This window comes from Xanthomonas hydrangeae (assembly GCF_032697525.1).
GTDB lineage: Bacteria > Pseudomonadota > Gammaproteobacteria > Xanthomonadales > Xanthomonadaceae > Xanthomonas > Xanthomonas hydrangeae.
In genome coordinates, this window is sequence record NZ_CP103836.1 from 2,522,236 (window position 1) to 2,579,060 (window position 56,825).

52 protein-coding genes (2 of these 52 only partly in view) are annotated in these 56,825 nt (G+C 65.0%); 19 read left to right on the forward strand and 33 right to left on the reverse strand.

All coding sequences use genetic code 11. The annotated features are described in order from the left end of the window. On the forward strand, positions 1-431 hold the 3' portion of the coding sequence (locus NYR97_RS10435) for a ThuA domain-containing protein (RefSeq protein ID WP_316697845.1). The gene continues 358 nt to the left of window position 1, outside the view; 431 of the gene's 789 nt are visible here — the last part of the coding sequence; its start codon lies off the left edge, out of view; it ends in the stop codon at positions 429-431. 283 nt (positions 432-714) lie between these two features. On the opposite strand, the gene NYR97_RS10440 is transcribed toward NYR97_RS10435, so the two are convergent. From NYR97_RS10440 to NYR97_RS10480, 9 genes are all read right to left on the reverse strand, one after another. Continuing rightward, positions 715-1,257 (reverse strand): cytochrome b, encoded by a 543-nt coding sequence (locus tag NYR97_RS10440; protein ID WP_316697846.1) that lies wholly within the window; start codon positions 1,255-1,257, stop codon positions 715-717. Then, complete coding sequence (locus NYR97_RS10445; RefSeq protein ID WP_316697847.1) at positions 1,254-2,348, reverse strand: catalase family peroxidase; 1,095 nt, start codon at positions 2,346-2,348, stop codon at positions 1,254-1,256. Before NYR97_RS10445 ends, NYR97_RS10440 begins: the two co-directional genes overlap by 4 nt. 626 nt (positions 2,349-2,974) lie before the next feature. Beyond that, positions 2,975-4,345 carry a leucyl aminopeptidase family protein gene (locus tag NYR97_RS10450; RefSeq protein ID WP_316697849.1) on the reverse strand — a complete coding sequence of 457 codons (1,371 nt, stop codon included), beginning with the start codon at positions 4,343-4,345 and terminating at the stop codon, positions 2,975-2,977. Between the two features lie 42 nt (positions 4,346-4,387). Continuing rightward, complete coding sequence (locus NYR97_RS10455; RefSeq protein WP_316697850.1) at positions 4,388-5,125, reverse strand: HAD family hydrolase; 738 nt, start codon at positions 5,123-5,125, stop codon at positions 4,388-4,390. A gap of 117 nt (positions 5,126-5,242) precedes the next feature. After that, on the reverse strand, positions 5,243-6,349 hold the full coding sequence (locus NYR97_RS10460; RefSeq protein ID WP_316697851.1) for an AI-2E family transporter: 1,107 nt from the start codon (positions 6,347-6,349) through the stop codon (positions 5,243-5,245). Positions 6,350-6,521: 172 nt separating this feature from the next. After that, the gene (locus NYR97_RS10465) at positions 6,522-6,905 is read right to left on the reverse strand and encodes a hypothetical protein (RefSeq protein WP_316697852.1); all 384 of its coding nucleotides are present in this window, start codon (positions 6,903-6,905) and stop codon (positions 6,522-6,524) included. Beyond that, positions 6,902-7,390, reverse strand: a complete 489-nt coding sequence (locus NYR97_RS10470) for a hypothetical protein (RefSeq protein WP_023905507.1) — start codon at positions 7,388-7,390, stop codon at positions 6,902-6,904. Before NYR97_RS10470 ends, NYR97_RS10465 begins: the two co-directional genes overlap by 4 nt. Positions 7,391-7,393: 3 nt before the next feature. Continuing rightward, a complete protein-coding gene (locus NYR97_RS10475) occupies positions 7,394-7,756 on the reverse strand; it encodes a hypothetical protein (protein ID WP_006450942.1) in 363 nt (120 codons plus the stop codon). Between the two features lie 115 nt (positions 7,757-7,871). Beyond that, positions 7,872-9,308, reverse strand: coding sequence for a Do family serine endopeptidase (locus NYR97_RS10480; RefSeq protein WP_316697853.1), 1,437 nt, complete (start codon positions 9,306-9,308; stop codon positions 7,872-7,874). 242 nt (positions 9,309-9,550) lie between these two features. On the opposite strand from NYR97_RS10480, the gene NYR97_RS10485 reads away from it, so the two are divergent. Continuing rightward, positions 9,551-10,402 carry a histidine biosynthesis protein HisIE gene (locus NYR97_RS10485; protein ID WP_316697854.1) on the forward strand — a complete coding sequence of 284 codons (852 nt, stop codon included), beginning with the start codon at positions 9,551-9,553 and terminating at the stop codon, positions 10,400-10,402. Between the two features lie 446 nt (positions 10,403-10,848). Here the strand turns inward: NYR97_RS10485 and NYR97_RS10490 are convergent, their stop codons facing one another. From NYR97_RS10490 to NYR97_RS10525, 8 genes are all read right to left on the reverse strand, one after another. Further along, positions 10,849-11,511 (reverse strand): DUF3313 domain-containing protein, encoded by a 663-nt coding sequence (locus tag NYR97_RS10490; protein WP_205392799.1) that lies wholly within the window; start codon positions 11,509-11,511, stop codon positions 10,849-10,851. A gap of 64 nt (positions 11,512-11,575) precedes the next feature. Continuing rightward, positions 11,576-11,866, reverse strand: coding sequence for a hypothetical protein (locus tag NYR97_RS10495; protein WP_205392798.1), 291 nt, complete (start codon positions 11,864-11,866; stop codon positions 11,576-11,578). A 100-nt stretch (positions 11,867-11,966) separates the two neighbouring features. Beyond that, positions 11,967-13,148, reverse strand: a complete 1,182-nt coding sequence (locus NYR97_RS10500; protein WP_316697856.1) for a sensor histidine kinase — start codon at positions 13,146-13,148, stop codon at positions 11,967-11,969. Beyond that, the gene (locus NYR97_RS10505; protein WP_316697858.1) at positions 13,145-13,810 is read right to left on the reverse strand and encodes a response regulator transcription factor; all 666 of its coding nucleotides are present in this window, start codon (positions 13,808-13,810) and stop codon (positions 13,145-13,147) included. Before NYR97_RS10505 ends, NYR97_RS10500 begins: the two co-directional genes overlap by 4 nt. 151 nt (positions 13,811-13,961) lie before the next feature. Then, positions 13,962-14,849 carry a TIGR01777 family oxidoreductase gene (locus NYR97_RS10510; RefSeq protein WP_316697859.1) on the reverse strand — a complete coding sequence of 296 codons (888 nt, stop codon included), beginning with the start codon at positions 14,847-14,849 and terminating at the stop codon, positions 13,962-13,964. A 191-nt stretch (positions 14,850-15,040) separates the two neighbouring features. Continuing rightward, positions 15,041-15,634 carry a DUF4142 domain-containing protein gene (locus NYR97_RS10515; RefSeq protein ID WP_006450950.1) on the reverse strand — a complete coding sequence of 198 codons (594 nt, stop codon included), beginning with the start codon at positions 15,632-15,634 and terminating at the stop codon, positions 15,041-15,043. 99 nt (positions 15,635-15,733) lie between these two features. Then, the gene (locus tag NYR97_RS10520; protein WP_023905500.1) at positions 15,734-16,000 is read right to left on the reverse strand and encodes a hypothetical protein; all 267 of its coding nucleotides are present in this window, start codon (positions 15,998-16,000) and stop codon (positions 15,734-15,736) included. Positions 16,001-16,043: 43 nt separating this feature from the next. After that, positions 16,044-16,325, reverse strand: coding sequence for a hypothetical protein (locus tag NYR97_RS10525; RefSeq protein ID WP_006450952.1), 282 nt, complete (start codon positions 16,323-16,325; stop codon positions 16,044-16,046). 388 nt (positions 16,326-16,713) lie between these two features. On the opposite strand from NYR97_RS10525, the gene NYR97_RS10530 reads away from it, so the two are divergent. The 3 genes from NYR97_RS10530 (at position 16,714) to NYR97_RS10540 (ending at position 18,943) form a co-directional block, all read left to right on the forward strand. Beyond that, entirely contained in the window at positions 16,714-16,878 is a 165-nt protein-coding gene (locus NYR97_RS10530) for a hypothetical protein (RefSeq protein WP_210762404.1), read from the forward strand. A gap of 113 nt (positions 16,879-16,991) precedes the next feature. After that, the gene (locus NYR97_RS10535; RefSeq protein ID WP_316697861.1) at positions 16,992-18,077 is read left to right on the forward strand and encodes a DUF3182 family protein; all 1,086 of its coding nucleotides are present in this window, start codon (positions 16,992-16,994) and stop codon (positions 18,075-18,077) included. After that, positions 18,077-18,943, forward strand: coding sequence for an alpha/beta hydrolase family protein (locus NYR97_RS10540; RefSeq protein WP_316697862.1), 867 nt, complete (start codon positions 18,077-18,079; stop codon positions 18,941-18,943). The genes NYR97_RS10535 and NYR97_RS10540 overlap by 1 nt, the downstream gene beginning before the upstream one ends. Before the next feature lie 127 nt (positions 18,944-19,070). Here the strand turns inward: NYR97_RS10540 and NYR97_RS10545 are convergent, their stop codons facing one another. Beyond that, positions 19,071-19,892: a hypothetical protein gene (locus NYR97_RS10545; protein WP_316697863.1), complete on the reverse strand. Its 822-nt coding sequence runs from the start codon at positions 19,890-19,892 to the stop codon at positions 19,071-19,073. 676 nt (positions 19,893-20,568) lie between these two features. Then, positions 20,569-21,216, reverse strand: coding sequence for an HTH-type transcriptional repressor FabR (gene fabR, locus NYR97_RS10550; protein ID WP_006449004.1), 648 nt, complete (start codon positions 21,214-21,216; stop codon positions 20,569-20,571). Positions 21,217-21,309: 93 nt separating this feature from the next. Here fabR and NYR97_RS10555 point away from each other — a divergent pair, with 93 nt between their 5' ends. Together NYR97_RS10555 and NYR97_RS10560 are read left to right on the forward strand one after the other, a co-directional pair. Further along, a complete protein-coding gene (locus tag NYR97_RS10555) occupies positions 21,310-22,386 on the forward strand; it encodes a ferredoxin reductase (RefSeq protein ID WP_316697865.1) in 1,077 nt (358 codons plus the stop codon). A 9-nt stretch (positions 22,387-22,395) separates the two neighbouring features. Then, on the forward strand, positions 22,396-23,520 hold the full coding sequence (locus tag NYR97_RS10560) for a fatty acid desaturase family protein (protein WP_006449002.1): 1,125 nt from the start codon (positions 22,396-22,398) through the stop codon (positions 23,518-23,520). A gap of 249 nt (positions 23,521-23,769) precedes the next feature. On the opposite strand, the gene NYR97_RS10565 is transcribed toward NYR97_RS10560, so the two are convergent. Continuing rightward, on the reverse strand, positions 23,770-25,332 hold the full coding sequence (locus NYR97_RS10565; protein ID WP_205392789.1) for an EAL domain-containing protein: 1,563 nt from the start codon (positions 25,330-25,332) through the stop codon (positions 23,770-23,772). Positions 25,333-25,716: 384 nt separating this feature from the next. Between NYR97_RS10565 and NYR97_RS10570 the strand changes: the two genes are divergently transcribed. Beyond that, on the forward strand, positions 25,717-25,893 hold the full coding sequence (locus tag NYR97_RS10570; RefSeq protein ID WP_006449000.1) for a hypothetical protein: 177 nt from the start codon (positions 25,717-25,719) through the stop codon (positions 25,891-25,893). A 524-nt stretch (positions 25,894-26,417) separates the two neighbouring features. Here the strand turns inward: NYR97_RS10570 and NYR97_RS10575 are convergent. From NYR97_RS10575 to ubiK, 3 genes are all read right to left on the reverse strand, one after another. Further along, the gene (locus NYR97_RS10575) at positions 26,418-26,927 is read right to left on the reverse strand and encodes a lipocalin family protein (protein WP_316697869.1); all 510 of its coding nucleotides are present in this window, start codon (positions 26,925-26,927) and stop codon (positions 26,418-26,420) included. 89 nt (positions 26,928-27,016) lie between these two features. After that, the gene (locus tag NYR97_RS10580; protein WP_316697871.1) at positions 27,017-28,537 is read right to left on the reverse strand and encodes a YifB family Mg chelatase-like AAA ATPase; all 1,521 of its coding nucleotides are present in this window, start codon (positions 28,535-28,537) and stop codon (positions 27,017-27,019) included. Positions 28,538-28,553: 16 nt separating this feature from the next. Then, positions 28,554-28,832, reverse strand: coding sequence for a ubiquinone biosynthesis accessory factor UbiK (gene ubiK / locus NYR97_RS10585; RefSeq protein ID WP_184406361.1), 279 nt, complete (start codon positions 28,830-28,832; stop codon positions 28,554-28,556). Between the two features lie 152 nt (positions 28,833-28,984). Here ubiK and NYR97_RS10590 point away from each other — a divergent pair, with 152 nt between their 5' ends. Continuing rightward, complete coding sequence (locus NYR97_RS10590; RefSeq protein WP_197970279.1) at positions 28,985-29,359, forward strand: P-II family nitrogen regulator; 375 nt, start codon at positions 28,985-28,987, stop codon at positions 29,357-29,359. Positions 29,360-29,780: 421 nt separating this feature from the next. Further along, positions 29,781-31,754 (forward strand): glycoside hydrolase family 84 protein, encoded by a 1,974-nt coding sequence (locus NYR97_RS10595; RefSeq protein WP_316697873.1) that lies wholly within the window; start codon positions 29,781-29,783, stop codon positions 31,752-31,754. Positions 31,755-31,957: 203 nt separating this feature from the next. Here the strand turns inward: NYR97_RS10595 and NYR97_RS10600 are convergent, their stop codons facing one another. Next, on the reverse strand, positions 31,958-32,641 hold the full coding sequence (locus NYR97_RS10600; RefSeq protein WP_316697875.1) for an RIO1 family regulatory kinase/ATPase domain-containing protein: 684 nt from the start codon (positions 32,639-32,641) through the stop codon (positions 31,958-31,960). Between the two features lie 563 nt (positions 32,642-33,204). On the opposite strand from NYR97_RS10600, the gene NYR97_RS10605 reads away from it, so the two are divergent. Next, positions 33,205-34,017: a hypothetical protein gene (locus NYR97_RS10605; protein WP_316698171.1), complete on the forward strand. Its 813-nt coding sequence runs from the start codon at positions 33,205-33,207 to the stop codon at positions 34,015-34,017. Positions 34,018-34,208: 191 nt separating this feature from the next. Then, complete coding sequence (locus NYR97_RS10610) at positions 34,209-34,820, forward strand: PH domain-containing protein (protein WP_316697876.1); 612 nt, start codon at positions 34,209-34,211, stop codon at positions 34,818-34,820. A gap of 247 nt (positions 34,821-35,067) precedes the next feature. Here the strand turns inward: NYR97_RS10610 and speE are convergent, their stop codons facing one another. Continuing rightward, positions 35,068-35,925 carry a polyamine aminopropyltransferase gene (speE, locus tag NYR97_RS10615; protein ID WP_205392782.1) on the reverse strand — a complete coding sequence of 286 codons (858 nt, stop codon included), beginning with the start codon at positions 35,923-35,925 and terminating at the stop codon, positions 35,068-35,070. Positions 35,926-36,160: 235 nt separating this feature from the next. Between speE and speA the strand changes: the two genes are divergently transcribed. From speA to NYR97_RS10635, 4 genes are all read left to right on the forward strand, one after another. Further along, the gene (gene speA / locus NYR97_RS10620) at positions 36,161-38,047 is read left to right on the forward strand and encodes an arginine decarboxylase (RefSeq protein WP_316697878.1); all 1,887 of its coding nucleotides are present in this window, start codon (positions 36,161-36,163) and stop codon (positions 38,045-38,047) included. Positions 38,048-39,002: 955 nt separating this feature from the next. Next, on the forward strand, positions 39,003-42,986 hold the full coding sequence (locus tag NYR97_RS10625) for an amino acid adenylation domain-containing protein (protein ID WP_316697879.1): 3,984 nt from the start codon (positions 39,003-39,005) through the stop codon (positions 42,984-42,986). Then, entirely contained in the window at positions 42,979-44,316 is a 1,338-nt protein-coding gene (locus NYR97_RS10630) for a glycosyltransferase (protein WP_316697880.1), read from the forward strand. The genes NYR97_RS10625 and NYR97_RS10630 overlap by 8 nt, the downstream gene beginning before the upstream one ends. A gap of 207 nt (positions 44,317-44,523) precedes the next feature. After that, positions 44,524-45,651 (forward strand): acyltransferase family protein, encoded by a 1,128-nt coding sequence (locus NYR97_RS10635; protein ID WP_316697882.1) that lies wholly within the window; start codon positions 44,524-44,526, stop codon positions 45,649-45,651. A gap of 162 nt (positions 45,652-45,813) precedes the next feature. On the opposite strand, the gene NYR97_RS10640 is transcribed toward NYR97_RS10635, so the two are convergent. The 4 genes from NYR97_RS10640 to radC form a co-directional block, all read right to left on the reverse strand. After that, on the reverse strand, positions 45,814-46,569 hold the full coding sequence (locus tag NYR97_RS10640) for an SDR family NAD(P)-dependent oxidoreductase (protein ID WP_316697883.1): 756 nt from the start codon (positions 46,567-46,569) through the stop codon (positions 45,814-45,816). Between the two features lie 151 nt (positions 46,570-46,720). Then, the gene (locus NYR97_RS10645) at positions 46,721-47,620 is read right to left on the reverse strand and encodes an SPOR domain-containing protein (protein WP_316697884.1); all 900 of its coding nucleotides are present in this window, start codon (positions 47,618-47,620) and stop codon (positions 46,721-46,723) included. A gap of 45 nt (positions 47,621-47,665) precedes the next feature. Further along, positions 47,666-49,354: an arginine--tRNA ligase gene (gene argS, locus NYR97_RS10650; protein ID WP_316697885.1), complete on the reverse strand. Its 1,689-nt coding sequence runs from the start codon at positions 49,352-49,354 to the stop codon at positions 47,666-47,668. An 86-nt stretch (positions 49,355-49,440) separates the two neighbouring features. Next, positions 49,441-50,118 carry a RadC family protein gene (radC, locus tag NYR97_RS10655; RefSeq protein ID WP_006448983.1) on the reverse strand — a complete coding sequence of 226 codons (678 nt, stop codon included), beginning with the start codon at positions 50,116-50,118 and terminating at the stop codon, positions 49,441-49,443. 96 nt (positions 50,119-50,214) lie between these two features. On the opposite strand from radC, the gene coaBC reads away from it, so the two are divergent. The 3 genes from coaBC to NYR97_RS10670 are packed head-to-tail and all read left to right on the forward strand — an operon-like array spanning position 50,215 to position 54,299. Then, a complete protein-coding gene (gene coaBC / locus NYR97_RS10660) occupies positions 50,215-51,474 on the forward strand; it encodes a bifunctional phosphopantothenoylcysteine decarboxylase/phosphopantothenate--cysteine ligase CoaBC (RefSeq protein WP_316697886.1) in 1,260 nt (419 codons plus the stop codon). After that, positions 51,471-51,938: a dUTP diphosphatase gene (dut, locus tag NYR97_RS10665; protein ID WP_316697887.1), complete on the forward strand. Its 468-nt coding sequence runs from the start codon at positions 51,471-51,473 to the stop codon at positions 51,936-51,938. Before coaBC ends, dut begins: the two co-directional genes overlap by 4 nt. 12 nt (positions 51,939-51,950) lie before the next feature. Further along, entirely contained in the window at positions 51,951-54,299 is a 2,349-nt protein-coding gene (locus NYR97_RS10670; protein WP_316697888.1) for a phosphomannomutase/phosphoglucomutase, read from the forward strand. Positions 54,300-54,450: 151 nt separating this feature from the next. Here the strand turns inward: NYR97_RS10670 and NYR97_RS10675 are convergent, their stop codons facing one another. The 4 genes from NYR97_RS10675 to NYR97_RS10690 form a co-directional block, all read right to left on the reverse strand. Next, positions 54,451-54,984, reverse strand: coding sequence for a hypothetical protein (locus NYR97_RS10675; protein ID WP_316697889.1), 534 nt, complete (start codon positions 54,982-54,984; stop codon positions 54,451-54,453). A 248-nt stretch (positions 54,985-55,232) separates the two neighbouring features. Further along, positions 55,233-55,574 carry a lipid-A-disaccharide synthase N-terminal domain-containing protein gene (locus NYR97_RS10680; RefSeq protein ID WP_074056508.1) on the reverse strand — a complete coding sequence of 114 codons (342 nt, stop codon included), beginning with the start codon at positions 55,572-55,574 and terminating at the stop codon, positions 55,233-55,235. Next, positions 55,574-56,296 carry a glycosyltransferase family 2 protein gene (locus NYR97_RS10685; RefSeq protein WP_316697891.1) on the reverse strand — a complete coding sequence of 241 codons (723 nt, stop codon included), beginning with the start codon at positions 56,294-56,296 and terminating at the stop codon, positions 55,574-55,576. Before NYR97_RS10685 ends, NYR97_RS10680 begins: the two co-directional genes overlap by 1 nt. A 134-nt stretch (positions 56,297-56,430) precedes the next feature. Continuing rightward, positions 56,431-56,825: the 3' portion of an SDR family NAD(P)-dependent oxidoreductase gene (locus NYR97_RS10690; RefSeq protein WP_210762393.1), read on the reverse strand. The gene runs 571 nt beyond the window's last position; only the last 395 of its 966 coding nucleotides appear in the window; its start codon lies off the right edge, out of view; it ends in the stop codon at positions 56,431-56,433.

Below are 56,825 nucleotides of genomic sequence, written 5' to 3' on the forward strand. Positions count from 1 at the left end.
ACGACCATCTGATCGGCCGCTCGTTCCGCACCCATCCGTACATGCAGACTGCGATGGTGGATGTGGTGGACGCTAATTTCCCGGCCACTGCCGGCCTGCCCAAACGATGGGTGTGGACCGACGAATGGTACGAATACGATGCGCCGTACAGCGATGACCTGGTCACGCTGTTGACGGTGGACGAGACCAGCTACGACCCCACGCTGATCTGGCCCGGGCAGGTCGCCAAGGGCATGGGCAAGCAGCATCCGGTGGCGTGGTATCACCATTTCGAAGGCGGCCGCGTGTTCGCCACCGCGCTCGGCCATCTGGCCGAGGCCTACAACGATCCGCGTTATCTGGATCATCTATACGGCGGGATTTACTGGGCCGCGACCGGCAAAGGCATCGACGCATTTACGCCAGCGGCTGAAACAAAGCGCCAGCGTTAAGCATTAGCCCTTCTCCCCTCGGGAGAGGGGTTGGGGTGAGGGTACGGGGCAAAGCCACTTGTTGGCGAGAGGGATTACGAGGCTTCGCTCGTACCCTCATCCGCCCCTGCGGGGCACCTTCTCCCGGTGGGAGAAGGGACTAAGCCGCTTTGTGCGGGGCCTGGATCACCTCAAGGCTGGAGGCAATCAAGCCCCTCTCCCACCGGGAGAGGGGTTGGGGTGAGGGTACGTCCGCGCAGTGACATCACGCTGTGCAACACGTCTTCGACCACGCACCCACCCATCAACGCGCAGACCGCTCCCCGCGCGCCATGCTGGAAAACACACCATCCCGGCGCACCCACGCATGAAGCAACGCCGCGCTCAAATGCCCCAGCACGGTGGCAAACAACAGGTACGCCAACCAGCCATGCGCGCTGCGTAGCCACGCGTACAACGCAGGATCGTGCGGTGCGATCGGCGGCAATTGCGCGCCGGGCCACAACACGATCGGATACGCGCCGGCCGACAACATCGCCCAACCGATCAGCGGCATACCCAGCATCAGCGCATACAGCAACCAATGCGAGGCGATCGCAGCAGCTTTTTGCCACGCCGGCAGATCGGCCGGCAGCGGCGGCGGGCGGTTGCGCAGGCGGTTGATCAAGCGCAGCACCGCAAGGATCAGGATCGTAATACCCAGCGGACGATGCAGGTCGATCAACCACGGCCGCTGCGTCACCGAGGCCACCATGCCTACGCCGACAAACAACATGGTCAGGATCATCGCGGCCATCAGCCAATGCAGCACGCGTGCGGGCAGGTTGAAGTGGGTGCGGCTGCTCATGGGTGGGCTCCCTGGCCGGTGGCGGCGGCGCCTTGGCCGTTGGCGATTTCATGCTCGCGCCGATTGAACGATTGCGAATACACCGACGAACGCGCCGCCAGGATCGGGTCGTTCGAGCCGGCGATACCCTTGGGCAAAATCAGCGGGTCGTAGTTGAGATCGCGGCACGGGCCGGTGGCCTGCGGCTCGGCACGATCGATCGAGACGGTGCCGGCCACGATCTGCTTGCGGCCTTCCGGCCACGGCTGCGACGGATCGTCCACCGCATCGCCCGGTTCGGAGATGGTCAGCACCATGTCCCAACGCAACGGTCCCTGCGCCAGACGCTGATCGAGATCGGTGGCGAGAAAATCACCATCGGCCTTGGCACGCTGCTCGGCACTCAATTGCTTGAACGGCGTATGCGGGCGCATCGACCAGCGGATGTAACGCTCGCGTCCATCGGCGGCAATCGCTCGGAAGGAATTCACCCCGTTGTACTGCGTGTTGGCCCAACTGTCCGACCACGGCGCGGTCTTGGCCCACTGCTGGAACTTGGCCGCTTCCGGATACTGCTTGCCGAACGCGGCCAGCTTGGCCGGATCGGGTTTGCCGGTGGCCGGGTCGGGCTTGGAGGCCACATTGAGCGCTTGAAAACCCGCTGGCGTGGCCACCACGAAGAACGGAAAACTGTTCATCGCGGTGCGCCATTCCTGCCCGTCGTCGCTGCGCAACAGCAGCGCCATGCTGCGTACGCGCGCCGCGCCATCGGCGCCATGCGGGTCGCCGCCGCCGATCGACATGCGCCCCAGCACCGGCGTGCTGGCCTGGCTGAAGATGCGTGCCGACGACAGCCAGGTGGCCTTGCCGCTGGCCTTGAATTCGCCGCTCACACACACGCCCTTGGTATGCGCGCGGCGAAAGCCCGGGTGCGGCGGCCCGCTGGATTCGATGGTGTCGGTCATGCGCGCGGCGGTGAGCCGGTCGCTACCGATCCAGCCGGCAGTCCAGGCGAATGCCACCGCGATGCCGCCGGCAATCGCAGCGATGCCGAGCAGCGGCGCCACAGCACGTGAGCGCTGCGGCGGTGGAGAGGGAGGTGGCACGTTCATGGCTGGCTCCGGTGGGCGATGCAATGAGGGTCGATGCGGTACTGAGTCAATGCAGTAAGACAATGTGCGGCGCAGTGATGGTCAGGCCCGCCAACGTGCGGCGCAGGCACGACCCGTCGGCGAATAGTCCACGCTCCAGTGCGTCTACTGTGTGATGCCGCCACCAAAGCGGCCGATGAATGATCCCGATGACGGGCAATGGCGCAGCGTGCTGAGGGCATTACGCCTTCGACCCGCTCGGCTAGGGATATCCAAAGGACGCTGAAGCTCGAGCGCTCGGTCGGCTTGAGAGGGTAATCGAACGGTGTGGATGCGTCGGTTGTAGAGCATTGGTGCTGCGACTTGGCTGCAGGGCCCTTGCCCGCCCACCGTCGCGGGACACGCCGCAAGTACGTCCATGTAGGCTCTTACGCGGCATCCATGCCGCGTAAGGTCCCGCGACGGTGGGCGGGCAAGGACCAGTCGGGATGGTCGATGTGCATGGTTACGAGCCGTGAATGCGGCGCGGATGTCATGCGGTGCGGCTTGATCACGCACTTTAATCCGATCAACGTCGCTGCCATTGTCGACATTACTTCACTCGTCAACGAAGGCGAGTTTGTTGAACGCCGTGGTGTCAGCCGGCCTCAGCCACCGTAACGCTGCTTGAGCATCGCGTAAGCCGAGCGCAACGCCAATGCTTCGCCACCGGCCGGGCGGCCGGGGCGGTCGCTGTCGTTCCAGGCGTAGACGTCCAGATGCGCCCACAGCTGGCCGGGTGCGACAAAGCGCTCTAGATACAACGCGGCAGTGACGGCGCCAGCCATGCGCGAGCCTGCGTTGGCCATGTCGGCCACGTGGCTGTTGAGATAGCGCAAGTACGGGCGCCACAGCGGCATGCGCCACACCGGGTCGCGGGTCTGCTCGCCGGCACTCAGCCAGGCCTGCGCCAGGGCATCGTCGTTGGCGAACAGCGCAGGCAGATCCGGGCCCAATGCGATACGCGCGGCACCGGTAAGCGTTGCGAAATCCAGGATCAACTCGGGACGCTGCTCGGTGGCATAGCTCAGCGCATCGCACAGCACCAGGCGGCCTTCGGCATCGGTGTTGTCCACTTCCACCGTGACACCGGCGCGGGTGGTGATGACCTCGCCGGGGCGGAACGCATCCGGGCCAATGGCGTTTTCCACTGCAGGAATCAGCAAGGTCAGCCGCACCGGCAACTGCTGCGCCATGACCAGGCCGGCCAGTGCCAGCGCATGCGCCGCGCCGCCCATGTCCTTTTTCATGTTGCGCATGCCATCGGCCGGCTTCAGATCCAGCCCGCCGGTGTCGAAGCACACGCCCTTGCCGACCAGCACCAGATGCGGATGCTCGGTCGCGCCCCAGCGCAGCGCGATCAGACGCGGCGCGCGATGCGAGGCGCGTCCCACTGCATGGATGGTGGGGAAGTTCTGCGCCAGCAACTGCTCGCCGACGATCGCCTCGACCTGCGCGCCATGCGTTTGCGCCAGTGCGCGCGTGGCATCTTCCAGTTGTTGCGGGCCCATGTCTTCGGTGGGTGTGTTGACCCAGTCGCGCACGCGCAGGCAGGCTTCGATCAATGCGCGGGTTTCCGCCGATGGCGCGGCCGCCAGTTCGGCCGGTGCACGCGGCAGCTTGCGATAGCGCGAGAAGCGGTACGCGCCCAAGCCCCAGCCCAGGTGCAGCAGCGCCTGTTCGGTGTCGCTCAATGCGCTGGCCAGTGTCCAGCGGCTCGCCGGCGGCAACGCCATCGGTGCATGTGCGTAGGCGTAGGCATCGGCGCGGTCGCCGATGCCCAGGATCGCCCCGGCCAGCCCGTTTTCGCCTGGCAACAACAACACGCTGCCCTGTGTGGCATCGAAGCGCTGCGCCTGCGCCCACGACAACACACGCGTGGGCTGCTCGGCGCACCAACCTGCAAAGCCTGCGCGGTCGAGCACATACAGCGGCAACGCGGCGGCGTTGGGATCGATGAAACCGGTGAGCTGCGACATGGGAATCCTTGAATGCGGCGCCGTGCGCCGAGCAATAGTGGCTCAGGCGGGAAGGCGGACGCCATCGTGTGCGGCGCCTGGATGCGACCGGTGTGCGTCGAGCCAATCGGCCAGCCCGGCCATGGAGTCGAATTCCAGATCGGGCTGCTGTGTGGGGTGCGACCACTGCGCGCCTTCGCGATTGATCCAGCATGCGCGCAAGCCGGCATCCAGCGCGCCGAGCACGTCCATGCGCACGTGGTCGCCGACATGCAGCACCTGGGCCGGCGGCGCGTCCAGCCGCGCGCATGCGGCCAGGAAGATGCTTGGGTCGGGTTTTGCGCTGCCGTGTTCGCGCGAGCCCAGCTGAAACGCAAAGTGATGCATCAGCCCGATGCGCTGCAGATCGGCGTTGCCGTTGCTGAGCGCCGCCACCGGCACATGTGCGGCAATGCGCGCCAGTGCGTCGAGCGCGTCCGGATAGCATTCCACCTGGTTGCGCGCGGCGTAGAACACCTCATAGGCGGGTTCGAGCAACGCCAGATCGCCACCGCTCTCGCGCAGTGCCATTTCCAGCGTCAACCGGCGCAGCGCGCTGAGGTCGTGATGCAGGTGCGGGTTGTCGGCAAAGCTGCGCTCACGCAGCTCGCGCATTGCCGCTACCGGGAAGCGCTCGGCAGTGACCGGGCTGTGCTCGCGCATCCAGTCGTACAGCACCTGATCGATCCGCGCCCCGATCGGCGCAAAGGGCCACAACGTATCGTCGAGGTCGAGAGTGATGGCGCTGATGTGGAAGCTCATCGGCAGATTTTACGGTTGTTGCGATGAAAAGGGGATTGGGGAGTCGGGATTGGAGATTCGCAACGGCAGATGTGCGGTTGCTTTTACCAATCCTCAATGCCGAATCCCTATTCCCAGTCACTCAAGCAACCGCGCCCAACGCTGCATCCCCTCCACCCGGCTCAGCACCATCTTGATGCAAACCAGCAGCGGCACCGCCAGCAGCAGGCCCACCATGCCCCACAGCCAGCCGAACAGCATCAGCGCCAGGATCAGCATCAGCGGCGAGATCGCCATGCGTCGGCCCAGCACGATCGGGGTCACTACCTGGCCTTCGATGGTGTGCAGCGCCAGATACAGGATCGCCGGCAGCATCGCCGACAAGGTGGTGCGGAATTCCACAAAACCCATCAGCAGCATCAGCATCACGCCGATCAGCGGGCCCACATACGGCGCAAAGTTGAGCAGCGCCACCACCGTGCCCCACAGCAAGGCTTCGGGCAGCGGAATCTTGAGCGCATACAGAATGCCGGCGAAGACCAGACCCACCAGCGTATTGATCACGCTGATGGTGAGCACATAGCGCGAGACCTCGCGTTCGATGTCCAGCATGATTTCGGTGGTGAAGCGCTGTTGCTGTCGATTGGGCAGCAAGGCGATGGCATGCCGCTGCAGGCTTTCGCCATAGACCATGAAGAAGAACGTCAGCAGCACCACCGCCAGCACCGAGGCTGCCAATTTGGGCGTACGCACCAGCGCCTTGTACGGGTCGTCCATCTGCGTGCGCACGATCTGCACATTGCGCTGGCCTTCGCCGCCGGCCGCGCGTGCGAAATTTTCCGCGGCCTGGTTGGCCTGCATCACTGGTTTGGTGAGATCGCGCACATCGCGCGCGATCTGGCGCATCTGCCGCGGTGCCTGCTGCACCCATTCCGCAGCCGGGCCGGCCAATTGCGCGGCCAGCGCCACGGTGCCGGCCAGGCCCAGGCACAACACCATGAAGGCGCCAAGAAAACGTGGGATATAGAGTTTGCGCAAGCCGCGCAGGATGGGATTGCCGATCAGTGCGAAGAACGCCGCCAGCATCACCGGCAGGATGATCGTCTGCGCTGCCCACAAGGTGTAGCCCACCGCCAGCGTGGCCAGCACCACCAACGAGACCGGGGCCCGCGGGCGCGGTGCCGGTGGGGGCGGGAGCGATTCTGCCGGGACGGCAGCATCCAATGAGTCGATGGGAAGAGACATGCGCGCCCTGGCAGCAGACTGGCGTGGTGCCAGCGGTGGGCCATTATCGGCAGAACGCGTCAACAGCGCGCACAGAGTCTGTGCGCATCACGTCAGTATCGAAAGTGCGGTGGCGGACTCGGCCGCACAGGCAGGCACACAAAGGCACACGGCGCCACCTTCAGCGCAGCAATCAGGCTGCGCGCTCTACCGGCACTTGCACCACGGTCACCGGCGGATCGGCAGCAACCTCTTCGGCGTTGTCGGCCGCACGTTCGGCCTGCTCGGAGGCCTCCTGCGCGCGATGTGCGGTAAACAGTGCGGAGATCGTGCTGATCATCTGCAGAATCTTCGGGATACCGCCCAGCTTGCTGGCGATGCTGCCAAGCGCGGCTTGCGGTTCGTTGCGGCCAGTGACAAAGCCCAGTCCGAAACCCACCACCACGATGCGCAGCGGCGACCAGCCAGCACGCCATGTCTGGCGTAATTCACCCCAATGCTGACGCGTTTCTTGGGCGCGCCCTTCCACCAGAAATTCAGCGCGCTCGACGCGCTGACGCAAGGTGCCAAACTTCATGTACGCGCTCCATTGCTGGGCGATGCAGTGGCATCGTCGTCGTCATTGCTGTCATCGAAGATGCCCAGCTTGATCAGCTGACGACGTGTTGCATTCAAGCCGGTGTGATCGAAGTAGAAGAACACCCGCCACGCCGCGATGCCGGTGACCAGCAAACTGGCCAACGCGGTGAAGAACATCGCCTGGAACCACGACAACCCGGCGCGCTGCAACAACGCAATGATCGCGCCTGCCAACAACAACCATGATGAAGCGCCGAAGACCACGGCAACGCATGCCCATGCCAGGCCGCGCCCGAAGGCACTACGTGCAAGTTGCAGATCGGCCGACACCAGCCGGCGTAATGCGCGGCTGGTGTCCTTGGCCGAGCCCAGCGTCGCACGACCGGCAGCGCCGACCGCGCGCACGCTTTCGTCCAGTCCTGGCGTTTCCGCACGCGCGTTGGGCGCGTCGGATGCTCCAGCTGTAGAGGCCTGATCGCTCACGACTTAGTTGTCGTTGCTGCGTGCCAGCTTGGCAATGATCCAGCCGGTCGCAAATGCAACGCCGAACGCAGCCAGCGGACGCTCGCGGATCAGATCGGTGGCGCTTTCCAGCAGGTCGTTGCCCTTGCTGACCAGCACATCGAGCTGTTCTTTGGCAGCGGCGCCGCCGAACTCTGCAGCTGCCATGCCGGCCAGTGCGGTGTCGGACAGCTCTGCCTTGACGTTGGCGCGACCGAGCTTGAGCTCATCGCCCGCAGCGCTGGTGGCGCCCTTGACCGCTTCGCCTGCAGCGCTGGCAGCGGACTTCAGGTGGGTGCTGGCTTCGCTCAGATTCTCTTTCAGCTGATCGGTATTGGTGGGGCTCATGCGATATCTCCTTCGGTCATTGATGGCAGCCGCGACAGCATGCGGGCGTGTTGCAGCAATAGCATCGCTGCGGTGTAGGGGGTGTTAGTGGACGTGCATCGCAGTGCACGCCACGTCAACGCATCAACGCGTCGTACTGCGCGTTGCCACGCAAGATGCGTACAACCAATTGCTGCGGTTTGCGTTGAAAGTTGGCGCGCCAGCTGGCCAGATCGGCAAACTCGCCCACGCTGCTGGCCACGATCACGTCGCCGCTGACCAGACCATTGGCTGCGGCACGACCGCCGCGTTTGACCTCGCTGACCATCACCCCGGTGATGCCGGATTGGCGCAGCGATTCGGGCAGGTCCACAAAGGTGGCCCCGCCCAGGCGTGGGTCGAGCATGTCGCCGGTGACCGCGCGATCCTGTTCTTTCAGTGTGGCGCTGAGCTTGAGCGGTTTGCCGTCGCGACGAATCTCCAAGGTCACCGCACTTCCCACCGCTTGCAGGCCTTCGTAGTTGTGCAAGGCTTCGGCACTGTCCACGCGTTGGTCGTTGGCCGCCACCACCACATCGCCCGGCTGCACGCCTGCGGCCGCAGCAGCGGAACCTGGCAACACGCGCGTCACCAGGGCGCCGCGCAACGAATCCACACCTAGGCCCTGCAGCATCTGCTGGGTAAGGTTCTGGGTTTCCAGCCCGAGCGTGCCGCGCACCACCACGCCCTTGGTGACCAATTGCTCCACCGCGTTGCGCGCCAGGTTGGAGGGGATCGCCAGGCCCAGCCCGATATTGCCGGCCATGCTGCCCTGCGGATTGAAGCTGGCAGTATTGATGCCCACCAGCTGGCCTTGCAGATTGACCAGCGCGCCGCCGGAGTTACCCGGATTGATCGAAGCATCGGTCTGGATGAAGTTCTGGTAGCCCAGCCCGCGAATGCCGCTGCGGCCCACCGCCGAGACGATGCCGGAGGTGACCGTCTGGGTGAAGCCGAACGGGTTGCCGATCGCCACCACAAAATCGCCCACGCGCAACGCGCTGCTATCGGCCAGTTTGATGTCGGTGAGCTTGTCGGCCTTGATGCGGATCAGCGCGATATCGGTATCGGCGTCGGAGCCGATGAAGTCGGCCTTGACGGTGCGCCCGTCGCCCAGCGTGACCTGCACGTCGTCGGCATTTTCGATGACATGGTGGTTGGTCAGCACGTAGCCCTTTTGCGCATCGATGATCACGCCCGAGCCGAGCGATTCGTTGATGCGGTCCTGCGGAATTTCCGGAAACAGCCGGCGCAGGATGGGGTCGTTGAAGAACGGGTTGCGCACGCGCACCACTTGCTTGGTGTTGACGCTCACAACCGCCGGCATCGCCTGCTGCAGCATCGGCGCCAACGACGGCACCGGTTGCCCGGCGACGGCGGCCGGCAACGCGGCGGCGGCGGGCAAGGTAAAGCTGGCAGTGCCGGCCGGGGTGGCCTCGGCGCGGTTGTCCAGCCAGGCATTGATGCCGGTGGCGGCGAATCCGCCGAACGCGGCGGCCAATGAAAGTGTCAGCAGGGTGGGCAGCGGTCGCATGCAACGGAATCCGGTTACGCGGTGGAAGAGGAATAGGGCGTCTGACTGCGTAAATCAAGCTGAACGAGAGTGCCAGTGCGCAATTTAACTCCTGGTGAAAGCGCCGCGCACCCCTTGCAGGCCTTGCGTTGACAGCCGCTTGAGCCCGGCGTAGCGTCCGCTTGATCCGATGCCTGTTCAGCATACGCATGCCGTCGTGCATCGCCTGCGTTTTTCAGAAATGACGCCCTTAAGGAGGGTCTATGAGCAACGGCAATGGTGTGACGGCAACCCTGTCCGACGCCGTCGACAGCGTAAAAAGCACGGCCACCGAACTGACCGAAACCATCGCCAGCACCACCAGCGAGGCAGTTGCCAGCGTGCAGGACGCAGCCGGCACGGCGGTGGAAGAGGTCAAGACGCGCGTGGCCAAGGCACGCAAGGCCGTGGTCAAGGTCGAAAAACGCGTGGTCAAAAAAGCCAATGAAGCGGCCACTGCCGTCACGCGCAGCGTGGCCAAGACCCAGCGCTCGCTGGTGGCGACCAAGGAGGCTGCCAAGGACAAGCTGACGGCCACCAAAGACGCTGCCAAGCAGAAGCTGAGCACGACCAAAGACGCAGCAAAGCAGAAGTTGACCGCGACCAAGGATGCGGCCAAGCAGAAGCTGACCAGCAGCACCGCTGCGGCCAGGCAGAAACTTGCCAGCACCAAGGCCAGCGCCAGGCAGAAGCTGGAAATCGCCAAGGCCAACGCCAAGGCCGAAGCGGCGGCATTGACTGCCAAGACCGCTGCCAAGAGCGCGGCGCGCAAGAGCGCAGTGGCCAAGGTCGGCGCGCGCTCGGCGGCGAAGAAGGCTGCGGCCAAGTCGGCTGCCGTCAAGAAGCCGGTCGCCAAGACCATTGCCAAGACCACGGCCAAAAAAGCGCCAGTGGCCAAGCAGACCGCGACCAAGCAGGCAGCCGTGAAGAAGGCGTCGATCAAGAAGGCGGTGACCAAGACCGCCTTGAAGAAAGCCGCCAAGGTCACCAAGACCCCGGCAACGCGCGCAGTGGCCAAGACCACCGCCGCACGCAAGGCCGTCGGCAAGAAAGTCGCCAAGCGCGTGACGCGCTGATGCTGCAGCGCCGAGATGGCGCTGCACGTTGATAACGCGTTGGTATTGCAGACCGATAAAAGGCCGGCACTGTTTGTACAGCGTCGGCCTTTTGCATGGGTTGATTGCTGATGAGGCGATCGTTTTCTTACTGTGCTCATGTTGTCGAGCAAGCGATGACGTTCCAGCCGCACGTGGCTTCGCGCGTATCCTCATCCGGCGCTGCGCCACCTTCTCCCGGTGGGAGAAGGGAGCAAGGTCAAAGCCCCTCTCCCCCCGGGAGAGGGGTTGGGGTAAGGGTACGAGGCGAAGCCCACGTGTCTTTCCAACTGCACGAGGCTTCGCTCGTACCCTCATCCGGCGCTACGCGCCACCTTCTCCCGATGCGAGAAGGGAACTGAACACCACTGCTTTCCAATTCTCAGTTCTCAGTTCTCAGTTCTCAGTTCTCAGTTCGCAACTCCACGCTACTCCATGCCCTTCACCAACTGCTCGGCACCCTTGCGAATGCCGGCTTTTGCCGCGTCGTATGCACCCAGGCTGGCCTTGATGTTCATCGCGCTCGGATACTGCTTTTCGACATAGGCAGCGAGCAGGCGATTGCTCTGTGCATCGAAGATTTCCACCGCATAGCTGACCGAGCCGGAGAACGCGCCTTCCTTGCCGCGCGCGGCCTGCACCGCGTTGTAGGAACCGCCGCCCAGATCCACCTTCATGAAGGTGCCGAGTACCCGCTTGCTGGGCTTGGCGCCGGTCAGAGTGATACGCACACGTAAGCTGTCGCGCTCTGCCGTGGTCGCGCGCTGCCAGCGCTGCCCGATCGCATTGCCGAACTCCTGCTGCATGTAGTCGGCCAACATACGTTTGTCCTGCTCGGGCACGTCTTCGAATTGCGCGTCCGGGCCGCGATAGATACTCACCGGCTCGATCAGCGCGGCACGGTAGCGGGTCCAATCCACTTCGCTCTCGTAGGAATACGGCATGCGGTCGCCGCGGCTGCCGTCGTGCGGGCGCAGATAACTAGCGGACGGCAGTTGGCTATACGGCATCGGACGCGTGCTGGCGCAGCCGATCAGCGTCACGCTAACCATTACGAGCGCGCAGCAACGGACAGAAAAAGAGTGCGACATGAAAAAGTACCTGAAGAATGAAGAGGAAATGGCGTTGCAACAGCACACAGCCGATGCCCAGCGCTCAATGCCTCAAGAAACTGGCCAAGGCCAGCGCAAAGACCACCGCTGCGGCAACGAACAACACACTGCTTTTTGCCCAGTGCTGCAGTCGGCGTGCATCGCGCGCGCTGCGGATATCCGGCAACGCGCTCCAGATGTCGCGATTACGCATGCCGGTGCGGCCGCAGCGGAATTCCGGCGTAGGCGGCGCAGCATTGACAGCGGTCGTGACGCTGTCGTTGGCGGCGATATGCGGTGCCAGCAGCGAGACGGCGGCCGGAGCGAGATGGGTGGAACGGATCGAGTGGAACATCACCATGCATCCTGGACGCGTGCGGTGAGTGCACTCTAGGCAAGCGGTTTTGGAAACTTATTGGTATCGTCGGCGCGCCAGTGCGGTGCGCGGACTGCAGTCAGTCGCTAATGCGCGCACTGTCGCTGGCAAACACCACGCGCACGCACAGGCCACGCCCCTCGTTGCCTTCGCAGGTCTCGATGGCGGCTTCGTGCAGCCGTGCGATGCCGGCCACCAGCGACAGCCCGATACCGCTGCCTTGCACCTCGCTGTCGGCAACCCGGTAAAAGCGTTCGAAGATGGACGCGCGTGCGCTCTCCGGCACGCCGGGGCCGTCATCGCTGACCTGCACGAACGGGTGCAGCACATCGGCGCGCAGGCAATAGCCGCAACTCACTTCAACCGTGCCATGGATGCGGCCGTAGCGGATGCCGTTGTCGACCAGATTTCGGATCAGGATCCCCACTGCGTCCACGTCGCAACGCAGGGTGCACGGTGCGGCTTCCAGCTGCAGGGTGATGTGGCGCGCATCGGCCTGCACGCTGAATTCGTCCAGCACATGGGTGATCAACTCGCCCATATCGACCTGCTGATACGCCGCCGATGTGATGCCTGCATCCAGCCGCGCCAGGTCCAGTAGTTGCTCGGCCAGACGGTTGCTGCGGCGTGCGGTTTCCAGCAGCTGTTGCAGCGCCGCGTCCTTGGCTTCCAGCGAGGGCGCACGCAGCGCGACTTCGGCATAGGCATGCAGCGCCGACAGCGGGGTGCGCAATTCGTGTGCGGCATCGGCAACGAAATCGCGTTCGGCCTGCACGGTTTTTTCCACCCGCGCCAGCAAGGTGTTGAAGGAGCCGACCAGCGGACGGATTTCATCCGGCACCTGGTCCAGCGGCACCGGTTCGGTATCCAGCCCGGTGCGTTGCGCAATGGCGAGCGAAACCGCGCGCAGCGGCCCGAGCGAGGTGCGCACCGCCCACCACATCAGCAGGCCCAGGATCGCTAGCTGCGAGGTATTCAACACGATGGCAGTGAGCGTCTGCTTCAGGCTGATGCGCGAGGACGCGTTGCCCATCGGGGTCTGGATGTCTGCCACACCCGGAGGGTCTGGGGTATCGAAGCGATGCTCCAGCGCGTCCGGCAACACGGCGATCAATTGATCGCCAAACGTGTTGAGTTCCTGCTCGAACGCGCTGTGATGGCCCTGGGTGACCAGTGCGACCAGGATCCACAGCGAGGTGGACCAGCTCAGCAACACGATTGCGGCCAGCGCCGCCAGCATGCGCGCCTGTAGCGATTTCATTCGGGCGCCTTGCTGACCATGTAGCCCTGGCCATAAATGGTGGAGATGAGTTCGTCGCCCAGCTTGCGGCGCAACTGGTGCACATACACCGCGATCATGTTGCTGCCGCCTTCGGACGGGCCGCCGTAGACGCCTTCTTCCAGCTGATCCTTGGTGACCACGCGCCCGGCGCGTTCCATCAATGCGAGCAGCAGGCGGTATTCGTGCGCGCTCAGTGCGACCCACTTGCCGTCCCTGGTGACCTTGCGGCTGCTCGGGTCCACGCAGACATTGCCCTGAGTGAGCAGCGGCACCACGCGTCCCTGGCTGCGCCGGGTGATTGCGCGCAGCCGCGCCATCAGCTCATCGAACTGGAAGGGTTTCACCAGGTAATCGTCGGCGCCGGCATCCAGGCCGCGGATGCGGTCGGTGAGCTGGCCGCGCGCCGTCAGAGCGATCACCGGGGTGGCGTCGTACTGGCCGCGCATGAAGCGGATCACGGTCAGCCCGGACTCGCCGGGCAGGCCGATATCCAGCAGCACTGCCGTGTAGCGATGGTCCACCAGCACGGTCTTGGCGGCGTTGGCACTACCGACATGGTCGATGGTCCAGGACTGCTGGCGCACGCCGGCGCAGATCGCGTTGGCCAGCATGGTGTCGTCTTCGACGAGGAGCAGGTGCATAGAGGTTCCGCCGGGCACGGGGCCAGTCCGAGATGCGCGCCACTGTCGGAGGTCGCCATTAGGCAAATATTAGTGCATGGCCCAGGCGCGCATTCCAGCGCGGCCAGCGGCTTCGGCCCGGTGGCCGAAGTCACCGGGACGGTGGCGCAGCTCAGCGCTGCAGGATGGCGCGCAACGCCGCTTCCAGGCCTGGGTACTGGAAGCGGAAGCCGGCAGCGAGCGCACGCTGCGGCAGCACCCGCTGGCTGATCAGCAGCAGCTCGGCCATTTCGCCGAAGCCCAGCCGCAGCAGGCCGGCGGGCAGCGCCAGCAGCGCCGGGCGGTGCAACACCCGGGCCAGCGTGCGCGCGAACTCGGCATTGGTGACCGGGGTCGGTGCGGTGGCGTTGTAGGCGCCGGCCTCGCCGTGTTCGAGCAGCCACAGCAGCAGCGCGACCATGTCGGCGCGGTGGATCCAGCTCATCCAGTGGCGGCCATTGCCGAACGGGCCGCCGCCGCCGAAGCGGAACGCCGGCAGCATGCGCGCCAGCGCGCCGCCATCGCGGTCGAGCACGATGCCGGTGCGCACCCAGCTCACGCGGGAGCCCAGTGCGGCGATCTTGGCCGCTTCGGCCTCCCAGTCGCGACACAACACGGCGGAAAAATCGTCGCCGGCGCTGTCTGCTTCGGTCAGCGCGGTGTCGCCGCGTTCGCCGTAATAGCCCACAGCCGAGCCGGAGATCAGCACGGACGGACGCTGCTCGGCCGGTTGCTGCGCGATCCAGGCCTGCAGTTGCCGGGTGATGCCCAGCCGCGATGCGCGAAATTGCTGCTTGCGTGCGTCGGTCCAGCGGCCGGCCGCCAGCGGCTCGCCGGCCAGGTTGATGACGGCGTCGGCTTGTACGCCGTCCAGCGTCTCCACCGCGGTGATGCCGGTCAGGGTGCGGCTGGCGCGGCGGGGATCGCGCGTCAGTACGCTGACCTGATGCCCGGCGCGCAGCAATGCAGGGCACAGCGCCTGGCCGATAAAGCCGGTGCCGCCGGTGATGAGCAACTGCATGGTGAAGATTCCTGGGCCAAGGCGATGCGGCACGATAGGCCAGGGTGGACGGCAGCGGAGTGAAGTCGATGCCTTGCCGGTGCTGCGATCGGATCACGGCGTGTTGCACCGAGCTGATCGCTGCGCGTAGCCCAAACGCAAACGCGCCGGACCAGCCGGCGCGTTGCGCGATCGCTAAAAAAGCCGAGCGCTTACTTCGACGAAGACACCGCGTGGGCGCGCTCGAAGTGCGCCGACACCACGCGGCGGCTTTCTTCCAGATGCTGCTTGACCGCAGCGCTTTCGGCGGCGGGCAGCAGTTCGGAGTCGATGATCTTGATGGTGTCGCCATGGTCGATGACCATGGTGCGCATGAAGCCGTTGCGATATGCATCCTTACCGTCGGGCAGGGTCAAGGTCTGCGACAGCGCATCAGCGGACGCCTTGCCCTTGGCGCGCATCGCATCGGCGCGCGCGCTGCCGGTGGCACCTAAGGCCTTGCACTTTTCGAGATTGGCTTCGTGGTCGTGCAGCATCTGCTTGGCAAATGCGTCGGTGGCGCCGCCCATGTCCTGCGCGATGGCCTGCTTGGCCAGCGCGATTTCGTTTTCATCCAGCGCTGCCAGCACGCCCAGCACTGCGCCATCGCCCTTGGCCAATTCGGCTGCGCCGGTACCGCTGACCGGTGCGGCAGTGGGTTCCGGCGATACCGCCGGTGCGGTGCGCGAGGCATCGCCGCCGGGGCGATCACATGCGGTAAGCGTCAGCATGGCGAACAACGAGGTAGCAACAAGAAGGGATTTCATGGACGTCCTGAGCGTTGAAGAAACCACCGGCAGGTGCCGACGGCAAAATGCAAAGGAGCCGCTGTGCGGCTCCGATAATGCGCGGGGGGAGTTATGCACTCACGCCCACTGCGTCTGGGCTACCGACCCGAGGCCCATCGGCCTGGCCGGTGCATGCACTGCGTCCTGCGCGCTGCGACAGATACGCGTCATGCGTGCGGTGCGTTCGCGAATCACCGCGTGTTCGCTGGCCGGCGCACTGCCCAACAGACTGGCCACATGAAAGCCAAGGATGTCCTCCGCGCGGTCGCCCTGGTCGCTGACGATGTGCGGTACCAACCGCTCCAGTCGTTCCAGCTCCTGCTGCACTTGATACGGGGTTTTCATGACGTTCTCCAATGAATAACGGGTCCTGCTGACACTGACGTACTCAACTATTGCGCATGCCCAGACGCTGCCAGCAATCGGTGGCCAACTGTTCGTAATTGGACTGGGTGTTGGATGAAATGAAGTGGTGTTCCAGGCGGTCGCGAAACAATCGCAGACGCTCCTGATCACTTGAACGCGGTGCCTGCAGATAGATATCGCAGGCCATTTTCACCACCGGTGACAACTCGCTGAACTTGCCTGCACCAAGGTTGCCCTGGGCATGCCGCGCCTGCCAATGCGCGATTTCGGCTTGTACATCGATAACGGAGGGGTCTCTGCTCATGACTTCGGGTGGTCCGGGTTAAACAAACTTGACGTGCAGGGTAACTGCGGGTATGTCAACGAATGATCATCGAACGCGACCATTGGCTCTTCGTGCGGCCGTATTCCCTTAATTGGTCAGCGTGTTCCTGGATCTCTACACGCTGCATATGCACCGCGGCCGCCATGCCAATTCCAGCGTCGACGGCACTGACCATATGCGGCTCGTGCACCGGCCCGTATCACTTTGAGCGAGTCGATGCGCCGCGCAAAACGAGCGCAGTGCAAAGATGAATACGATGAATTGCGCTAGAAACAGCCGTGTTTTACGGAAGATTCTGAACCGCTCCACACCTGTGTAACGTCTGATCCGTAAGCTCTGCAGCGACGTAATGGAGAGAGTACCCAGGATGCAGGAGAGCGAAAGCAGTCGCAGCAAGCCGCAGCACGCCAGCGGCACATCGGAAGCACGCGTGTGGTGGCATGCCTTGTTGGAGTTGCGTGGCGGGCGCGTCGCCATCAGCTTGGTGGTGGTGCTTGTGATTGTGCTCGGGGTCTACCTGGCATTGAAGTAAGAGGTAGCGCAATACCCGTGCAGTAACGTGTTGCAGGTTTCAGCTACGCAATAGAGTCAGCTACGCAATAGAGCCAGAACGATCAAGCGGCCGAGCGCCGCGAGGGGAGCGTGATGGCACACAAGCGGTATCGGCAGGTGCTGGGGCATGTCACGCGTCTGGTGCCCGAGCACGGCCATGAGCGGATCACGCATGCGTGGGTGTGCAGCGAAATTGAACGCTTGCTGGGCGCGCATGACCCAACTGCGGCTGCTGATGGTGCTGCAGTCTTTCATGTGCCCGACGAGACCCTGACCACCGAGCAGGCGCATGGCTTGGGAATCGACGACAACGGCGATCTGCTGGGTGGCATCGTGCCGCACGCGTTTCTGGCGACCAAAGTCATCGGTCATCCGTTGATCGCCGACGATGCGGCCTGCATCGCCGGCTGGAATCAGTCGTTGGCTACAGCGCTGATCCCGGCCACGCTGCCGGGCTACACGGTGTTCTCGCGCGCTGATGCCGAGCGCGCGCTGGACGCGTTGCTGTCAGGCGGAGGGGTGCGACTCAAGTTGCCGACCGGCGTCGGTGGCAATGGTCAATGGCGCATCGCCAGTGCCGCGCAGCTGGCAGATGCACTGGACAGCCTGCCTGATTGCTATCTCGCGGCGCACGGCGCCGTGCTGGAGCGCAACGTCCTGCATGCAGTCACGCATAGCGTTGGCGAGTTGTGTGTTGCCGGAATTCAGATCGCCTATTTTGGCACGCAATGCAACGTGCGCAACGCGCAGGATGACGAGGTCTATGGCGGCTCGTCGCTGCAGGTGTATCGCGGATCGCTCGAAGCGCTGGCCGCCACCGCGCTGTCGGCATTGCAGAAACACGTGGTCGAACAGGCCTGCAGATACGATCGATTCATCACCGCCGCCTATCCTGAGTTGCACATCTCACGCCGCAACTACGATGTGGTCAGCGGTGAAGATGCGCAGGCTGGGCTGATCTGCGGCGTGCTGGAGCAATCCTGGCGAGTCGGTGGCGCCACCCCGGCCGAGCTCGCTGCAATCGCCCGTTTTCAGCAAGACCCGGCACTGCAATGGGTGGCAGCCTCCACGCATGAGATCTATCAGGGCGAACCGCCGGCCGATGCGCAGATCTACTACCGCGCCGAGCATGCCGGGCCAGGTCCGCGCTACAAATACAGGAGGGTATCCAGCACCTAATGGAAGCCAAACTTTCCAGCATCCAAATTCCCGTCGACCAGGACGCACTCAGCGGTACCTTGCTCACGCCGTCTGGCATGCCGGCTGTGTTGTTCGTGCACGGCTGGGGTGGCAGCCAGCACCACAATCTGTTGCGCGCACGCGAGGCGGTGGGCCTGGGCTGCATCTGCATGACCTTCGACCTGCGTGGTCACGAAGGCTACGCATCGATGCGCCAGACCGTGACCCGTGCGCAGAACCTGGACGACATCAAGGCCGCCTACGATCAACTCGCGCATCTGCCGTATGTGGATGCGCAGTCGATCGCCGTGGTTGGGCTGAGCTACGGCGGTTATCTGTCTGCGCTGCTGACGCGCGAGCGCCCGGTGGAATGGCTGGCCTTGCGCTCGCCTGCACTCTACAAGGACGAACATTGGGATCACCCCAAGGTCAGCCTCAATGCCGATCCGGAGTTGATGGATTACCGCCAGCGCACGCTGACGCCCGATGACAACATCGCCCTGGCCGCCTGCGCGCAGTACAAGGGCGATGTGCTGCTGGTGGAAGCCGAAAACGATGTCATCGTGCCGCACCCGGTGTTGCGCAATTACGCCGATGCCTTCGTCCATGCGCGCTCGCTGAGCACGCGTGTGATTGCCGGCGCCGATCATGCCTTGAGCGTCAAGGAGCATCAACAGCATTACACGCGCGCATTGATCGACTGGTTGACCGAAAAGGTTGTCGGGCGTCGGATCGCGTTGGCCAAGGAAGTGGTGGCCGCCCGCAAGCAATTGCTCAAGGAGCAGGGCGACGCGGTGTCGTCATCGGGGCAGGGCGCGCGTGAGTTTCTTGGCGATATCCGGGCGGTGGAAAAGACTTCCGGTTGATCTGGAGCAGTGGCTGATCACGCCATGCTCGATCATCACGAACGCGCGGCAAAAAAACGGGCCACTGGGCCCGTTCTTTTTTATGACGCTCTCGCTTTCACTGCAGTGAAGCGCTGGATCGAGACGACTACACGCGTGGATCGGTCGGATTACGACGTGCGGCTTCATCATGATGCTCGGAGTCGAACGCCTCGCGCACCGCATGCTTGGCCTTTTCCCAGCTCAGGCGAGAGTTGGACTTGAAGCGGTCCCAGCCATCGCCCAGGTCGCGTTCCAGATGGTCGTCCCACTGGCGGCCGGCGTGCTGCTGGCGTGCCTGCATGCCGTAGCGATACGCCGGGCGATAATCGTCGTACGAATAGTCGGCATCGCGATAACCCGCGCTGTCGAAGCGACCTTCGTAATGGGTGTCGCCATCGCGATACACGCTGTGCGTGCGATCGGCACGCTCCCAGGCATCGCGTGCAGCCAGACGTGCATCGTCCCACTCCAGGCGCGATTCGCCGCGATTACGCGGCCACTCGCCGGCCAGGGTCGCTTCGGTTTCTTCCCAGGTGCTGGTCGGACGCGTTTCGCGTGCCTGCAGACCGAACCCGTAAACCGTTGCGTAATCGCGATCGTAATCGGTGCCTTCCTTGTAGTAAGGACGGTTCTGATGTTCCTGGCGCCAGTATTCGGATTCGACGGTCGGGTCCAGGCGTTCTGCCACGCCCTTGCCGGCCGCAGCGCCAGCCACAACACCGACGGCCGCACCGATCAAGGTGCCCAGCGGGCCGAACACGGTGCCTGCCAACGCGCCTGCTGCAGCGCCGCCCGCGATGCCACCAACGCCCACGCCAACCGGATGCGATCCGGGTGCACCGGAGATCGGGTCACGATTCGAATCCTGTGCTTGTGCTGCGCGTTCCTGCTTATCCAGCTTGTCTAGATTGCTGTTGTGATTGGTCATGTCGTCTCCGGCTGTCTGGTGGATGCGGTCTGTGGATACAGATCGCCAACGTGGCGCCACCATGGCGATGCAGGAGTGAAACGCGTGTGCGTGGATGTGAGCATCATCGCGACATGCCTGAACTGTGCACGAGTGCAGTGCGGATGAGGTCGGTGACATGTCGCTGCAACATTTTCCCGCAGAAATTAAGGGGCATGCGTAGGTCTTCTGCATTTCTCCCTTGATGCACAGCAATGGCGTCTACAGACGAGCTCAATCAAGTTTTCGAGCCGACGACTTGGATATCTCCAAGTCGCGTTGGCAGAGGGCGCGGTGCCTTCACCGCTAGTGGGACACGCCGTGAATCCATCCATGCCGCCAAAGAGTCCCGCAAGCGATGAGGACACCGCACCAGCAAGTTTGTGGGTTGCTTTGCTGAAAAAACTGCACACCGACCATCTTGACTGGTCCTTGCCGGCCTACCGTCGCGGGACCTAACGCGGCATGGATGCCGCGTAAGAGCCTACACGGACGTACTTGCGGCGTGTCCCGCGATGGTAGGCCGGCAAGGGCCCTGCAGAAAAAGCTGAAAGATCAACCGCTCTACAATTGATCTATCCGCGCCATCCAACCACTCCAAGACAACCCAGAGTTCGAGTCGCAGCGTAGTTTCTTAGATGCGAAAGCACACGCACACTCAACCGCCGTGCGTACCCAGCGTGCGTGCGCCGGTCAGGATCATGCGCAGCATCTGCGAGATCTGCTCGACCAGTTCGGGATCCTTTTCCGGCGGCGAATCCATCGCCACTGCGCCCATCGCAAATACCAGCCGGGTGATCGCCTTGGACACCAGTGCCGGCGCGTGCAGCTTGGCGTTGTCGGCCGCGGCCAGGCGGATCAGGTCCACGCGCAGCTCGTCTTCGAAATAGCTGAGCTCGCGCTCCACTGCCTGCTTGAACGCATCCGAGCCCACTGCACCTTCGCGCAGCAGCACATGCAGCAATTTGTCGTCGGCACGCAGCTGTTCCATGAAGGCCTCGACCGATACGCGGATGACGCTACGGTCGGTGGAGGTGGCGCGTTGGCGGGCCTGGCCGATGATGGTGCGCAGCGAGCGCCCGGCCAGATCGATCAAGGCCACGGCGAGCTCGTCCATGTCGCGGAACTGGCGATAGAAGCTGTTGGGCGCGATGCCGGCTTCGCGTGCCACCTCGCGCAGGCTCAGCGTGGACAGGCTGCGGTGCGGACCGATCAGCGACAGCGCTGCGGCGATCAGATCCTCGCGTGAAATCGCCGGCTTGCGTGACGGCGGCGCGTCGTGGGAAGGCAGGGCGATGGAGGTCATGAGGCTGCGGCCGGTCGTGGGGATGAATCATAGCCCCTTCGGCCGATATACAACTGTATACACGTCTGTGCATGCATGCGTATAGTGCGATCCATGAACCTGGCATCCGACCCCAAGTCCAAGTCCCCGCTGCCGACGCGTCTGGCGCGCCGGCTGGTGTCGCCGCAGTTGTTCGATTTCTGGGCAACCCGGCTCAATCCCTTGTGGACCCTGGAGCGGCCGATGGCCCGCCTGGTTGCGCGCACCGCAGCCAGCCGTGATGCGGTGACCTTGGTCCTGCAGCCCAACGGCCACTGGCAGGGCCTGCAGGCCGGCCAGCACGTGAGCCTGGGCGTGGAGATCGACGGCCGCCGCCTGTTGCGCAGCTACAGCCCGACCGTGCTGGCCGATGGCCGCCTGGCGATCACCGTCAAGGCGATCGAGGGCGGTCTGGTGAGTCGCTACCTGGCAAGCGATGCGGCCATCGGCACGGTGGTCTCGCTGGAGCCGGCCTTCGGCGACATGCTGCTGCCGACCACGCCCACGCCGCTATTGCTGCTGGCCGCCGGCTCGGGCATCACCCCGATGCGCGCGCTGCTGCAGGCCGCCGCGCAGGCGGGCATGCCGATGGATGTGGATCTGCTTTACTGGGTGCGCCAGCGCGACGAAGCCTGTTTTGTCGAAGAATTCGAAGCGCTGGCGGCGGCGCATCCGCGCCTGCGCGTGCGTTTGCTGACCACCCGCGAAGGCGAAGCCCCGGCTGTGCGCGTGGATACCTATCCGTTGGAGCAGATCGCCGATCTCTCCAACCGTCACGTCATGGTCTGCGGCCCCGGCGGTTTTGTGCACGCAGCGCGCGAGCGCTTGCAGGGCCGCGTGGCCGCGTTTCAGGCCGAAGCCTTCAGCGTGCCGGTGCTGGACGACGGCGAAGCCGGTCAGGTGCAGGTGCAGCTGTCACGCAGCGGCCGTACGCTCACCCTGCCGCGCGGCAAGTCGCTGCTGGAAGGCCTGGAAGCGCAAGGCCTGCGCCCGAAACACGGTTGCCGCATGGGCATCTGCAACAGCTGCGCCTGCGCGCGCCAGTCCGGCACCACGCGCCACCTGTTGACCGGTGAGCGCAGCAACGAACCCACCGCACAGGTGCGCCTGTGCATCAGTGCCCCGAGCACCGACCTGATCCTGGATCTGTAAGGAATCTTCATGAGCCGAGTCCATAACCGTGCCCTGTCCGCTGCCGAACTGCAGTCTTTCGGCGACGAACTCGATGCCATCCGCGCCCGCGTGCAGAGCCAGGTCGGCGCCGCCGATGCGCGTTACATCCGCCGTATCGTGGCGGCGGTGCGCTGGACCGGCGTGGCCGGTCGCGCATTGCTGTTCCTGGGCGCGTTCGTGCACAGCGTGCTGATTCCGGCGTGGATTGCCGGCGTGGTGCTGCTGACCCTGTCCAAGATCCTGGAGAACATGGAGCTGGGCCATAACGTCATGCATGGCCAGTACGACTGGATGGGCGACCCGCAGCTCAACGGCAACACCTACGAGTGGGATATCGTCGCCACCGGCGACAACTGGCGCAAGACGCACAACTTCAAGCACCACACCTACACCAACGTGCGCGGCATGGACGACGACATTGGCTATGGCCTGCTGCGCATCTTCCCCGAGCAGCGCTGGCGCCCGTTCTACCTGTTGCAGCCGTTCGTGGCGGTGTTCTTCGCGCTGCTGTTCGAATGGGGCGTGGCGATCCAGGACCTGCGTCTGGGCCGCTGGTTTGCCGGCAAGATGAAAGCCGCAGAGCTGCGCGCTTCGTTTCTTCCGGTGGGCCGCAAGATGGGCCGCCAGATGCTCAAGGATTACATCGTGTTCCCGCTGCTGGCCGGCCCGTTCTTCCTGACCGTGCTGCTGGGCAATCTCGCCGCCAACGTGCTGCGCAGCATCTGGACCTTCGTGATCATCTTCTGCGGCCACTTCACCGCCGATGCGGAAGTGTTCCCGAAGGAATCGATCCGCAACGAGTCGCGCGGCCATTGGTATCTGCGTCAGCTGCGTGGCTCGTCGAATCTGACCGGCGGCAAGCTGATGAACGTGCTGTCGGGCAATCTGAGCCACCAGATCGAGCATCACTTCTACCCGGACCTGCCGGCCAACCGCTATGCGCAGATTGCCGTGGAAGTGAAGCAGATCTGTGCGCGTTACGGCCAGCACTACAACACCGGTTCGCTGCCGCGTCAGTTCGGTCAGGTGATGTGGCGGATTGTGCGCCACGCCTTCCCGAGCCGGCCCAAGCCGGTGCGCCGCCAACGCGAAAGCGCCTTGCAGAGCGCCTGATCAGGCAAAGCGCTGATCAACATGATCAAAAAGGGTCGCCATGGGCGGCCCTTTTTGTTGGGTCAGCGAAGTGGTCGCCATACGACGTTGCGCATCGTCGCGCTGGCGCGGTCGGTGCCTGCGGCAGCGGTGAAGGCCTGCGCTGCGAGTCGAGCCTGCCGTTTGCGCACACCGGCCAGCGCTGTGCCTGGTGGGTCGGCGGCGCTTAGTGCCGGCTCAGGTCAGGGCGTGGCGGCGCACCGGCTCCGGTCAGTGTGTGGTGTTGCGCATCAGCGCGTGATACGCGATGAAACCAGTGGCCGGCAGTGCGCGCGAGAACAGCCAGCCTTGCGCCAGATCCACGCCATGCGCACGCAGATAGTCCAACTGCTCCTGGCGCTCCACGCCTTCGGCGATGGTGCGCAACTTCAGCGTCTTGGCCATGTCGATGATGTGCGAGGTCACCGCACTGGTAGCCGAGTGGGTGCCAATGGTGTCCACGAACGACTTGTCGATCTTCAATGCATCCAGCGGCAGCCCTTGCAGGTACTGCAGGCTCGAGTAGCCAGTGCCGAAGTCGTCGATCGACACCGTGTGGCCGGCGCCGCGCAGATGGGTGATGGTGGCGCGTGCCGCATCGATATCCATCAGGCTGCGCTCGGTGGCCTCCACCCACAGCTGTCCGCTGTCCACGCCAGTGCCGCGTAGTGCTTGCGCCAGCACGGTCTGCACGCGGCCGCTCTTGATGTCGCCGGCCGAGACGTTGATGGCCACATGCAGGGACGGAATCGCCGCCAGCGTCGGGCCGAGTTCGCGGATGACTTCTGCCACCACCATGTCGGTGATCGGCAGGATCAGACCGCTCTCTTCGGCCAGCGGGATAAAGGCATCGGGCGGGATCAGCACGCCATCGGATTGCTGCCAGCGCACCAGCGCCTCGGCACCGACGCAGGCACCGCTGTCGAGCGCGATGATCGGCTGGTAGTGCACGACGAATTCGCCGCGTTGCACGGCGCTTTCCAGCCGTGCCAAGGGCGACAGCCGCCGCCGTGAAACCCAGATCACCAGGCTGACCAGCAGCAGCGCCAATGCGATGCCCACCGGCACTGTCTGCAGGCGTGCCGCTGCCAGCGGGCCACGCAGGTAAGCGACCGGCTCGGTGACCACCGCAGCCCAGTCGCCACGGCGGTCGCGGCCGGACAAGACCTGCGTCTGCGTTGCGTCTGCGCTGGATGTATCGGGTAACGGCTCGATCAACAATTGCTCGGCGGCGGTATTGGTACTGCTCAGGATCTGCCCGCTCGGGGTGCCGATCGCCAGTTGCAGGCCGGGCGGGATATTGATGTCGGTGAGGGTGGCCGGATTGATCAACACATTGTAGTCGTCCAGCTGCAGCGCCATCAGCGGGTGCTGCGGATTGGCCAGCGGACGCAGGCGGGTGGTCACCGCAATGCCGCGCTTGACCACGAAATCCGGCGTTGACTGTGGAATGGCCTCTGGCAACGGCCCCCACGAAGTGCAGCGCAAACGGCGCTGCTGAAAATGCCCCAGCTCCACGATGTAATGACTGGTCAGCACCAATGCGCGCATCTGCGCCAGATGCTCAGGGGAACAGCGCGGCAGCTGCGAGCCGGCCATGTTCACCAGCGCGCCGTGCGCTTCGTCGAAGGCGGCTTCGGTGCGCCGGATTGACAGCGCCGCCAGCTGGCTGAGCCTGCTCTGCTCGCGATCCAGCGCCAGCCGCCACGCCAGGTAATAGGACAGGCTGATCGGAAGGGTTGCGCATAGCACCACCAGCAACACGGTCACACTGATGATGCGTTGTCGCTTCACCTCATCCCCCGCATCTGCATGGCGGCCAGCTCACGCAGTGCGCCCTGGACAGTGCGCGGCAGATGCGCATTGCCGAGCGACCGGCACAGCGAATGCGCCGCGCGCACGGAGGTCCGACGCGCGCATGGTGACGACAGGAGACATGGACTGATGAGGCTGCACGTCGCGAATGTACGACACGCGCGTGCATTGCGCGCGTCCTCGGAGCGAAGCGGACGTGATTTTCTGCCGACGCGCATGCATCGCAGAGTGGCAAGCGGGCTTGTCAATAGGTTCACACGCCTGCACGCGATGGCGCGCTAGGGTCGAAAGGTCTGCCCTCCCGTCTGGGAGCAGCGGGACAATCCGGTCCCACGCAAGACGCTTTCCGAGGAGGAATCACCCATGACAACCCAGAAAGAACGTGTTGGCGGCACCGATGCCGTGCCGATCTTCAAGATGCAGGAAACCACGCGCGACGGCGAACTGACCAAATACGTGGTCGGCGACACCGGCGTGGCCTTCGACAGCCTGGAAGGCGCGCAGGCTGCGGCCAAGGATCTGAGTACGCTCAACGGTTGAGGGCGTGCTTTAGATCCGAGGTAGTTAGTCGAGTGCGGGGTAGGCGAGGGGCGGTAGTCGAGTGCGCGGTGCCCTCACCGCTCGCGGGACACGCCGTAAACCCGTCCATGGGGGCGCGGTGGCGGCATCCATGCCGCCACACGGTCCCGCAATCGGTAAGGACACCGCACCAGAAAGTTGGCGGTTGCTTTGTTGAAAGCCTGCCTGTTGATCGTGTTGCGTTGCGAAGCTGATCCAACGCGCCGTTATCCAACAACGCGCGTCATGCCTTGCTTGCAACCATGCACACCGACCATTTCGACTGGTCCTTGCCCGCCCACCGTCGCGGGACCTTACGCGGCATGGATGCCGCGTAAGAGCTTACAAGGACGTACTTGCAGCGTGTCCCGCGATGGTGGCGGGCAAGGACCCTGCAGCCGAGCTGCAGATCAACCGCTCTACAGCTAACACAAACCTGGCTAGTCGTAGGGTGCAGTACCCTCTAGGCGGTTGCGGGTTGCTTTATTGAAAACCCCAAGCGCTAATCAAGGGAGCGGCTGCTCGGTAAGCCGCCCGGTATGCGGGGTGTGGATCAGCGGCGCCAGATCGAAGCCCTGCTCGCGGGCATGCGCCAGATAGGCCTGCGTGATGTTCTCATCCAGCTGCGGGAGCCTCGCCAGCAGCCACAGGTATTTGCGGTCGGGGCCACCGACCAGCGCGGCGGTGTAGTCCGCATCGATGCGCATCACCCAGTAATCGCCTTTGGTGAAGGGAATCCAGCGCAGGCCTTCGGGCAGGAAGGTGACTTCCAGGCGCGCGTTGCTGTCGTCGATGGCGCGCGCCTCACCGATGGCTTCTTCCAATGCGCCTTCGGCAGTCAGGCAGCGGTTCTGCACGCGCACCGTGCCATCGTCCTGTAGCGAATAGTGCGCCGACACATCGGTGCAATCCGCATCCTCGAAGCGGATCGGCAGCCGCGCGATCTCGTACCAGGTGCCCAGATAACGATTCAGATCCAGGGACGGGACGGTAATTAGTTCGGGAAGTCGGCTCATGGCGGCCTCTACGTCGTGGAATGGCGGATGTTGTACGTGCATCGTCATGAAATGCATGTTGGGATGCTGATGCCGCTGGAGCGCCGCCATTAGGCTGCGCTTGCCGTGCCCACTGCGCGATCCAGTTTGCGGTAGCCGATCGCTTCGGTCAGATGACGCGTTGCAATGACGGCGCTGTCGTCGAGATCGGCGATGGTGCGTGCCACGCGCAGGATGCGATGCATCGAGCGTGCGGAAAGTTGCAGGTGTTCGATGGCGCGTTCCAGCAACAGCTGATCGTCATTTTGCAGGCGGCAGTGATGATCGGTTTGTGCCTGGTCCAGTTGTGCATTGGGCACGCCGGCACGTGCAAGTTGCCGCGCGCGCGCCGCGACCACGCGCGTGCGCACGCTGGCACTGTCCTCGCCGACGTTGCCGCTGCGCAGGGCCTGCGGCGGCAGGCGCGGGACCTCGACATGCAGATCGATGCGATCCAGCAGCGGCCCGGAGATCCGGCTGCGATAACGGCCGATGGTGTCGCTGCTGCAACGGCAACGCCCGCTGCTGTCGCCGGCCCACCCGCACGGACAGGGATTCATCGCAGCGACCAGTTGGAATCTTGCCGGGAAATCCACACTGCGTGCGGCGCGCGAGATGGTGACCAGGCCCGATTCCAGCGGCTCGCGCAGCACTTCCAGTGTTTGGCGTTGCCACTCGGGCAACTCGTCCAGAAACAACACGCCGTTGTGGGCCAGCGAGATCTCGCCGGGGCGTGGATGTGTGCCGCCGCCAACCAAGGCGACCGCGCTGGCGGTGTGGTGCGGAGCCCGATAGGGGCGTTGCCGCCAGCGCACAAGATCCAGTCCGCGACCGCTGATGGAGGTAATGGCGGCGGTTTCCAGCGCCTCGGCTTCGCTGGCTTCCGGCAGCAGGCCGGGCAGGCGCGAGGCGAGCAAGGTCTTGCCGCAGCCAGGGCTACCGACCAGCAATAAATGGTGACCGCCGGCTGCGGCAATTTCCAGCGCGCGGCGGGCATGCGGTTGGCCGCGCACGTCGGCCATGTCGGGCAGGGCGCGTACGCCGAGCGCTTGCACCGCCAGTTCGGCGGCGGGCGCCTTCTGGGTGCCATTGAGCGTGGCACAGACTTCCAGCAGCGTGCGCGCGGTGAAGGCTTCGACGTGGCCGGCGATGGCGGCTTCGGCACCGTTGGCCAGCGGCACGATCAGGCGGCGGCTGGCCTGCGCTGCTGCCAGGGCGGCGGGCAGCACGCCATCGACACCGCGCAACTCGCCGGTCAGGGCGAGTTCGCCGAGAAATTCGTACTCGGCCAAGGCTTGCAGGTCGATCTGACCGCTGGCGGCCAGAATGCCGAGGGCGATCGGCAGGTCGAAGCGGCCGCCTTCCTTGGGCAAATCGGCCGGCGCCAGATTGATCGTGATGCGCCGTGCCGGGAATTCGAACTGTGCGCACAGCAGTGCGGCACGCACGCGTTCGCGCGATTCGCGCACTGCCGCCTCGGGCAGGCCCACGATCTGGGTGGAGGGAAGACCGCCGGAGAGATGCACTTCCACCCGAACCTCAGGCGCATGCACCCCCACGCGGGCACGGCTGTGCACCAGCGCCAGACTCATGGTGGAGGGCCTTAGGTCAGGGGGTGGTAGGTGGCGCGGCGGGCGGCGTGCCGGGCGCGCGTGCTTCCAGTGCGGCGACGGCCTGTTCCAGTGCGTCGAGTTTTTCGCGCGTGCGCAGCAGCACCGCGCGCTGCACGTCGAACTCTTCGCGGGTGACCAGGTCCAGCTTGCCCAGGCCGGCCTGCAGCGCGCCCTTGAAGGTGCTCTGCAGTTCTTCGCGCGACTGGCGCAGGCCCGGCGGCACCAGGTCGCTGAGGCGGCGGGCGAGGTCGTCGAGCTGATTGAAATCGATCATGGGGTTCTCCGCAGGTCCGTAGGAAGCCTAGTGCAGGCCGGAACACGCGGGACATCGGCAAGGCAGTCGGCAGGCGGTAAGGATAGTCCCATTCGGCTGTCGGTCGCGGTGAGGGCGATGGGCATGAGATGAGTGTTGTGGCCGTCCACGGTATGCTGCGCGACCGTCATGCCCTGGGATCTGCACCGATGAAAATGATCATGGCCATCGTCAAACCGTTCAAGCTCGACGATGTGCGCGAAGCGCTTGCCGGCTGTGGGGTGGCGGGCATCACGGTGACCGAGGTCAAGGGCTTCGGCCGGCAGAAGGGCCACACCGAGCTGTATCGCGGCGCCGAGTATGTGGTCGATTTCCTGCCCAAGGTGAAGATCGAAGTGGCGGTGACCGACGACCAGGCCGAGCGTGTGGTCGAGGCGATCGTTGCCGCGGCCGGCACCGGCAAGATCGGCGATGGCAAGGTGTTCGTCTACGACCTGGGCAGTGTGGTGCGCATCCGCACCGGCGAGCTGGATAGCGACGCGCTGTAAGGCGTCACCGGAAGCGACTTCGGTCGATGCTGTGCCGGCATTGCGCAGGCAACTGACCGATGCCAGAAAAACAGCGCCACGGGGCCAGGTCTGCACCGTCGGTCACTGCCCTCGTAGGCGGCATCCAGCTGCCGACAACCAACGCGTTTATGAATTGGCAGCCGGGCCACCTTCGGTGGAGCAGCCTGGCCGCATGGCCCAAGTATCGCCAACGCGCGCCGCGCTACGTGACCGGCTCATACCATTTCAATACCGCAGATCGGCCCCGACACCAGAGGCCGGCAATGGTACCGGCCTCCTTCCCGTAACCCAGCTGCGAGTTGTCGAAGAGACCTGGAACGTCCTGATACGACCCCTGCTTGTCGCCGCGCGATGACTTGCCTACTCTAGGGCTAATACCATTTCAATACCGGAGTTCGGAATGACGCGACGTGATGGCAAGCCGGGCTTGCGCCTGCTTCCGGTCCTGGTGGCGCTAAGCCTGACGGCCCCCGCGCTGGCGCAGCCGGTCACACAGCCGGCGATCTTTCCGACCCCGACGTCGATCGCGCTGGAGGGCGGCACCGTCACGCTCGGTCGGTCGGTCGTGCTGGTGGCGGCGCCGGGTGCGGACCCGGCGTCGGTCGCGCTGGTGCGCCGCACCCTCGGCACCGCTGGCGTGACCAAGATCTCCACCGCATCGCGTTTGCCTGCCACGCTCGACCGCCCGCATATCGTGCTCGGCACCGGCGAGGCGGCGGTGGTGCGCGATGCACTGACGCGCAGCAAGGCGGCGCAGGACCCCCACAAGGAGGGCTATACGCTCGCCAGCGTCGCGCTCGGCAACGGCAGCCTGATCACGCTGGCCGGTCACGACAACGATGGGCTGTTCCATGCGGCGCAGACGCTGCGTCAGCTGGTGGAGCGCCCCGTCATCCCGACGCTGGTGATCCAGGATCATCCGGCGATGCCGATCCGCGGCACCATCGAGGGGTTCTACGGCGCACCGTGGTCGATGGCCGATCGCACCAAGCATCTGGAATTTCTTGCCCGCACCAAGGCCAATACCTTCATCTACAGCCCGAAGGACGACCCGTACGCGCGCGACCGCTGGCGCGAGGCGTATCCGGCCGCCACGTTGAAGGCGCTGGGCAAGCTGGCGGCCACCGCCAAGCGCAATCACGTCGACTTCGTCTATGCGATCTCCCCGGGGCCGACGGTGTGCTTCTCCGATCCAGCCGACGCCAAGGCGCTACTGCGCAAGTTCGATGCCTTCCGCGCGCTGGGCGTGCGCAGCTTCTATGTGGCGTTGGACGATATCGAATACACCAAGTGGAACTGCGAGCGCGACAAGACCACCTTTGGCGATTCCGGCGCGCAGGCGGCCGGCATCGCGCAGTCGCATCTGCTCAATCTGGTGCAGGCCGATCTGGTCGCCCGCCACGATGCGTCGTCGGAATTGATCATGGTGCCGACCGAGTATTTCGACGCCAAGGAAAGCCCGTACAAGGAAGCGCTGCGCAAGCACCTGGACCCGAAGATCGTGGTGCAGTGGACCGGCACCGACGTGGTGCCGCCGGCCATTTCCATCCCCGATGCACGCGCGGCCACCAAGGCGTTCGGCCGCAAGACGCTGCTGTGGGACAACTACCCGGTCAACGATTTCGAAACCTCGGCCGGGCGTTTGCTGATGGCGCCGTACGCGCGCCGCGAAGCGGGTTTGTCCGCTGAATTGTCCGGCATCGTCTCCAATCCGATGAATCAGGAAGTGCCCAGCCGCGTCGCGGTGATGGGGCTGACCGCGTTCGCGTGGAACGACAAGGATTACGACGCGCAGCGCACCTGGCATGCGGCCGCGCGCGATCTGGCCGGCGGCGATGCACGGGTGACTGCCGCGCTGCTCACCTTCTTCGATACCCAGCATCTGGCGCCGACCTTCGGCAGCCAGCCGTGGCAGGAACAGGCGCCGCAGCTCAAGGCGGTGCTCGACCATGTGCGCGAGACGATTGCGCTGGGCGATGCGGCGGCGCGCAGCCAGGCCATCGCCGAGCTGGCGCGCACCGCCGATGCGTTCGCGGCCGCGCCGCAGATCATTCGCGAAGGCGTGGCCGACAAGGGCTTTGCGGAACAATCGCGCCCCTGGCTGGATGCGATGCAACGCTGGGGCCGCGCGCTGCAGCAGACCGCTGCCGGCCTGGATGCCGCCAATCGCGGTGATGCACAGGCGTCGGTGGCGTTTGCCGATGCGAAGCAGAGTGCCGCCGAAGCCGCAGCGATCCCCTCGATTCCCGGCGCCACGCGCTTCGGTGGACCGGTCAAGATCGCCGATGGCGTACTGGACCGCTTCGTCGCCGACGCGCCGCGCCTGATCGCCTACCGCGCGCAGTCGGCAGCCGACGCGGCAAACGCGCAGTGACGACCTGGGGCAGCGACCGGACGACGGCCTAGCCACTAGACAGGCGTCGCCGGTGCGCGGCATCGACGCGTCCCCCTGTCCACTGTGGTTCCCCCGCGCCGTTGCGCACCACCTGGCGATTGCTCGCCAGGTGGATAGGCGCACCGCTGGCGTGTCATCGGGATGGTCAGGCTGCAGCCCGGTGGGTGACGGCAACTTGCCGGTCAGCGGGTTTCGTTCGGCGCTACCGGCTGCGCATCGCGCTTCAGGTGCCGATACAGCCGCTTCCAGCTGCCGCGGATGGTGCGTACCCAGCGCGGCTCGGCGCTGCGTGCGGCCTCGTCGGCGGTCGGCGCGATACCGGCCAGGCGCTGGCGCATCTTCTGGAAATTGGCCAGGTCGCTGCGCTGCAGTTGACGCGCCAGCGTGCCGCGTCGCAACCAGCGCGGGAAGCGCCAGGCCGAGGTGAAATCGATCAGCACCGGCACGCCGGCGCTGATCACCACATTGGTGCCGTGCAGATCGTTATGGGTGATGCCGAATGCGTGCAGGCGGCGTAGCGCCTGCTGCAGCTGCTGGAACACCTCCTGGCCGACCACCGCACTGGCGCTGAGCGTGTCGCCCGGAATGAACTCCATGCCCAGTGCCAGGCTGCCCAGGGTGCCGAGCAGGGCCGGCGCATGCCGCCAGCCGTGCAGGCGGGCCAGCATCTTGGACTCGTGCCGCACCATCAGCCGCGCGATCGGCGCCAGCAGCGTACGGCGGTAGCGGCTGTAGTCCTTGACCACCGCCAGTTGCCCATCCAGATGGGTGCGATAGACGTTGGGCTCGAGCAGCCGGGTGCCCTGCTTGAGCAGCACGGGCGTGACGATTTGCAGGCTGGAGGTGTCCAGCGGCTGGTAGTGCATGGCAAGTCTCCGGACCTTGGCGGCGCGGAGGAATCACGCGTCTGGCAGATTCACGATGATCGTGGGGATCGGTCCGGTGAATTTTAGAACTTGCGAGTATTGAAATTACATTTGTTAAAAAAATGAAATGTTCCGGGAGTGGAATGGTTCGGAGAATCAATAAGTTACCGAGTCAGCTGCGATCAATGTTGTTGGTATGTCTGTGCGACGCGCTGCTTGCAGCGAGCGTGCATTTAGCGCATCGCGTGCCGCGCCCGTCGGCACAAGCGCTCACCAGAACGCTGGTCGGCCGCTGTGTACGCCGATAGGCAGCGTTCACACCCCTTCTTGACAGGTGCTGAGACTCGATTCACTGTGCCGGCTGCGGTCAGGGGGCTGCATCACGCGTCAGTACCGGCACGTCCACCCGGACGATGCCTGAGGCCGAGTACGCGCACGATCCGGTGATGTTGGGAAAGCCCCCGAATTGGACAAGCAACTGCGCCACTTCCTGACGCCGCCAGGTCATGCCTGCGTGCGCTATGGATGCGGGGACGATGGAGTACGACTCATTGGGGAATGCGATGAAAAGGACCGCAACATGGCTGTTGGCCTGCACGGCGCTGGGCTGCGTTTCCGACGCGGCCGCGCAGTCGTTGTCGCGTGGCTGGGACAACTATCGGCAACAGCAAAAGCAGCAACAGGCCGCTGCACAAAGCGGCACAGCGCAGCTGGCGACGCCAGCGGCATCGAGCACTGCACAAACGAATGACGACGCGCCGCAGTCGGCCGCAGCGAATGGTAGTTCCACAGCTGGACCTGCCGAAGCCACCACCATCGCTTCTGCTCCATCCACGGCCGTGTCGCCGTCGCCGTCGCTGGCGTATGTGTCGGCGCCGCCACGCGAGGAAGAGCAACGTCTCAAGAGCGGTGTCTTTCTTGGTGTGCAGGGCGGTCAGGGGAAAGTATACGAAGGCATCGATCAGGACATGCTCGGCTTCAACGCCGGCTATCGTTGGCGGGCAGGCCCGGTGACGCTGATCGGCATCGAAGCGGCGGTAGGAAAGCTAGCCCGCATCAGCGATCACGAAGACGCCTACGTACCCGGCGTGGAATTCGGCAGTCTGGGCGGCACTGCGCGTTTCAACTTTGGTGACAGTCCACTTTTCGCTGTGGTACGCCTGGGCTATTGGTCGGCCAACTCCAACGGCGAATCGAATGAGCGCGTGTCAGGTGCGTACGCGGGTGCCGGCTTTGGCGTAGACATTGGCCGGCACGCAAGTTTGAGCGTGCTCTATACCAACTATCTTTATGCCAACGACTATTACTACTCCGACGAAGACATCACCATCAATCGTGCCGAAGTGTTGAACGTTGGCGCTGAAGTCCGCTTCTGACCGGTTGCTTGATCAAAAGTGTGTAACGACAGGGCGGATGGCGGCATCCGCCCTGTCGTGTTTGGAGTTTGGAGAGCACGGAATCATTGGATGATCCGAGGCCTGCAGCGCGTGCGATGCCGCAACCTGCCTGCTGGATGTGGTGTCATACAAGACAATGCTGCGGCGCAAGCGATCACGACGAGGAAGGTATGGAGGTCTTTACGCAATTTCTGACCGATGAGCAGGACCCGGTGGCCGTGGGCAAGATCCTGCCCAAGGTAAACGAGTTGCTGACGCGGGACGAGCAGGTCGAGTACATCGCGGTGCAGAAGAAAATGGTGATGAATCTGTCGCCGGCCGCGGTGGTGCTGACCAATCGCAGATTCATCGTGGTACACCCCACGCTATTCGGGATGACGTTTCGCGATGTCCCCTGGCGCGAGGTGCTCGACGTGCATATGAGCGAGCAGATGCTGGGAGCGACGATCATGTGCCGCACCACGCAGGGCGGCTACCTGTCCATCGACAGCCTGCCCAAGAAACAGGCGCGGCGGGTCTACGCCTATGCCCAGCAGGTGGAAGAATCGGCCCACGAAAAACGCCAGCAGCTGGAGTTCGACAAGTTGCGTGCGTCGGCCGGCGGTGTGGTGGTGCATACGCCTGCAGCGCAGGGCGTGGCGCCTTCAGTGCCAGCGACTGCGGTGGCCGGCGCGGATGATCCGATGCAGGTGCTGAGCAAGCTCAAGCAGCTGCTGGATGCCGGGTTGGTGACCCAGGAAGAATTCGACGCCAAGAAGGCTGAAGTGCTGGCACGGCTGTAGGGCTGGCAAACGAAGAACGGGGCTGGCGGCACTACGCGCACAAGCCTCAGGTAGATGCGTACCGCACAGCGGAGTCGTAGTGCACACATGGCCCTGCCGATGCTGCGCGACACTGCGAGCATCGCCAGCACGCCTGTAAGCGGTGCTGTCTTCGCCCCCGATCTGCAGGACCAGCGCACGCGAACGATGCGCCGGTTCTTTTCAATCAGGCCGGCGCGCAGCAAGCGGCGCCGGCCTGATTACATGCTTACTCGCCCAGCGCCTTGGCCACGAACGGCGGTGCGATCAGCACGCCGGTATGCAGGTGCGCGGTGTAGTACAGCGTCTCGAAGCCCTTGGCCTGCGCGGCGTCCAGGCGGAACGCGAAATCGGCGTTGGCCTGCTTGCTGGCCATGGTCACGCTCCACCAGCCGGTGGGATAGCACGGCTGCGGGAACGGCAGGGTCTTGAACGACTGGAAGCCGGCCTTGCCCATTTCGGTGCGCATTTCCTTGATCAGCTCCAGCAACGCCAGCGGCGATTCGGACTGCTGCACCAGGATGCCGTCGTCCTTCAGCGCCTTGAAGCAGCTGTCGTAGAACGCCTTGTTGAACAGGCCTTCGGCCGGGCCGACCGGGTCGGTGGAATCGACGATCACGATGTCCACGCTGCCGGCCGGGCAGTTGGCCATGTAGGCCACGCCGTCGTCGAACAGCAGCTCGGCACGCTTATCGTGGTTGGAATCGCACAGCTCGGGGAAATACTTCTCCGACATGCGCGTGACCTGCTCGTCGATATCGCACTGGGTGGCGCTTTCCACGCCCGGGTGCTTGAGCACCTCGCGCAGCGTGCCGCAATCGCCGCCGCCGATGATCACCACGCGCTTGGGCGCGGGGTGGGTGAACAGCGCCGGGTGACTGATCATCTCGTGATAGAAGAAATTGTCGCGGCTGGTCAGCATCACCGCGCCGTCGATCAGCATCAGCTTGCCCCAGTCGGTAGTCTGGTAGATCTCGATCTTCTGGAACGGGGACTGCACCTCGTCCAGCTTGCCGCTGATGCGGAAGCCGATCGCCGAGCCGGTCGGCTGGAAGTGTTCGATGTACCAGTTGTCGTTGGCGCTCATGCAAAATCCTAAAAATGAAGGGGGCTGTTCCTTCTCCCACCGGGTGAAGGTGGCGCGTAGCGCCGGATGAGGGTCGGGCGCAGCCTCATGCACCAAGCTGCTGACGGCAATACCGAACCCTCACCAACCCCACTCCAACCAGGAGCGGGGCATCAAGTCGGCGCGGATTGTAACGGACCCTGCGCGTGCCAGGCGTTACACTTCACGCCCTTTTTGCCCCAGCCGAGTCAGCGAAATGAGCGATTGGTCCCTCGACCAAGCCCGCAAGACCTATTCGATCCCGCATTGGGCCGACGGGTATTTCGATGTGAACGCCGCCGGCCACGTGGTGGTCACGCCGACCAGCGACGGCCCATCGGTGTCGCTGCCCGAGGTGGTGGATGCCGCGCGCGCGGCTGGCGCCAAGTTGCCGCTGCTGGTGCGCTTCCCGGACATCCTGGGCCAGCGCCTGGGCAAGCTGCAGGCCGCGTTCGCGCAGGCGCAGTCCGAGTGGGACTACGCCGGCGGCTACACCGCCGTGTATCCGATCAAGGTCAACCAGCATCGCGGCGTGGCCGGCACGCTGGCCGGCCACCACGGCGAGGGCTTCGGCCTGGAAGCGGGCAGCAAGCCGGAGCTGATGGCGGTGCTGGCACTGTCGCGCCCTGGCGGGTTGATCGTCTGCAACGGCTACAAGGACCGCGAGTACATCCGCCTGGCACTGATCGGGCGCAAGCTCGGCCTGCAGACCTTCATCGTCATCGAAAAGCCCTCCGAGCTGAAGCTGGTGCTGGAAGAAGCGCGCGCGCTGGACGTCAAGCCGGGTCTGGGCGTGCGCATGCGGCTGGCCTCGCTGGGCGCGGGCAAATGGCAGAACAGCGGCGGCGACAAGGCCAAGTTCGGACTGTCGCCGCGCCAGGTGCTGGACCTGTGGAAGACGCTGCGCGACACCGAGTACGCCGACTGCCTGCAGTTGCTGCATTTCCACATGGGCTCGCAGATCTCCAACGTGCGCGACATCGCCAACGGCATGCGCGAAGCCACGCGCTATTTCGTCGAATTGTCGCGGCTGGGCGCCAAGATCAGCCACGTGGATGTCGGCGGCGGCCTGGGCATCGATTACGAAGGCACGCGCTCGCGCAGCTATTGCTCGATCAATTATGGCCTGCATTCCTACGCCAGCAATATCGTGCAGCCGCTGGCCAATGCCTGCGAAGAGCATGGCCTGACCCCGCCGCGCATCGTCACCGAATGCGGCCGCGCGATGACCGCGCACCACGCCGTGCTGATCGCCAACGTGTCCGAAGTGGAGCAGGCGCCGGAAGGCCGCGTGCCCGACGCGCACGACGACGAACCGGCGGCGATTCGCCACCTGCGCGAGATCCACGATGAGCTCGACGTGCGCCCGGCGGTGGAACTGTTCCAGGAAGCCCAGCACTTCCATGCCGAAGGCCTGAGTGCGTATGCATTGGGTCAGATCGACCTGACCCATCGTGCGCGTATCGACGATCTGTTCTACGCGATCGCCCATGGCGTGCGTGCACGCCTGAGTTTCGACGAAAAGAGCCACCGTCCGGTGCTGGACGAGCTCAACGAGCGGCTGGTGGACAAGTACTTCGTCAACTTCAGCGTGTTCGAATCGATTCCGGACGTGTGGGCGATCGATCAGGTGTTCCCGATCGTGCCGATCGAGCGCTTGACCGAAGCGCCGCAACGGCGCGGCATCATCGCCGACATGACCTGCGATTCGGACGGCATGGTCAAGACCTACGTCGAGAACGAAAGCCTGGACAGCTCGATGCCGCTGCATACGTTGAACCCGGGCGAGAGCTATCGCATCGGCTTCTTCCTGGTCGGTGCCTACCAGGAAATCCTGGGCGATATCCATAACCTGTTCGGCGATACCGATGCGGTGGAAGTGGCCGTGGACGGCGATGGCTATCGCATTGCGCAGCAGCGCCGTGGCGATACCACCGATGTGATGCTGGACTATGTGGGCTATCAGCTGGACACGCTGCGCGCGACCTATGCCGAGCGCATCGCCGCCGCGCAGCTGTCGCCGGAACGCGCGCAGGAATTGCACGACGCATTGGAAGCCGGGCTGACCGGTTACACCTATCTGTCCGACGAACCGTTGGGCTGAAGCAGTACGCGCGCTGCGGCCGACGCCGTGGCGCGCAGGCAGTGCCGCTGCAAGATCGGCACTGAGTCCGCGCCGCCACAGCTACGTAGAAAGAGCTGCACTAAAGTAGTGAGCAGTCGTAAAGCGGACGCGGCCGGTGATCGGCCTTGGCATGAATCTGTTGGGCACCGCCCTGCCCCCGCGCCTTGATGGCCGCTTGCCACCGCTCAGTCACGCACGCATGACCCCCGGGCAGACGCGCACCGGCGCAGTCCACATAAAGCAGCGCACTGTGATCCGCGCGAGCCCGCGCCGTTGATCTACAGAGTGCCGTAGTCGTATGACATCCAAACGACCGACGCATGATCGAACGAATGCGCGCGCTACTAGGTGTCGCAAGCGATGCGGCATGTCGTGCAGTGATTTGTCTGGTAGCGCAGGTATATCAACGCTGCCACGCGCAGTGGTCTTACGCATTGCGGTCTTTATGCAATGCGGAGAACGCAAATCCGCCTGCAATTTCGCCCTGCAATCGCACCTGCCGCATCGACGCGACATGCGTCGCGTTTTGTGTGCGGCGCTGCATGCAGCACCGAATCCCCAAACAGAGGTATGTATCCAGAACACTAACTGCAATCACACTTCATTAAAAAAAATTTGCAGGAAACGCGCAATTCGTGATTTTTGCACGGTTCATTGTGTTGCCCGATTGTTAGTGTTTATTAACTTGCCGGGAAGCAAGTGCTTCAAGAAAAACCAGTTGCGCGTCTTGGTGTCACTTGCGTGCGCTTCGTTGTACGTCTCCATTGTGCGTCTTTATCGAGTGTTCCAACTGCGTATCGCCGGCCTCTGCCGGTGGTCGATGGTGTTTTCTACCTAAACGTTTTTAGGCCAAGTGCTGATCCGGCGTCTCGTTGACCGCATTGCGGGCAAGACCCGTTGGGCGACTGCGCGCCACACAAGAAGGATGCACGCAATGCACGCTGACGCCTCTCCCGTGATTCCCCTGACCAAAGCGCAACGCGGCCTGTGGGTCGCCAGCAAGTTACACACCGACAATACCTTGATGTTGTCCGAAGCGTTGGAGATGTTCGGCCCACTCGATCCGGACCTGTTGCTGCGCGCAAGCATGCAGCTCACGCGCGAGTTCGACACGCTGCGGCTGTGCATCGTCGAACACGATGGTGTGCCCGGCCAGGTGATCCGCCCCGAGTACACGGCCTCGATTCCGTACTTCAATCTCAGCGAAGATCCCTCGCCACGCAATGCCGCCGAGCATTGGGTGGACGAACAAATCCGCAAGCCGGAAGATCTGCAGAACGGGCCGTTGTGGCATTGCGCGGTGTTCCGTCTTGGCGAAGATCACCATATGTGGGTGCAGTGCGTGAGCCATCTGGTGATGGATGGCTATTGCGCATCGATCATGATGCAGCGCATGGCGGTGCTCTATAACGCCTATGCCGCCGATAGCGAGCCGGAACCTGCGCAATACGGCAGTGCGCTGTCGCTGAACGAACTGGAGCAGCACTACCGCGAGTCCGATCGCTTTCAGCGCGATCGTACCTACTGGATGCAACAGCTGGCCGATCTGCCGCCGCCGGCCACCTTGGCGCGGCCGGGCAATCAGCTGTCCACCGGCTTGTTGCGTGGCACCGGGCAGTTTTCGCCGCAGCAGGTGGTGCGTTTGCGTGCGCTGGGCAAGGACTATGGCGCCAGCCTGCCGCAGATGCTGATCTCGCTGATTGCCGCGTATTACTACCGCTGCACCGGTGCCGAGGATCTGGTGATCGCAATGCCGGTGACCGGCCGCATCAATGCGCGCTACCGGCAAACCGCCGGCCTGGTGGCCAACGTGATTTCGCTGCGTTTGAAGATGGATCCGCAGCAGCCGATCCATAGCTTGTTCGCGCAGGTGTCCTCGGTGGTCAAGCATGCCTTGCGGCATCAGCAATACCGCTTCGAGGATGTGCGTCGCGACCTGGGCGTGTTCGGGATCGAACAGAAGTTCGCGCGGCTGGCGGTGAATATCGAGGCCTTCGATTACGCGCTGCGCTTCGGCGAGGCGTATGCAGTGCCGCACAACCTCTGCAACGGTCCGGCCGACGATCTGACCATCTTCTGCTACGAGCGTGGCGATGGCGCCGCGTTGCGCTTCGATCTGGATGCCAACCCGGCAATGTACGACAGCGACGAGCTGGCAGAACATTGCCGCCGCCTGACCCACCTGGCCGATGCGGTACTGGCAGATCCGGAGTGCGCACTCGGCCTGATCGATGTGCTGGGTCACGACGAACGCCAGCGACTGCTGCACACCTGGAACGACACCGCAGCGCCACTGCCGGAGCCGAGCACGCTGCTGCATGGCATGCTGCAGCGTGCCGAGCTGATGCCGGCGGCGGTGGTGGTGCAGTACGACAACCGCACGCTGGATTACGCCACGCTCTGCGAGCTCGCCTCGCGCGTTGCCGCGCAGTGGGTGGCCGACGGCGTGGGCCCGGGCGATGTAGTCGCCATCGCGTTGCCGCGCAGCGAGCAATTGCTGGTGGCCTTGCTGGCGGTGATGTGGAGCGGGGCGGCCTATCTGCCGCTGGACCCGGAAAGCCCGGCCGCGCGCAATCGGCAGATGCTCAACGATTCCGGCGCCATCGCGCTGGTCTGCGAGCCCGCGTTGTGCGAGCGCTATCTGCTCGGTGGCATGGTGTGGCTGGACCCGCGTCCGGCCGTGTTGCCGGCGGCGATCGCACCGCTCGCCACGCCGGATGGCACCGCCTACGTGCTGTACACCTCCGGCTCGACCGGTGCGCCCAAGGGCGTGGAAATCAGCCATCGCAATCTGTTCAATTTCCTGCATGCGATGGAGCACGAACTGGCTTTGCGCCCGCGCGACCGTGTGCTGGCAGTCACCACCATCACCTTCGATATCGCCGGGCTGGAGTTGTACCTGCCGTTGTTGGTGGGCGCACGCGTGGTCATCGCACCGGCTGGCATCACCCACGATCCACGCAGCCTGTCGCGCCTGATCGCACACGAGCAGATCAGCGTGGTGCAGGCCACGCCGTCGTTGTGGCGCATCCTGTTGGCCAATGAGGATCTGGCGCTGGACCGTATCCACGCGCTGGTTGGCGGTGAGGCCCTGGTGCCGGAGTTGGCGACGCAGTTGCTGAGCCGGGTGGGGCGCCTGACCCAGTTGTACGGGCCAACCGAAACCACCATCTGGTCGACCATCATGCCGTTGCAGCTGACCGACGCCGCAGCCCCACCCATCGGCAGGCCGCTGCTCAATACGCGCGTCTACGTGCTGGATGCGCAGCGGCAGCCGCTGCCCACCGGTGCGATCGGCGAGCTGTATATCGGCGGCGCAGGCGTGGCCAAGGGCTACCGCGGCAAGCGCCAGCTGACCAGCGAGCGCTTCGTGCGCGACCCGTTTGCCGACGACGGCAGCAGCATGTACCGCACCGGCGACCGCGTGCGTCAGCGCCGCGACGGCATGCTGGAGTTCATCGGCCGTGCGGACGCGCAGTTGAAGATCCGCGGCCATCGCGTGGAGCCGGCCGAAATCGAAAACGCCTTGCTGCTGCATTCGCAGGTGGCCCAGGCGGTGGTGGTGGGCCATAGCGATGGCGACAACAACGCGTTGCAGTTGCTGGCCTATGTGGTGGGCAAGCACGGCACCATGCCGGCGACCGAGCTGCTGCGCGCGCATCTGCAGCAACGCCTGCCGGCGTCGATGATTCCCACGCTGTGGATGCCGCTGGAGGCATTACCGCTGACGCCCAACGGCAAGCTGGATCGCCGCGCATTGCCGTCACCGGGCGCATTGCCGCAGCGCGCGCATGTGGCGCCACGCGATGCGCTCGAACACCAACTGGCAGCGATGTTGCAGGACGTGCTGGGCATTGAAATCGTCGGTGTGGAGGACAACTTCTTCGAACTCGGCGGCGACTCGCTGCGCGCGGCAGAAATGGCCGCGCGTTTCCCGCAGATGTTCGGCGTCGAACTGCCGCTGGGCATGCTGTTCCATGCGCCGACCATTGCCGGCCTGGCCGAGGTGATCAAACGCAGCGCGCAGACCCCGAACGATCCGCTCGGCGTGCTGTTGCCGTTGCGTGCGGGTACGCCGGGCACCACGCCGCTGTTCTGCATCCATCCGGTGGTTGGTCTGGGCTGGTCGTATCTCACCCTGCTCGGTCAGCTCGATCCGCAGTGGCCGGTGTATGCATTGCAGTCGCCGGCATTGAGCGACCCGCAGCATCGCCCGGAAAGCATCGAGGCGATCGCGCGCGACTACCTGGCCCGTCTGCGCAGCGTGCAGCCGCATGGGCCATACCGGCTGATCGGTTGGTCGCTGGGCGGCTTGATCGCCCATGCCATCACCGCCGAGTTGCATGCGCTTGGCGAAGAAGTCGAGTTGCTGGCAATGCTGGACAGCTACCCGCATCTGGAGCAGGCCGCATCGCTGCCGGAATCGGAAAACGTGCGTGCATCGGTGCATGCGCTGGGCCTGACGCTGGCACACGGCCAGCCGATGCCGACCACGGTGGCCGAACTGGCCAGCCTGCTATGCGATCACTATGGGTTGAACGATTTGCCCGCGGTGCGCCAATTGCTCGAACAACGCCCCACGCTGCTGGACGACATGGGCGGTATGACCCAGCACCACCTGCAGCTGGCGCGGCGTCATCGGCCCAGGCCGCTGGACCAGGATGTGGTGTTCGTCGAAGCAAGCGTACGCATGACCTCCGGCGGCGACGATGCAGTGTGGGTGGATTACCGGCCGCAGGCCTGGCGCCCGTACGTGCGCAATCTGCACCTGCATACCTTGGACAGCGACCATCATTCGATGCTGTCGTCCACGCATTCGGCCACGCTCAGCGCGTTGCTGCACGCGGCCACTGCGAAAGCCACACAACGCGATGGCAGCATTGCCACCGCCAGCGACGGGGTGGCCGAATATGCCTGAGTCACTGCATACGCCGGCACGTCACCGCCCGGTACTGATCGCCACCCTGGGCACGCATGGCGATGTGCGCCCGATCATCGCGCTGGGCCGCGGTCTGCAGGAGCGCGGTTATCCGGTGCGGGTGCTGACCAGCGCCAACTTCGAATCCCTGATCCGCGCCAATGGGCTGGAGTTCTTTCCGCTCAGCGGCGACCACCAGAAGTTGTTGCAGGGCCATCCGAATGTCGCCGAGATGCGCGGAGGCTGGCGCGGCATCTGGGGCACCTTGCGCGCACAACTGATGGACTGGGCGCGCGACTGGGCCGAGCAGGGCCGCGCAGCCTGTGCCGATGCCGGTTTGATTCTCGGCGTGGGCAGCGCGAGCTTGCTGGCACATAGCCTGGGCCAGGCCTACGGCCTGCCGGTGGTATTTACGCAATTGCAGCCGCTGACCGCCTCGCGCCATGTGCCGTTGATGGTGATGCCCACCGTGCGTCTGCCGGGGCTGGTGAGTGTGGCACTGCATCACGCGGTGCGCTTTGCCGGCTGGCAGCTGATGCGCCCGGCGCTCAACGGCATCGTGCGCCCGGCTCTGGGGCTGCCGGCGTATCCGTGGAGTGGTCCCGATCGCAGCGCGCAGCGCGTGGTCTATGGCTATAGCGAGCATCTGTGCCCACGTCCGCCGGATTGGCCGGACAGAGCCCAGGTCGCCGGTTTCTGGCAGTTGCCGCAGCCGCAGTGGCAGCCGCCGGCCGCGCTGGAAGCGTTTCTGCAGGCCGGCCCGCCGCCGCTGTATATCGGCTTTGGCAGCATGATCAGCACCGATGCGGCGCAGCTCACCGCCATCGTCAAGGCGGCGGTGCGTCTGACCGGTCAACGCGCGTTGCTGGCCAGCGGCTGGGGCGGGCTGGCGGCCGGGGAAGACGCGTCCGACGATGCGGAGCGCTTCTTCCAGTTGGAACAGGCGCCGCACGATTGGCTGTTCCCGCGGGTGTCGGTCGCGGTGCATCACGGCGGTGCCGGCACGACCGGTGCGGCGCTGGCTGCGGGGATTCCGTCGGTGGTCCTGCCGTTCGGCTACGACCAACCGTTCTGGGCGCATTGCCTGGCCCAACGCGGCGTCGCGCCCCCGGCGCTCGCACGGGTCGGATTGCAGCCGGAAACCTTGGCCGATGCCGTCCGCCAGGCCAGCGCGCCGAGCATGCGCGCAGCGGCACGCGTGCTGGGGCAGCGCATCCGTGAGGAGGACGGGATCAGCCGGGCGGTGGATCAGCTGGAAGCATGGGGATTGCTGCAACCGGCGATGTCGTTGGCGCCGACCGAGCGGATCGAGCAGCAGGCCGTGGCGTGACACAGACCGTCGTGTGATGGATGACGCTGTTGGGGAACCACAGCGTCGACAGCGGATTGGCGGCGGCAATGCGGCTGGGTATTACCGCAGGTCTCTGAGTGCGGCACGGGTGAGGTGCCGGGCGTGTTGCCGTGCCAACGTCGATGCCGGCATCGCTGCATCAGCGGGATGCGGCACAATCGGGCTCCCTCGCCTTGCATCGTCCGCATGCGCTATCCCGCCCTCGATCTGCTGCGTGGCATCGCCATCGTCTGGGTGATGCTGTTCCATTCCTTCGTGGTCGGCGGTCTGGGGCCGGACTGGGCTTGGTTGTCCCGCTACGGCTGGATGGGCGTGGACCTGTTCTTCGTGTTGAGCGGGTTCCTGATCGGGACGCAGGTGCTGCGGCCGCTGGCGCGCGGGCAAGGCCTGGACTTCAAGGCGTTCTATCTGCGCCGCGCGTTCCGCATCCTGCCGGCGTTTCTGGTGGTGCTGGCGATCTACATGGCGTGGCCGGAGTTTCGCGAGGCTCCCGGGTTGGCACCGTGGTGGATGTTCGTCAGCTTCACCCTGAACCTGTTCGTCGACTACGGCCGTGATGCCGCGTTCTCGCACGCCTGGTCGCTGTGCGTGGAAGAACATTTCTATCTGGTGTTTCCGTTGCTGGCGACGCTGTTGATGCGTCGGCCCTCGGCTACCCGCTTCGTCGCCTTGTGCGTGGCGGTCGTGGTGGCAGGCATCGCGCTGCGTGCCGGCATCTGGTGGCACAACACCGCCCTGGACAGCGCCGGTGCCGGCCTGCAGCGCAACTGGTTTATCGAAGACCTCTATTACCCGACCTGGAACCGTCTGGACGGTCTGCTGGCCGGTGTCGTGCTGGCGGTGCTCAAGATCTTCCGCCCCACGCTGTGGCAACGGCTGCAGCAGCGCGGCAACGCGGTGCTGTGTGCCGGCATGGCGATTCTGGCGCTGGCGTTGTGGCTGTTTCGCGAACGCACCGGCCTGATCGGCAATGCGCTGGGCTGGCCGGTGTTGTCGTTGGGGCTCGCCTTGCTGGTGCTCGCCGGCACTGCCACCCGCGGGGTGCTTGGCGGCCTGCGCGTGCCAGGCGCGGCGTGGCTGGCGGGCATTTCCTACAGCCTGTATCTGACCCATAAGGCCGTGTTCCATCTCACCCAGGGTTGGTTCGGCCCGGCGCTGGAGGGGCGTGGCGTGCTGGCATTTGCGGTGTATGGCCTGATGGCAGTGCTGGGCGGTGCGGTCTTGCACTACGCGGTGGAGCGTCCGTTCCTGCAGCTGCGCGACAAGATGCTGCGGCCAGGCGCACGGCAGTTGGCTGCCGCCGATCGCGCCTGACCGGGCATCGCACAACGCCGCGCAATGCGCGGCGTTGTCGTCATCTCTGGCAGTGCGCCAGTTGCGCCGTACCGAGCTTGGATGCTGTGCGATCTGCGCACGCGCCAATCAACACATCATCGGGTCGCGGCGCGACCGAGGCATTGGCGTTGCAGGCCATCGTCACTGCGCGTCGCGCGCCACCTGGAAACCGGCGAACGACTGCGTGACCGGCATGATTTCCAGTCGATTGATATTCAGATGCGCCGGCAGGCTGGCGACATAGAAGATCTGCTCGGCGATGTCCTCGGCGGTCATCGGGGTAGCGCCGCGATACAGCGTGTCGGAAGCTGCCTGGTTGCCGCCGGTGCGCACCAGGGTGAATTCAGTTTCGGCCATGCCCGGTTCGATCGAGGTCACGCGCACGCCGGTGCCGTGCAGGTCCGCGCGCAGGCCCAGCGAAAACTGCTGCACGAACGCCTTGGTGCCGCCATACACGTTGCCGCCGGTGTACGGGTAGGTCGCCGCGACCGAGGCGATGTTGATGATGGCGCCGCGGCGGGCGATCAGCGCCGGCAGCAGACGGTGGGTGAGGGTGACCAGCGCGGTGACATTGGTGTCGATCATCTGCTGCCACTGCGTCAGGTCGGCCTGCTGTGCGGGCGCGGTGCCCAGCGCCAGCCCGGCGTTGTTGACCAGCACGTCGATGTCGGCGAAATCAGCCGGCACTGCGTCGATCGCTGCCGACAAGGCCTGCGCATCGCGCATGTCGAAGGCAGCGGTGTGCACCTGGCCGGCGGGCAGTTCGGCGGCCAGCGCATCCAGGCGCTCGGCGCGGCGGCCGGTGGCGATGATCTTCCAGCCGGCGGCGGCAAAACGGCGCACGGCGGCGCTGCCGAATCCGGAGGTGGCGCCAGTGATCAGAACGGTCTTGGACATGGGGATAACTCCTGCGAAGGGGGATCAGGCGAAGGAATCAGGTGTGGCGACCGTGCCGGATGCGCGTGCCGCTGCATGGCGTGGGTGCAGCCCGGCCGCTGCGCGCAACGACGCCGTAGCAACAGGCCGCAAGCGCGCTGCAGCACTGTCGCTACTGCGCCTTGATGGCGATGGCAGGCAACCCGCTGCCGGTCAGTTTCTGCTTGGCTTCGGCCAGTTCGCCGGCGCTGCCGTACGGCCCCATGCGCACGCGGTAGACGGTTTTTCCGCTGATTTCGGCCGATTCCACGCGTGCGGCCAGGCCCATCATCGCCAGCTTGGCCTTGGTCGATTCGGCATCGCCGGAGGCGCCGAACGAGCCGGCCTGCAGGATGTAGCGGGTGTTGTCTGTCACTGCAGGTGCAGCCGCCGTCGTTGCCGCTGCGGCCGTCGCAGCCGGTTTTGGCGCTGCAGTTGCGGGTGCGGCGGCAGCCGGCGTGGTGAGCGCTGCGGTGCTGGCCAGCGCCGGTGTCGCCGCCGGACGCGCAGGCGCAGTTTCCGCCAACGGCTTGGGCGCGCTGGCGGCGGTTTCGTTCAACGGTACCGGCACGCTGGCGGCCGGCGTGGCTGCAGCAACACGTGCTGCTGCACCCGGTGCGGGCGCAACCGGCTTGCCTTCCAACGCGGCGCGCGCACGTGCGGCTTCCTCGGCGCGCGCGCTGGCCGCCAGTTCGGCATCGGACATCTGCACTTCCTTGCCGGGCAGCAAGGTGTAGAAGTCGTACTGCGTCTGCGCATCGCCGGGTTTGGCTTGCGGCTTGGGCGGTTGTGCGCTGGGCTTGGGCAGTTCGGCCGGCGTATCCACATCGGCATCCGCCACCGGCTCGGGCTGCGCATCGGGATTGGCGCGCGGGCCCACGCGCAGGAAGCCGTCGCCGTCCTTTTTGAACAGGTTGGGCGCTGCCAGAAAGATCACTGCCGCAATCGCGGCGCCAGCCACCAACCACACCCAACCGGGGGTGCCATTGCTGGTGTTGCGTCGCGCCTGACTCTTACCGCGTCGTGCTGCCATCTACCACTTCTCCGAATCACATCGTTGCGGGCCATACGGCCCGACTCACATCTTTTCTGGGGCGCTGACGCCGAGCAGTTCCAGGCCGTTGGCGAGCACCTGTTGCGTGGCGACGGCGAGGGTGAGTTTGGCGTCGCGCTCTGCGGCATCGTCCACCAGCAGTTTGGTGTTGTGATACCACGTGTGGAAGGCGTGCGCCAATTCACGCAGGTACTGCGCAATCTGATACGGCTCCAGCGTCTGGCCGGCGATTTCGACCACTTCCGCATAGCGCGACAGCTCGACCATGACGTTGAGCGAATGCTCGTCATCCAGACGCGCCAGCTCGGCCAACCCATGCGCCTGCTCGTACTTGTAGCCTTTTTCCAGCGCCTGACGCAGCACGCTGCACACGCGCGCATGCGCGTACTGCACATAGAACACCGGGTTGTCGTTGCTCTGCTGACGGGCCAGGTCGATGTCGAAGGTGATCTGCGAATCGGGCTTGCGCGCGATCAGGAACCAGCGCACCGCATCGGCGCTGGTTTCTTCGATCAGATCGCGCAGGGTGACGTAGCTGCCGGCACGCTTGGACAGCTTCACCTCTTCGCCGCCGCGCATCACCGTGACCATCTGGTGCAGCACGTATTCCGGCCAGCCCTGCGGGATGCCCAGTTCCAGTGCCTGCAGGCCGGCGCGCACGCGCGTCAGCGAGCCGTGGTGATCCGCACCCAGTTCGGTGATCGCGCGCTCGTAGCCGCGCTGCCACTTGGTCAGGTGATAGGCCACGTCCGGCACGAAGTAGGTGTAGGTGCCGTCGGACTTGCGCATCACCCGGTCCTTGTCGTCGCCGAAGTCGGTGGACTTCAGCCACAACGCGCCGCCTTCCTCGTAGGTGTGGCCGGAGGCGATCAGCTTCTGCACCGCCTCTTCGACCTTGCCGTCCTTGTACAGCGAGCTTTCGAGGAAATAGATATCGAAATCGACGCGGAACGCGGCCAGGTCGTGGTTCTGCTCGTTGCGCAGGTAGGCCACCGCGAAGCGGCGGATCGCGTCGAAATCGGCAGGGTCCTTGACGCCGGTGACTAGATGGCCTTCCAGATCGACGGTATCGCCGGCCAGGTAGGCATTAGCGACATCGGCGATGTAGTCGCCGCGGTAGCCGTTCTCCGGCCAGCCGTCGCTGTCGGGGGTGAGCCCTTGCGCGCGCGCCTGCACCGACAACGCCAGGTTTTCGATCTGCACGCCGGCATCGTTGTAGTAGAACTCGCGCTTGACGTTCCAGCCGTTGGCATCGAGCACGCGCGCCAGGCTGTCGCCGATCGCCGCCGCGCGGCCGTGACCGACATGCAGCGGGCCGGTCGGGTTGGCCGAGACGTACTCCACGCCCACCGAGCGGCCATTGCCGGCCAGCCCGCGGCCGTAGTCGGGGCCCTGCTTGATCACATGCGCCACTTCGCGCTGGTAGGCGGAGGGTGTCAGGTGGAAGTTGATGAAGCCCGGGCCGGCGATCTCCACCTTGGCCACGTCGTCGCTGGCCGGCAACGCGGCGACCAGTGCCTGGGCCAGTGCACGCGGATTGCTGCGCGCGGGCTTGGCCAGCAGCATCGCGGCATTGGTGGCGAAGTCGCCGTGTTCGCGCGTCTTGGGCCGCTCGACCACAAAATCCGGCGGCAGGGTGTCGGCAGGCAGGGTGCCGTTGGCGCGCAAGGCTTCAATGCCTTGGCCGATCAGTGCGCGGAGTTGGGCTTTCACGTGGGATCTGCTTGGAACGAAACCACCGATTTTACCCGACCGCGCGCCCCCGGGTCCGGCAGACGGTTCAGGTCACCGCCGCGTTGTCATTCCAGCCAGCCGCGCTCGGCCAGCGACACCGGGCGGCCGTCGCCGATCACGAAGTGGTCGAGCAGGCGGATCTCCACCAGATCCAGTGCCTCCAGCAAACGTTTGGTCACCGCGCGGTCGGCCTCGGAGGGCTCCGGGTTGCCGGACGGATGGTTGTGCCCGACGATCACGGCCGCTGCGTTGTGCAGTAGCGCCCGTCGCACCACTTCGCGCGTATGGATGTCGGCGCCATCGAGCGTGCCTGTGAACAATTCCTCGAAGGCGATGGCGTGATGTTTGGTATCCAGGTACAGCACCGCGAACACCTCGTACGCCTTTGCACGTAGTCGCTGCGAAAAATAGCGGCCGACGCTGGGTGGGTCGCTGAGTGCTTCGCCGCGCTCCAGCTCGCTCATCAGGTGACGGTGTGCCAGTTCCAGCGCCGCGTTGAGCTTGCAGGCCGAGGCGGGCCCAAGGCCGGGCAGGCGCGCCAGGGCCGGGGCCGGGCGATCCAGCAGCACGCGCAGCGGGCCGTGGCGAAGCAGCAGATCGCGCGCAGTGCGCACGGCGTCCTGGCCGCGCAGACCGGAGCCGACAAAGATCGCCAGCAGCTCGGCATCGGATAACGCAGTCGCCCCCCGCGCCAGAAGTTTCTCGCGCGGGCGTTCGTCGGTGGGCCAGTCGTGAATGTGCATATGGCGAGATTGCCGGTGCTCATCGCTCACGCCTATCAGGCCAGGCGGGGGCATCGGCTAATCTAGTTGTCCTTGTAACCGTAGGACGACTCCGACGTGATCGGCTCCACTCAGGCCCGCCCCCTGGACGGACAGCGCTTGCTGCTGTGCGTCGGCGGAGGCATTGCCGCTTACAAATCGCTCGAACTGGTCCGTCGCCTGCGCGACGCCGGCGCGCAGGTGCAGGTCGCCATGACCAGCGGCGCACAACAATTCGTCACCCCGCTCAGCTTCCAGGCGCTGTCCGGGCTGCCCACCCGCACCACCTTGTGGGACAGCGCCGCCGAGCAGGCGATGGGGCATATCGAACTGGCGCGTTGGGCCGATCAGGTGATCGTCGCCCCGGCCACCGCCGACCTGCTGGCGCGTCTGGCGCATGGCCTGGCCGACGACCTGGTCACCACGCTGTGCCTGGCCACCACCGCGCCGCTGACCGTGGCTCCGGCGATGAACCACCGCATGTGGCTGCATCCGGCCACCCAGGCCAACGTGGCGACCCTGCGCACGCGTGGCGTGAGCGTGGTCGGCCCGGACGACGGCCCGTTGGCCGAAGGCGAATCCGGCCCCGGCCGGCTGGCCGAGCCGGCGGCGATCATCGCTGCGCTGGTCGGCACTGCCGCGCCTGCGGCCTCCAGGAGCGCAGCTGCGCCGGCCTTCGTGCCCGGCAGCGCGCAGCTGGACGGCTTGCGCATCGTGATCAGCGCCGGCCCGACCTTCGAGGACCTGGACCCGGTGCGCTACGTCGGCAACCGCAGCAGCGGCAAGATGGGCTATGCCCTGGCCGCCGCCGCTGCCTACCAGGGCGCCGAGGTGGTGCTGGTCAGCGGCCCGGTGCATCAGACCACTCCAGCCGGCGTGCAACGGGTCGACGTGCGCTCGGCCGCGCAGATGCGCGATGCGGTGCTGGGCGCGTTCCCGGCCGACATCTACATCGGTGCCGCCGCAGTGGCCGACTACACCCCCAAACGGGTGGTCGCGCAGAAGATCAAGAAGACCGGCGAAACGCTGACCCTGGAACTGGTGCGCACCCCGGACATCCTGGCCGAAGTCGCCGCGCAAACCGGCGCACTGAAGCTGGTGGTCGGTTTTGCCGCCGAAACGCACGACGTGGAGCACTATGCGCGTGGCAAGCTCGCCGCCAAGCGGCTGGACCTGATCATCGCCAATCAGGTGGGGATCGAAGGCGGCGGCTTCGAAAGCGACAACAACGCTGCCATCGCCTATTGGCAGGGCGGCGAACGCGCCTTCCCCAGCAGCAGCAAAACCGAATTGGCCGAGCAACTGCTGGCCCTGATCGCGGAGAGATTGCAGGCATGAGCCACCCAACCCAGTCCTTGCAAGTGAAGTTGCTCGACCCGCGCTTCGGCGACCTGTGGCCGTTGCCGGCCTATGCCACCGAAGCCAGCGCAGGCATGGACCTGCGCGCTGCGCTGGAAGCGCCGATGACGCTGGAACCGGGCGATGCGGCGCTGATCCCCAGCGGCATCGCGATTCATCTGGCCGACCCGCAGCTGTGCGCGGTGATCCTGCCGCGCTCGGGCCTGGGCCATCGCCACGGCATCGTGCTCGGCAACGGCACCGGCCTGATCGATGCCGATTACCAGGGGCCGCTGCTGATCAGCACCTGGAATCGCGGCCGTGCCGCCTTCACCATCGAGCCGGGTGACCGCATCGCACAGCTGGTGATCATGCCGATCGTGCGCGTGGGCTTGCAAGTGGTGGATACTTTCGTCGACAGCGCGCGGGGAGCGGGTGGATTCGGCCACACCGGCGTGCGCTGACGGGGGCGTCATATGAGCAAAGCGAGCGAGCGCAGCCAGGCCGCGTCCGGCATGCGCACGAGTGGTCCGGTGTTGGGGGGCGTGTTGTTGCTGCTGGCAGCCTGGTTCGGCTGGAGCGGCTATGCGCAATGGCGCGAAGATGCGATGACGCAGGACCTCGAGCAGGCGCGCGACCGCGCCGTGCAGGACGTCAGCCAGGCCATGGCCAAGCAGGCCAGCCAGCTCGACGCCGTGCTCAAGCAGCCGCAGGTCATCGCCGCGTTGGCCAATGGCGATGCGCTCGCCGCCGCTTCGGCCATCCGCGAGCGCTTCAAGGGCGCCGAAGACGTGCAGGTACTGTCTGGCGATCTCACCGCTGCCTATGAAAATCCCAAGGACTTCGGCTATGCGCGGCTGAGCCTGCTCGAGTCGGCGCTGGTCGGCAAACGTGCGCAGGTGCATGTGGTGCGCGACGCCAAGCAGGTCCGCCTCGGCGTGGCGGTAGCGGTGACATTGGGCACGCAGCCGGCCGTGGCGTATGCGCGCCTGCCGCTGTTGCGGTTGACCGGCCCGCTGGATGCGATCGCAGTGCCCGGCAGTGCCTATCTGGCATTGCGTCAGGGCAGCTACAACGTCGCCGAGCAGGGCGATGCCGGGCTGGCCGACGCCGCCGAAACGCTGGCCAGGCCGCTGGGCGATAGCGGTTTGCGCGTTGCCGCCGCCGTGCGACAGAGCGACAGCGGCCCGTTGGGTCTTGGCGCAGTTGGCTGCGCGATCGTGGCGTCGCTGTTGCTCGTCATCGCCGTGCTGCTGGTACTCGCCAGCCGTGGCCGTGTCGCCTTGCCGCGCCGCCGCGTGGCAAGCGAATCGACGGCCGACGAACCTACCTTCGGTCAAAGCCTGCAACACGATGCCAGCGTCGCCAGCCGGGCACGCGCGCTGGACCAGGACGCCGCCGCATCCGCGCCGCCCGCCCTGGTGCCGGCGGTGCAGATCGCCACCGAGATGTTCCGCGCCTATGATATCCGCGGCGTGGTCGGCAAGGACTTGAATCCTGGCGTTGCCGCGCTGATCGGCCAGGCCATCGGCAGCGTGATGCAGGCGCAGGGCCTGCGCGAGGTGGTGGTCGGCCGCGACGGGCGCCTGTCGGGCCCGGAGCTTGCCAACGGCCTGATCGAAGGCCTGCGGCGCGCCGGCTGCAGCGTGATCGACATCGGTCTGGCACCGACGCCAGTGGTGTATTTCGGCGCCTACGAGCTGCGCGCCGGCAGCTGCGTGGCGGTGACCGGCAGCCACAATCCGCCCGACTACAACGGCTTCAAGATCGTGATCGGCGGCGAGACCCTGTCGGGTGCGGCGATCACCGACCTGCACCAGCGCATCAACCAGGGCCGCCTGCACACCGCAGCGGCGCCTGGCGAACTGGAACAGCGCGACATCAGCGATGCCTATATCCAGTGCATCGCCGACGACGTGCAGCTGGACCGCCCGATCAAGGTGGTGGTGGATGCCGGCAACGGCGTGGCAGGCGATATCGCACCGCGCCTGCTGGAGGCGATCGGCGCCGAAGTCATTCCGCTGTACTGCGATGTCGATGGCACCTTTCCCAATCATCACCCCGACCCGAGCGAGCCGCACAATCTCGACGATCTGGTGAACATGGTGCAGCGCTTCGATGCGGATATCGGCGTGGCCTTCGATGGCGATGCCGACCGTCTGGGCGTGGTCACCAAGGAAGGCAGTATCGTGTTTCCCGATCGCCTGCTGATGCTGTTCGCCGCCGACGTGCTGCAGCGCAATCCCGGCGCGCTGGTGATCTACGACGTCAAATGCACCGGCAAGCTGTCCGACTACGTGTTGCGCAATGGCGGCAGCCCGTTGATGTGGAAGACCGGGCATTCGCTGATCAAGTCCAAGATGCGCGAGACCGACGCCGAACTGGCCGGCGAGATGAGCGGGCACTTCTTTTTCAAGGAGCGCTGGTACGGTTTCGACGACGGCATCTATGCCGCCGCGCGCCTGCTGGAAATCCTGGCCCAGCGCGAGGAAACCCCGTCCGAAGTGCTGAGCGCGTTGCCCGAAAGCGTGTCCACACCGGAGATCAAGGTGCCGGTCGACGGCGATGCGCATGCGCTGGTGGCGCGCTTTGTCGAACGCGCGCAGGCCAGCGAAGAATCGCCGTTCGAATCGGCGCGGCTCTCCACGATCGACGGATTGCGGGCGGACTTTACCGACGGCTGGGGCCTGGTGCGTGCCTCCAACACCACGCCGATCCTGGTGCTGCGCTTCGAAGCCGACACCGAGGCTGCATTGAACCGGATCCGCGCGTTGTTCCGCAGCGAACTGCAGGCCTTGCTGCCAGAGCATCCGTTGGCGTTTTGATCGACAGGTGAGTGACAGGCGACCGCTCTGCCGGCATGGCGGCAGAGCAGGTCGTGAGCAGCAGTTACCGATCCCGTTGCGCTCGACGCTGACACGTGCAGAGGATCACTTGTACGTCGTGCTCGAGCCCTGCAGACCCAAGCGATCACGATCACGCGCCCCCTAAACCTCCCATGCATAAGCGATCATCCGGCGCCGGAATGGCAGCGTCGTTCCCGGCGTTGTCGTGCAACAACCAGATCGCGTCCCAGTACGGATACCCACCGATCTGCTCGGCCAGTCCCGCACGCAACGGCAACGCGACCAGCGAGCGCGCGAACTGGCGGTGATCGGCCTGCGGCGGAAGTGCCGACGCCTGCATCTGCGGCTGCCACACCGTTCCGCCACGGCCACGCGCGCGATTGACCGCCTCGCCAGCCGCCTGTCGCGCGACAACAGCCATCTGCAGCAGTGCAGCCTTGCCCGGTGCCTGCAGCAAGGCACACCAACTGTCCGGCAGCAGCACCCAGCACAGCAGGCGCGCACCATGCCAATGACCGGCCATCGCAAGGCTCGCTGCCGCCGCCCGCGCGCAGCGCCAGTCCTCAAACAGCGGCACGTGTTGATGCGTCTGCAAACGCAGATGCCAGTGCGCCGCAGCAGGCGCTGGCATGGAGACGGGACGATGGAGCAAGGCGCTGGACATGACCCCAGCATGCCGATGGCGTCAGCGAAGCGGCATCGGCGATGCGCGTCATCTCAGGTCGGTAACCATCGCAGCGCGATGTACGAACTCTCGGAGATCGCGCGCCTGGCGTTATCCACTGCAAAGTAGAGCCGATGCAGCGTGCTTCATCAGCTCAGTTGCGCAGCCAGCATCACCTCAAACGCCTGAAGACCGGAGCACCAGTGCCGCACTTGCGACTCCCCAATCCCGACTCGCCCAATCCCCGTTCAATGCACCGCCCGATCCCGCTTCCAGCCGCGATGCTTCACATCCAGATACAGGCTGTAGAACGCAGTAAACGCCGGAAACAGATTCTGCAGCACGCCCACCGAATCCTGCTTGGCCGAGAACACGAAGTAGCTCAGCGTCATCAGGCTGCCGACCACGCTCATGTACCAGAACATGCGCGGAATCACCGGCTTGCCGGCGCGTTTTGAGGCGACGAACTGCACCAGCCAGCGGCCGCCGAACATCAGCGCGCCCACATAGCCGATCAGCTTCCAACCGGTGACATGCAGCCCGGTCCAGAACAGCCAGGTCAGCGGTTGATCCAGCCAATGCAGTTCCATCAGCGTTCCTGCACCACGGTGCGCCTGCTGCGGGTGATCAACCAGGCCACGCCACGCAGGTCGCGGATGCCGACCAGCGCGCGATTGAGGTTGTTGTACTTGGACACGCCTGCAGTGCGATGGCGGTGGTGCACCGGCACGCTCACCGTGCGCCAGCCGGCGCGCTGCATCAGCGCCGGCAGATAGCGGTGCATATGGTCGAAGTAGGGCAGGTCCAGAAACGCCTCGCGCTCGAACAGCTTGATGCCGCAGCCGGTGTCGGGGGTGTTGTCGTGCAGCATGCGCGAGCGGATCGCATTGGCCCACTTGCTGGCCCAGCGCTTGGACCCCGAATCCTGGCGATTGACCCGCCAGCCGGCGAACAGCTTCACCTGTGCCTCGGCGCTGGCACGCGCGATCAGCAGTTTGGGAATGTCGGCCGGGTCGTTCTGGCCGTCGCCATCGAGCGTGGCGATCCAGCTTGCACGCGCGGCCTTGACGCCGTTGCGCACCGCCGTGCTCTGGCCGCTCTGGGTGACGTGATGCAGCACGCGCAGTTCCGGCGTGGTGGTCTTCAGGCCTTGCAGCACCGCAAGCGTATCGTCGCGCGAATGGTCGTCGACATAGACGATTTCGAACGCCACCAGCCCGCGCAACGCAGCGACGATTTCGCCAACCAGCGCGGCGACGTTATCGCGCTCATTGAACACCGGGACGACAACGGAAAGCTGAGGTTGGCTCATGGATTCGTGGTGGCCAGATGAAGGCTGAGCGAAAAAGATCGCGCATTGTGCCCTGACTGTCTGAGTCAGGCATGAAGCGAACGTGCGTTGTGCGCAGTGGAGCGAATGGAAAGCGGCCTGTAGCGTGTTGGAGGCTAAGCGCGATGGCCGAAATAGCGGCGGCACCAATCCACCACCTGCGGCAAGCCACGTTCGACCGGAGTGGCCGGCTCGAAGCCGAACGCGGCCTGCGCGCGCTGCGTATCGGCCATGGTGCGGACCATGTCGCCCGGCTGCATTGGCCGGTAGACCTTCTCGGCCGGGCGGCCGGCAGCCTGCGCGATCACGTCTATGAAATACTCCAGCTCCACCGGGGTGTGGTTGCCCAGGTTGAACACCCGATGCGGCACCGGATCGCTGCTGGGTGTGTCCAGCGCGCCGAGCACGCCGGCCACGATGTCGTCGACGAACGTGAAATCGCGCTGCATCTTGCCGTGGTTGAACACCTCGATCGGCCTCCCCGCCAGCACCGCGCGGCTGAAGATCAGCG

Bases quoted from the DNA above. Each gene is read 5' to 3' on its own strand.
- NYR97_RS10445 (WP_316697847.1), bottom strand. From the start codon at position 2,348: ATGAACGTGCCACCTCCCTCTCCACCGCCGCAGCGCTCACGTGCTGTG.
- NYR97_RS10555 (WP_316697865.1), top strand. From the start codon at position 21,310: ATGAACCTGGCATCCGACCCCAAGTCCAAGTCCCCGCTGCCGACGCGT.
- NYR97_RS10635 (WP_316697882.1), top strand. From the start codon at position 44,524: ATGCGCTATCCCGCCCTCGATCTGCTGCGTGGCATCGCCATCGTCTGG.
- NYR97_RS10685 (WP_316697891.1), bottom strand. From the start codon at position 56,296: ATGAGCCAACCTCAGCTTTCCGTTGTCGTCCCGGTGTTCAATGAGCGC.
- NYR97_RS10490 (WP_205392799.1), bottom strand. From the start codon at position 11,511: ATGTCGCACTCTTTTTCTGTCCGTTGCTGCGCGCTCGTAATGGTTAGC.
- NYR97_RS10535 (WP_316697861.1), top strand. From the start codon at position 16,992: ATGGCACACAAGCGGTATCGGCAGGTGCTGGGGCATGTCACGCGTCTG.
- NYR97_RS10560 (WP_006449002.1), top strand. From the start codon at position 22,396: ATGAGCCGAGTCCATAACCGTGCCCTGTCCGCTGCCGAACTGCAGTCT.
- NYR97_RS10670 (WP_316697888.1), top strand. From the start codon at position 51,951: ATGAGCAAAGCGAGCGAGCGCAGCCAGGCCGCGTCCGGCATGCGCACG.
- NYR97_RS10460 (WP_316697851.1), bottom strand. From the start codon at position 6,349: ATGTCTCTTCCCATCGACTCATTGGATGCTGCCGTCCCGGCAGAATCG.
- NYR97_RS10440 (WP_316697846.1), bottom strand. From the start codon at position 1,257: ATGAGCAGCCGCACCCACTTCAACCTGCCCGCACGCGTGCTGCATTGG.
- NYR97_RS10485 (WP_316697854.1), top strand. From the start codon at position 9,551: ATGAGCAACGGCAATGGTGTGACGGCAACCCTGTCCGACGCCGTCGAC.
- dut (WP_316697887.1), top strand. From the start codon at position 51,471: ATGAGCCACCCAACCCAGTCCTTGCAAGTGAAGTTGCTCGACCCGCGC.
- NYR97_RS10645 (WP_316697884.1), bottom strand. From the start codon at position 47,620: ATGGCAGCACGACGCGGTAAGAGTCAGGCGCGACGCAACACCAGCAAT.
- NYR97_RS10605 (WP_316698171.1), top strand. From the start codon at position 33,205: ATGAAAAGGACCGCAACATGGCTGTTGGCCTGCACGGCGCTGGGCTGC.
- NYR97_RS10600 (WP_316697875.1), bottom strand. From the start codon at position 32,641: ATGCACTACCAGCCGCTGGACACCTCCAGCCTGCAAATCGTCACGCCC.
- NYR97_RS10520 (WP_023905500.1), bottom strand. From the start codon at position 16,000: ATGAAAACCCCGTATCAAGTGCAGCAGGAGCTGGAACGACTGGAGCGG.
- NYR97_RS10630 (WP_316697880.1), top strand. From the start codon at position 42,979: ATGCCTGAGTCACTGCATACGCCGGCACGTCACCGCCCGGTACTGATC.
- ubiK (WP_184406361.1), bottom strand. From the start codon at position 28,832: ATGATCGATTTCAATCAGCTCGACGACCTCGCCCGCCGCCTCAGCGAC.
- NYR97_RS10545 (WP_316697863.1), bottom strand. From the start codon at position 19,892: ATGACCAATCACAACAGCAATCTAGACAAGCTGGATAAGCAGGAACGC.
- NYR97_RS10500 (WP_316697856.1), bottom strand. From the start codon at position 13,148: ATGAAATCGCTACAGGCGCGCATGCTGGCGGCGCTGGCCGCAATCGTG.
- NYR97_RS10455 (WP_316697850.1), bottom strand. From the start codon at position 5,125: ATGAGCTTCCACATCAGCGCCATCACTCTCGACCTCGACGATACGTTG.
- NYR97_RS10505 (WP_316697858.1), bottom strand. From the start codon at position 13,810: ATGCACCTGCTCCTCGTCGAAGACGACACCATGCTGGCCAACGCGATC.
- NYR97_RS10525 (WP_006450952.1), bottom strand. From the start codon at position 16,325: ATGAGCAGAGACCCCTCCGTTATCGATGTACAAGCCGAAATCGCGCAT.
- NYR97_RS10675 (WP_316697889.1), bottom strand. From the start codon at position 54,984: ATGTCCAGCGCCTTGCTCCATCGTCCCGTCTCCATGCCAGCGCCTGCT.
- radC (WP_006448983.1), bottom strand. From the start codon at position 50,118: ATGCACATTCACGACTGGCCCACCGACGAACGCCCGCGCGAGAAACTT.
- NYR97_RS10495 (WP_205392798.1), bottom strand. From the start codon at position 11,866: ATGTTCCACTCGATCCGTTCCACCCATCTCGCTCCGGCCGCCGTCTCG.
- NYR97_RS10590 (WP_197970279.1), top strand. From the start codon at position 28,985: ATGCTGCGCGACCGTCATGCCCTGGGATCTGCACCGATGAAAATGATC.
- NYR97_RS10680 (WP_074056508.1), bottom strand. From the start codon at position 55,574: ATGGAACTGCATTGGCTGGATCAACCGCTGACCTGGCTGTTCTGGACC.
- speA (WP_316697878.1), top strand. From the start codon at position 36,161: ATGAGCGATTGGTCCCTCGACCAAGCCCGCAAGACCTATTCGATCCCG.
- fabR (WP_006449004.1), bottom strand. From the start codon at position 21,216: ATGACCTCCATCGCCCTGCCTTCCCACGACGCGCCGCCGTCACGCAAG.
- NYR97_RS10480 (WP_316697853.1), bottom strand. From the start codon at position 9,308: ATGCGACCGCTGCCCACCCTGCTGACACTTTCATTGGCCGCCGCGTTC.
- NYR97_RS10465 (WP_316697852.1), bottom strand. From the start codon at position 6,905: ATGAAGTTTGGCACCTTGCGTCAGCGCGTCGAGCGCGCTGAATTTCTG.
- NYR97_RS10570 (WP_006449000.1), top strand. From the start codon at position 25,717: ATGACAACCCAGAAAGAACGTGTTGGCGGCACCGATGCCGTGCCGATC.
- NYR97_RS10595 (WP_316697873.1), top strand. From the start codon at position 29,781: ATGACGCGACGTGATGGCAAGCCGGGCTTGCGCCTGCTTCCGGTCCTG.
- NYR97_RS10450 (WP_316697849.1), bottom strand. From the start codon at position 4,345: ATGTCGCAGCTCACCGGTTTCATCGATCCCAACGCCGCCGCGTTGCCG.
- NYR97_RS10510 (WP_316697859.1), bottom strand. From the start codon at position 14,849: ATGCAGTTGCTCATCACCGGCGGCACCGGCTTTATCGGCCAGGCGCTG.
- NYR97_RS10580 (WP_316697871.1), bottom strand. From the start codon at position 28,537: ATGAGTCTGGCGCTGGTGCACAGCCGTGCCCGCGTGGGGGTGCATGCG.
- NYR97_RS10640 (WP_316697883.1), bottom strand. From the start codon at position 46,569: ATGTCCAAGACCGTTCTGATCACTGGCGCCACCTCCGGATTCGGCAGC.
- NYR97_RS10475 (WP_006450942.1), bottom strand. From the start codon at position 7,756: ATGAGCCCCACCAATACCGATCAGCTGAAAGAGAATCTGAGCGAAGCC.
- speE (WP_205392782.1), bottom strand. From the start codon at position 35,925: ATGAGCGCCAACGACAACTGGTACATCGAACACTTCCAGCCGACCGGC.
- NYR97_RS10610 (WP_316697876.1), top strand. From the start codon at position 34,209: ATGGAGGTCTTTACGCAATTTCTGACCGATGAGCAGGACCCGGTGGCC.
- NYR97_RS10530 (WP_210762404.1), top strand. From the start codon at position 16,714: ATGCAGGAGAGCGAAAGCAGTCGCAGCAAGCCGCAGCACGCCAGCGGC.
- NYR97_RS10575 (WP_316697869.1), bottom strand. From the start codon at position 26,927: ATGAGCCGACTTCCCGAACTAATTACCGTCCCGTCCCTGGATCTGAAT.
- NYR97_RS10540 (WP_316697862.1), top strand. From the start codon at position 18,077: ATGGAAGCCAAACTTTCCAGCATCCAAATTCCCGTCGACCAGGACGCA.
- NYR97_RS10515 (WP_006450950.1), bottom strand. From the start codon at position 15,634: ATGAAATCCCTTCTTGTTGCTACCTCGTTGTTCGCCATGCTGACGCTT.
- NYR97_RS10625 (WP_316697879.1), top strand. From the start codon at position 39,003: ATGCACGCTGACGCCTCTCCCGTGATTCCCCTGACCAAAGCGCAACGC.